Consider the following 48,719-nt stretch of genomic DNA (forward strand, 5'->3'; position numbering starts at 1 on the left):
TTGTATTCCCACTGGCCGTAACCGGTCAGTTGGTCGTTAATCTGAGTTTCCCCTTTGAAACCAAGACGGGCATAGGTCTGATCGCCGTTAGGCGCGTAGGCGTTATCACCGTTGTTCTTGGAAAAATAGTGCAGACCCACGGCTTTACCGTAAATGTCTACTTTGTTGCCATCTTTGTTATAAACTTCTGCAGCGTTAGCTGCCCCGGCTACCAGCAGAGCAGGGATAACCACTGCCAGAATATTGCGCTTCATCATTATTTATTACCCTCATCGGTTTTTATATGACACCTGCCACTGCCGCCAATAAATTCCGTCAATAAAAATTTACGGAACTATTGATGAGAGTTTGGTGTCTTTATGTGTCTGACAGGCATCTTTCCATTCAAACTATCGTTTCGCTACTCTCAAAGTGCTACAAATATAAAGATTTGGTTTCAAAAAGAAAAAATGTGTAACAAAATGTTATTTTTGTGCAACTTTGTGAACAACTTCAAACTTCAGATGTCTCTGCGCTAAAAATCACCCCTGTTATTTCTATTTATATGATTTTCTTATATTTAATTTTGCTAAGACCGCTTTTTCTTCGCGATGACTAAAAGAACTGATTTAACTGAAGGTGATTTATGGACATCTGGACAGCCATGTGAAAGGTTAAAAAATGTACTATTTAATCAGAAAATGCTAATCCACAATAAAACTGCTGGTTATTTTTTGTTCGAATGTGTTGCTGTGAAATATTACGTAACAGGAAGAGGGGAGGCGAAGGGTTGTATTTAACGTGTTATGGGGATCCCTGTAACGTGGAGCGGTTACAAAAAAGGCCAGCAATGAATGCTGGCCTTTGGATTAAAAATTCAGCTTTAGAAGCTGGCGTTACGCGGAGTACGCGGGAACGGAATGACATCACGGACGTTCTGCACGCCAGTAACGTAGGCAATCAGACGCTCGAAGCCTAAGCCGAAGCCGGAATGCGGAACGGTACCGTAGCGGCGCAGGTCGCGATACCACCAGTAATCTTCTTTATTCAGACCCATCTCCAGCATACGGGCATCCAGCACGTCCAGACGCTCTTCACGCTGAGAACCACCGATGATTTCACCGATTCCCGGAGCCAGTACGTCCATTGCCGCAACGGTTTTACCGTCTTCGTTAAGGCGCATATAAAACGCTTTGATATCTTTCGGGTAGTTTTTAACCACGACCGGCGCTTTAAAGTGCTCTTCAGCAAGATAACGTTCGTGCTCGGAAGAGAGATCCACACCCCAGTAAACCGGGTTTTCAAACTGTTTGCCGCATTTTTCGAGAATGCTTACCGCGTCGGTGTAGTCCACCTGCGCGAAGTCGGCGTCAATGAAACGTTCCAGGCGTGAAATCGCGTCTTTGTCGACGCGTTCAGCGAAGAATTTCATATCATCCGCACGCTCTGCCAGTACGGCCTTGAAAGCATACTTCAGCATGGCTTCAGCGAGGCCTGCCACGTCGTCCAGGTTGGCGAAGGCCACTTCTGGCTCCAGCATCCAGAATTCCGCCAAGTGACGGCTGGTGTTAGAGTTTTCTGCACGGAACGTCGGGCCAAAGGTATAAATTTTGGACAGGGCGCAGGCGTAAGTTTCGCCGTTCAGCTGACCGGAAACGGTCAGGAAGGCTTCTTTACCGAAGAAGTCTTTATCGAAATCGACTTTTCCCTGATCGTTACGCGGCAGGTTTTCCAGATCCAGCGTAGAAACACGGAACATCTCACCAGCGCCTTCCGTATCGGAAGCGGTGATCAGCGGCGTGGATACCCAAAAGAAACCCTGCTCATGGAAGAAGCGATGCAGCGCTTGCGCCAGCGTATGACGTACACGCGCTACCGCACCAATCATGTTGGTACGCGGACGCATGTGCGCCACTTCACGCAGATACTCAATGCTGTGACGCTTGGCCGCCATCGGGTAGGTGTCAGGATCTTCAACCCAGCCCGCGACTTCAACCTCAGTGGCCTGAATTTCAAAGCTCTGTCCCTGTCCAGGCGACGCAACGACTTTACCCGTTACGATAACTGAACAGCCGGTTGTCAGGCGCAATACGTCCTGATTGTAATTGGGCAGAGAATTATTGATGACGGCCTGTACAGGATCAAAGCAGGAACCGTCATAAACGGCGAGGAAGGAGATGCCAGCTTTTGAATCTCGGCGGGTACGTACCCATCCGCGCACGGTGACTTCGCTGTCAACGGCTACGCGGCCCTGGAGTACGTCGGCTACAGGCACAACGCTCATAATATTCTCTCTGTTAATAGTCGGATATATAAACACATGTCCACCCGTAATGGGGGGATACCTATGTTACCTGGCATCTGCAATCAGACAAGCAGAATTCGTTGCTGGAGTGAAAGATTTCGGAAATAAACGCGAAAAGGGAGCCGATGTGGCTCCCTGTGAAGATTAACTGGCTTTTTTAATATGCGGCAAATCGAAAGCTTTGCGCAACGCACGAACAAACGCTTTATCGTGGCAGATGGTTTTACCGGGGCTATCAGATAACTTCGCTACCGGTTTGCCGTTACATTCCACCAGCTTGATAACAATATTGAGCGGCTTAACCTGCGGAATATCACACGTTAGCCGTGTACCAATGCCAAAACTCAACTGTACGCGAGAAGAGAAGTGGCGGTAGAGCTCAATCGCTTTTTTCAGATCGAGGTTATCGGAGAACACCAGCGTTTTGCTCAGCGGATCAATCCCCAGTTTTTCATAGTGGGCAATGGCTTTTTCACCCCATTCAACCGGATCGCCAGAGTCGTGACGTAAGCCCTGGTAACGGGTCGCAAATTCAACGCCAAAGTCGCGTAAAAACGCATCCATGGTGATGCAGTCCGTCAGCGCAATCCCGAGTTGGTCAGGATATTCATTTAACCATGCGGCCAGCGCAACGCGCTGGCTGGTGGCAAGCTCCGGGCTGATTTGCTGATGAGCCTGGAACCACTCATGCGCTTGCGTACCCATCGGGGTTAATGACAGACGACGGGCGAGATCGTAGTTGCTGGTGCCGACAAACCAGGATTCTTGCTGCAGGCGTTTAACAATGGCCTGCTGTACTTCGCGTGAAAAACGACGGCGCGTACCGAAATCCATCAGATGGAAGCGGGACATATCGACATCTTTCGTTAAAGCAGAGAATTCGACTAGTTTGCTTTCCAGCTCATGGAGTGCCTGTGGCACGCCTGATTCGGGCGAACGGTAACGGTGCACCAGTTCGCTGATAACCGCCAGCAGCGGGACTTCCCACATGATCACTTCACGCCATGGACCGGTTAAGCGGATGTTCAGCTTGCCGTTATCGTTGGTGACGCACACCTGTTCCGGGTTATAGCGGAAATCACGTAACCAGGCGAGGTAATCAGCTTTAAAGAAAGGCAGGCCGGAGAGCCACTGGTACTCGTCCTCCTGCAGTCGCAGGTGCTGCATGGCATTCACCTGCTCACGAATAGCATCGGCATAAATACCGAGCAGGTCATCGCCACGGCAACGAAATTCAGCCGCTACTTGTACATCATAGTAGTGGTGAAAAACGGCTTGCTGCATATGCAACTTATAAGCGTCTGTATCCAGCAGCGAGTGCAGAACAGGAGAAGCGAATTGTGTCATAGGTGCGCAGTAGCATCCTCTCACGGGAGCGTTTAGTACAATAAACAACTAAGAAAACCGCTGGAGTATACCCTGTTTAGCGATTTATTGAACCCCGATCACACCATAAGCTGTCTTTCTGGTCGAGGGCAATTCGTGCCGCGTGTTATGAAAATGTAGCAAAAAGGGTGTTTGTGCCTGAAAAGATGAACATTCTGCGTAGCGCGATTTACGCAACAGGAATAGACTGAAGCCGAGACTCTACCAAAGATGCTAAAGGTTTTTTTATGACACAACAGCCACAAGCCAAATACCGTCACGACTATCGTGCGCCGGATTACCAGATTACTGATATTGACTTGACCTTTGACCTGGATGCTGAAAAAACCGTGGTCACCGCCGTGAGCCAGGCTGTCCGTCATGGTGCGTCCAGTGCGCCGCTGCGCCTGGATGGCGAAGATCTGACCCTGGTGTCAATCCACGTGAACGACGAGCCGTGGACAGAGTATAAAGAAGAAGAGGGCGCTCTGGTCATCAGTCAGTTGCCGGAACGTTTTACGCTGCGTATCGTGAATGAAATTAGCCCGGCGGCCAATACCGCGCTGGAAGGACTGTATAAGTCTGGCGATGCGCTGTGCACCCAGTGTGAAGCAGAAGGGTTCCGCCATATTACCTGGTATCTCGACAGACCCGATGTTCTGGCGCGTTTTACCACCAAAATTATCGCCGATAAAACCCAATATCCGTTCCTGCTCTCTAACGGCAACCGCGTGGCGCAGGGTGAACTGGAAAACGGTCGTCACTGGGTGCAGTGGCAGGATCCGTTCCCGAAACCGTGCTATCTGTTTGCGCTGGTAGCCGGTGATTTCGACGTCCTGCGTGACACCTTTACCACCCGCTCAGGACGTGAAGTGGCGCTGGAACTGTATGTCGATCGCGGCAATCTGGACCGTGCGCCGTGGGCAATGACCTCGCTGAAAAACTCCATGAAATGGGATGAGGAGCGTTTCGGCCTCGAGTATGACCTCGACATCTATATGATTGTCGCCGTCGACTTCTTCAATATGGGCGCGATGGAGAATAAAGGTCTGAACATCTTTAACTCCAAATATGTGCTGGCCCGCACCGATACGGCCACCGACAAAGACTATCTCGATATTGAACGCGTTATTGGTCACGAATATTTCCATAACTGGACCGGCAACCGTGTGACCTGTCGCGACTGGTTCCAGTTGAGCCTGAAAGAAGGTTTAACCGTGTTCCGTGATCAGGAGTTCAGTTCCGATCTCGGCTCACGTGCGGTAAACCGTATCAGCAATGTACGTACCATGCGCGGCCTGCAGTTTGCCGAAGACGCCAGCCCGATGGCGCACCCGATCCGCCCGGATATGGTTATCGAAATGAACAACTTCTATACCCTGACCGTGTATGAAAAGGGCGCTGAAGTCATTCGTATGATCCACACTCTGCTGGGTGAGACTAACTTCCAGAAAGGGATGCAGCTGTACTTTGAGCGTCATGACGGCAGCGCTGCTACCTGTGATGATTTCGTGCAGGCGATGGAAGATGCGTCCAATGTCGATCTCTCTCATTTCCGCCGCTGGTACAGTCAGTCTGGTACGCCGATTCTGACCGTGCGTGATGACTACAATCCGTCAACGGAACAATACACGCTGACTATCAGCCAGCGTACGCCAGCCACGCCGGATCAGGCCGAGAAACAACCGCTGCATATTCCTTTCGCCCTCGAGTTGTATGACAACGAAGGGAAAGTGATTCCGCTACAAAAAGGCGGGCATCCGGTGAATGCCGTGCTCAACGTGACCCAGGCAGAACAGACGTTTGTCTTTGATAACGTGTACTTCCAGCCGGTTCCGGCACTGCTGTGCGAATTCTCCGCACCGGTAAAACTGGAATACAAATGGAGCGATCAGCAACTGACCTTCCTGATGCGTCATGCGCGTAACGATTTCTCTCGTTGGGATGCGGCGCAAAGTCTGCTGGCGACCTATATTAAGCTCAACGTTGCCCGTCATCAGCAGGGTCAGCCGTTGTCGCTGCCGGTACATGTGGCCGATGCTTTCCGCGCGATTTTGCTCGATGAGAAAATCGATCCGGCGCTGGCGGCAGAGATCCTGACGTTGCCTTCGGTAAATGAAATCGCCGAACTGTTCGATATCATCGATCCGGTGGCGATAACGGAAGTTCGCGAAGCATTGACCCGCACGCTGGCGGCTGAGCTGGCGGATGAATTCCTCGCTATCTATAACGCTAATCATCTTGACGAGTACCGCGTTGAGCATGCTGATATTGGTAAGCGTACGCTGCGCAATGCCTGCCTGCGCTTCCTGGCTTTTGGCGAAACCCATCTGGCTGACACGTTGGTTAGCAAGCAGTACCGCGAAGCGAACAATATGACTGACGCCCTGGCGGCGCTGTCCGCTGCGGTGGCAGCGCAACTGCCATGCCGTGACGCATTGATGCAGGAGTATGACGATAAATGGCATCATGACGGTCTGGTGATGGATAAATGGTTTATCCTGCAATCCACCAGCCCGGCGAGAAACGTGCTGGAAACGGTACGCGGTTTGCTGAAGCATCGTTCCTTCAGTATGAGTAACCCGAACCGTATTCGTTCCCTGATTGGTGCTTTTGCGGGCAGCAACCCGGCGGCTTTCCATGCGGAAGATGGCAGCGGCTATCAGTTCCTGGTCGATATGCTGACTGAGCTGAACAGCCGCAATCCGCAGGTGGCGTCACGTCTGATTGAGCCGTTGATTCGTTTGAAACGTTATGATGCCAAACGTCAGGCGAAGATGCGTGCGGCGCTGGAACAGTTGAAAGGCCTCGAGAATCTCTCCGGCGATCTGTTCGAGAAGATTGACAAAGCGTTAGCCTGATAATATTGCCGGATGGATCCGGCCTACCATTCACGCGTAGGCCGGATAAGCGGTAGCGCCATCCGGCGTTTTTAACCCTGCTTGCGTAGCTGAACTTCATTTTCGCCACGCTTCATCACCCGGTTCAACACTTCCGCTTCCAGCTCGGCTAACCGCACCGATCCCAAACGGCGGGGGCGCTGAATATCCACCGTCAGATCCAGCCCGATTTTACCCTCTTCGATCAAGAGTACGCGGTCTGCCATCGCGACGGCCTCACTGACATCGTGCGTCACCAGCAGCACCGTAAAGCCGTGGTCCTGCCATAGCGAGACGATCAGATCCTGCATCTCAAGACGGGTTAACGCATCCAGCGCGCCGAGCGGTTCATCCAGTAACAGCAGGCCAGGGCGGTGAATTAATGCCCGTGCCAGGGCCACGCGCTGTTTTTGGCCGCCAGACAGGGCGGCAGGCCACTCCTGTGCCCGGTTTTCGAGGCCAACAGCGGCCAATGCATTACGGGCCGCATCGCGCCATTGACCTTTCAACCCCAGACCAACGTTATCGATAACCGTTTTCCATGGCAGCAGACGCGCATCCTGAAACATCATGCGCGTATCATCCTGAATCTCTGCCAGCGGGGTAGTTCCGGCAAGTAATGCGCCTGAAGTGGGCGATTCCAGCCCAGCCAGCAGGCGCAGCAAGGTGCTTTTGCCACCGCCGCTGCGGCCCACTACGGCAACAAATTGCCCTGCCGGAATATGCAGATCTAATTGATTCAGTACCGTATTGGCGGCGTATTGTTTGGTCACGGCGCTCAGCAAAAGCGGCGTACCCTGATTCAAGCGAGCGGTATTCATACAGTAGCCTCCTTCACATGGTAAGCTGGGTTCCAGCGCAGCCAGACTCGCTCCAGCAGTTGGGCGCTGACATCGGCAAGTTTGCCGAGCAGGGCGTAGAGAATGATGGCCACTACCACCACGTCGGTTTGCAGAAATTCTCGGGCATTCATCGCCAGATAACCAATGCCGGCATTGGCGGAAATGGTTTCCGCAACGATCAACGTCAGCCACATCAGTCCGAGAGCAAAACGTACGCCAACCATAATCGAGGGCAGGGCGCCGGGGAGGATCACATGGATAAACAGTGAAAAGCCGGACAATCCATAGCTGCGCGCCATCTCCACCAGGCCGCGATCGATATTGCGGATCCCGTGCCAGGTGTTGATGTAAATCGGGAACAGTGTGCCCAAGGCGACGAGAAAGATCTTCGCCGATTCATCAATGCCGAACCACAAAATCACCAGCGGGATCAGCGCCAGATGGGGAACGTTGCGCAGCATCTGTATCGACGTATCCAGCAGGCGTTCCCCCCAGCGTGAAAGACCGCTGATGAGTCCCAGCGTCAAACCCAACGATCCACCGATCGAGAATCCGATCAGCGCGCGCCAGGAACTGATCGCCAGATGCTGCCAAAGTTCGCCGCTGGCGGAAAGTGTCCAGAAGGCTTCGACAACGCCTTCCGGGGAGGGCAGGATGCGGGTGGATAGCCAGCCCATTGACGAGGCTATCTGCCAGAGCGCCACCAGACCTACCGGCAAAAACCAGGGTGCGAGGCGCAATAGCCACCTGTTTTTCGGTGTTGTCATCAGCGTGCTCCTTAGCTTTGCGCGACCTTACGGGGAATAAATTCGTTAGCCACCGCTTCGCCTTGTTGGTGCAGACGCTGTGGCTGTGGAATTTCAGGTATCGAAACATCCAGATGCGGGAACAGTAGCTCGCCAACTTTGTACGCCTCTTCCAGATGCGGATACCCCGACAGCACAAAGCTGTCGATACCCAGCGCGGCGTACTCGTTTATGCGCGCTGCGACGGTAGGGCCGTCGCCGACCAGCGCGGTTCCGGCGCCGCCACGCACCAGCCCAACGCCTGCCCACAGGTTCGGGCTTATTTCCAGTTTGTCGCGTTTACCGTTGTGCAGCGCGGCCATCCGCTGTTGGCCAACCGAATCCGTTCTTGAGAAGGCGGCCTGGGCTTTGGCAATCGTGTCGTCATCAAGATGCGAAATCAGACGCTCCGCTGCCTGCCACGCCTCATCCGTCGTCTCCCGCACGATCACATGCAAACGAATACCAAAGCGGATCTTGCGTCCAAGCGCTGCCGCTTTGGCTCGCACTTGCTCAATCTTCTCTTTCACCTGTTCAGGCGGTTCGCCCCAGGTCAGATAGAGATCAACCTGCTCGGCAGCCAGGTCTTGCGCGACATCGGAAGAACCGCCGAAATAAAGTGGCGGCCAGGGTTGCTGTACGGGAGGAAAAAACAGCTTCGCGCCGCGGACGTGCATATGTTTGCCGTTGAAATCCACCGTTTCTCCCTGTAACAGCCGACGCCAGATCTGGGTGAATTCAGCAGAAGCTTCATAGCGCTCGGTGTGATCAAGAAACACGCCGTCGCCAGCCAGTTCCTGCGGATCGCTGCCGGTCACCAGGTTAAACAGCGCCCGACCGTTAGAGAGTCTGTCGAGCGTTGCAGCCTGGCGTGCGGCAACCGTTGGCGAGGTTACGCTTGGACGCAGCGCGACCAAAAACTTGAGCCGCTGAGTAACAGGGATCATGGAGGCGGCTACCAGCCAGGCATCTTCACAGGAGCGACCGGTTGGGATCAAAACGCCGGTAAATCCCAGGCGATCGGCAGCCTGCGCGATTTGCTGCAGATAACTGTGATCGACCGGACGCGAGCCTTCTTCCGTCCCCAGATAGTGGCCATCCCCATGGGTGGGTAAAAACCAGAACATGTTCAGACTCATAATTTTGCTCCTGTCTGCTGAGTGGGTTGCCAGATACGCTGGCGAATATCAATTTTTTTCGGCACCAGACGATTGTCATAAAACAGATCGGCGGTTTGTTGTTGCAGGGCGGCAACCGAGGCGCTGACGGGTGAGATGGTCGTTGGCGGCCGGTGATCAAGATAAGACGCAATCACCGGCTCTGGCAGTCCCATGGTTTTGGCCAGCAGGGTAATACTTTGCTGGCGCTGGCTGAGGGTTAACGCATCAGCCTGGCTAAAGGTATCCAGCACGCCAAGAACAAACGCGCCATTTTTCTCGGCATAAGGACGCGCGGCGAGATAAAAGGAGCCGGTCTGTTTGAGGTCTGAGCCGTCTTTCAGCACGCGCACATCACCCTGCAGCAACGCGGCGGAATAGTAAGGATCCCAGATAGCCCACGCATCAACGTTACCTTGCTGGAAGGCTGCTCTGGCATCTGCGGGTGTCAGATATGTTGGTTGAATATCGGTAAATTTCAGCCCGGCCTGTTGTAAGGCTCGCAGTAGTAAATTGTGGGCGCTGGAACCTTTCTGGAAAGCGACTTTATGTCCTTTGAGCTGCGCAACGCTCTGGATCGGGCTGTTTTTGGGCACCAGAATCACTTCGGCTTTTGGTTTGGGCGGCTCGACGCCAACGTAAACCAGATCGGCTCCGGCGGCCTGGGCGAAAATCGGTGGAATGTCACCGGTACTGCCGAGATCGATACTGCCAATATTGAGTGCTTCCAGCATTTGCGGCCCTGCCGGAAACTCAATCCACGAGATTTTGGTCTGTGGGTAGCGTTTCTCCAGTAACTGATGGCTTTTTGCCAGCACCATACTGACGCTTCCTTTCTGGTAACCTATGCGCAGCGCGTCTGGTGCAGACTCTGCGGCATGGACGAGCGTTGAAAGTGACAGCAATCCGGTCAACGCCAACCACGGCGTGTGACGCTTGAGCAGATTAAGCATGGGCGGCACCTCGCAGAGCATTCAATTGAGGAAGTTGGACATCACGACGATGCAACGCCAGCCAGAAGGTGTCGAGCGCATTGTCCAGACGCAGTTGCAGGTTGGACGTAAACTGCGGTTTATGCTGATAATCAATGACCTGTGAATCATCAGCAAAAACACCGTGCAGGATTTCCTGGGCTTTTAACGCGCTCAGCACCGGCTTAAGCGCGTAATCAACGGCCAGTAAATGCGCAACGGTACCGCCTGTTGCCAGCGGCAAAACCACTTTTCCTTCCAGTGCGCGTTCGGGAAGCAGATCGAGCAACGTTTTCAACGCTCCGGAGTAAGCTGCTTTGTAGACCGGCGTTGCAACAATCAATCCGTCGGCGTCGTGCAGTTGTTCGACAAAGGTTTTCAGCGCCGGGCTGTCGAAGCGCGCATAGATCAGGTCTTCTGGGGCAAAGTTGTGCAGATTCCAGTGACAGACTTCGACATCCTGGCCGTTCAGTTTTTCCCGGGCGTATTCCAGTAAGGCGCTGGAGCGAGAGGGGAAGCGTGGACTTCCCGCCAGAGTAATGACGCGCATAATTTTAATCTCCCCTTATAACTAATTGTTCGCTTTTATTTAACATTGATAACAATTTGTGCAGTCTGGCAGAGAGATTTTGTTTATCGAAATGATTTATACGGGATAGAAAAGTTGAAAAATGAATAAAACGGCAGAAGCAGGAAAACGATTGCTATTTATTGCCGCAGGTCAATTCCCTTTTTGCTCGCGATCGCACATAATACGCCCCCGGTCTGCACACCGGGAATCCAGGAGAGTTCATGTACTACCCCTTCGTTCGTAAAGCCCTTTTCCAGCTCGATCCTGAGCGCGCTCATGAATTGACATTCCAGCAGTTACGTCGCATTACCGGCACGCCGCTCGAAGCGCTTGTCCGCCAGAAAGTACCCGCAAAACCGGTTACCTGTATGGGGCTGACGTTTAAAAATCCGCTCGGGCTTGCTGCCGGACTGGATAAAGACGGGGAGTGCATTGATGCGCTCGGTGCGATGGGATTCGGTTCAATTGAGATTGGTACCGTGACGCCACGCCCCCAGCCCGGGAACGATAAACCACGTCTGTTCCGTCTGGTGGATGCGGAAGGTTTGATCAACCGCATGGGATTCAATAACCTGGGTGTTGATAACCTGGTAGAGAACGTTAAGAAATCACATTTTGACGGCATTCTCGGCATTAATATTGGTAAGAATAAAGATACTCCGGTAGAAAACGGCAAAGATGACTATCTGATTTGTATGGAAAAAGTCTATGCTTATGCCGGTTATATCGCGATTAATATCTCTTCACCGAATACGCCGGGATTACGCACGCTGCAATACGGTGAAGCGCTGGATGATCTGCTGACGGCAATTAAAAATAAGCAAAACGATCTGCAAGCGATCCACCATAAATATGTTCCGGTGGCCGTAAAGATCGCGCCGGATCTTTCCGTCGAAGAACTGATCCAGGTTGCCGACAGTTTAGTTCGGCATAATATTGATGGTGTAATTGCAACTAACACCACTCTCGATCGTTCTCTCGTACAGGGAATGAAAAATTGCGATCAAATGGGGGGACTGAGCGGTCGTCCGTTACAATTAAAAAGTACAGAAATTATTCGCCAGTTGTCTCAGGAATTAAATGGTCAGTTACCGATTATTGGCGTTGGCGGTATTGACTCGGTGATTGCCGCGCGCGAGAAAATAGCCGCCGGCGCTACCCTGGTACAGATTTATTCGGGCTTTATTTTTAAAGGCCCGCCGTTGATTAAAGAAATCGTCACCAATATCTGAATGCTACGTTAATCACAATCCAGGGCTTTATTTCTAGCCCTGGTTGTTTTATATTCCTTTACTGTTGCTTATTTAAACATTCTGAGCTTTTATTATTAGGGCAATAAACGAAGCGGCAAAAGGATACTGTCGTAACGGCGATGATTAAGGAAAGGAGAGAAACTGATGCGAATTAAACCCGACGATAACTGGCGCTGGTATTATGATGAAGAGCACGATCGTATGATGCTCGATTTAGCCAATGGTATGTTATTCCGTTCGCGTTTTGCTCGTAAAATGCTCACGCCTGATGCCTTTACTCCTTCCGGATTTTGCGTTGATGACGCCGCGCTTTATTTTTCCTTTGAAGAAAAATGCCGCTATCTGGATTTAGCGAAAGAACAAAAAGCGGAACTGGTGCTCAATGCGCTGGTGGCTATTCGTTATCTTAAGCCGCAGATGCCAAAAAGTTGGCACTTTGTCGCCCACGGCATTAACTGGACGCCAGTGCCAGGGGATGCTGCCTGTGTCGATTTAAGCGATACCGATGAACAGGTAAACCTGTTAGTGGTTGAGCCGGGTGAAAACGCCGCGCTTTGTCTGCTGGCGCAACCGGGCGTGGTGATTGCCGGACGCACCATGCAGCTTGGCGACGCAATTAAAATCATGAATGACAGACTGAAACCGCAGACAATGGTTGACAGTTTCAGCCTTGAGCAGGCGGTTTAACTTTCCAGCCTGATTGCCGTTTTGGGCACACAACTGCAGCACAGAATTGTCCCGTCATCTCCCATCGCTGATTTTTTCAGCGGGCTCACTTCGCCTTCTACCAACCGAATTCGACAGCATCCGCAAATTCCCGCCCGACATGAGTAGGGAACCCGGATACCCTGGTTTTCCAGCTGTTCAAGCAATACCTGCTGATTATTTCCGCGAAAGGTCTGTCCCTGCCACTCGATAAGCACCGTGGCATCGGGTTGTTGCACCGGGGCAGTATCATCGGTTTCTGCCGCGCCATATACTCTGGCCGGACCGGTGGACAGAATTTCAACCTCGTCGCCGACGCGAATCACGCCACTGTTACGCGCAATGAGATTCTGACCAAAATCGACATCGCCGTTATCCGTCGCAGTGCGAAAGCTTTGCAGCGTGGCCAGCGGTTCGCCGGACGGATGCTTCTGACCTTTTTCAGGGCTGACGGTGGTGAAAATGCAGCGGCTACAAGGTTTAGCCACGTCAAAAATAACCTCGCCAATGCGGATCACTTTCCAGGTATCTTCTTCCCAGGCGGCAGCGCCTGAAACCACCAGATTGGGGCGAAACTGCTCCATTTTTACGCTTGCCGGGCAGCGCTGTTGCAAATCGCGCAATGACGCTTCGTTAGTTAAAAGGTAGGGATAACCATCGGCAAAGGATAACGGAACATCATCGCGGCGCTTCACTCGGCGCGTCAGCTGCGGACCAACCCAGCGAAGCTGCACGTCACGGGAGAAAAAACCGCTCAGCCACTGGTTGATAGCCGCTGGCGCAATACGCGCGGTAAAATGGTTGCCCCACACTTCCGTCGGCGCATCCTGCAGGGCGAAGTCGGCAAATCGCACAAGCGCGCTGCTACCGTCTGGCGCCGTAAGATGCAATCCATCGTGGAAAGGGGAAGGGGTAAAACGCACCATCTGTGGGAACTGTCGGGCGGTAATGAACGTCCCGTCGGGTTCGGTAATCATAAATATGCGATCAAAGGCGAGACCACTAACGTCTGCCAGAGCGTGGGTAAGCCCAATACCGCGCATTGATTTAACCGGATGAATAAAAAGTCGGGTTAACGTGACCACTGTACAGCCCCTCGAGCGAAAATAAGCCTTCAACTTTATGACATACCGCCCATATTAGCTATAATGCGCAGCAATTTTCTCGGAGTAAAAGTGACATTATGAATTCTCTGTTTGCCAGTACGGCCCGCGGGCTGGAAGAGCTGTTAAAAACTGAACTGGAAAACCTTGGCGCGCTGGAGTGTCAGGTCGTTCAGGGTGGGGTCCATTTTAAGGGCGACACGCGGCTTGTTTACCAGAGCCTGATGTGGAGCCGCCTGGCCTCGCGCATTATCCTGCCGATGGGAGAGTGCAAGGTCTACAGCGATCTTGATCTGTACCTCGGTGTTCAGGCAATCGACTGGACAGAGATATTTAATCCGGGCGCTACATTTGCGGTGCATTTTAGCGGCCTGAACGAAACCATTCGTAATAGTCAGTACGGGGCGCTGAAGGTAAAGGATGCGATTGTCGACGCCTTTACCCGTAAAAATCTGCCGCGTCCGAATGTGGATCGTGAATCTCCGGATCTGCGCATTAACGTGTGGCTGAATAAAGATACCGCCAGTATTGCGCTCGATCTGAGCGGTGATGGCCTGCATCAGCGTGGGTATCGCGATCGCGCAGGTCAGGCGCCGATTAAAGAAACGCTGGCTGCCGCCATTGTGATGCGTTCAGGTTGGCAACCGGGCACGCCGTTACTCGATCCGATGTGTGGCTCCGGTACACTGCTGATTGAAGCGGCGATGTGGGCAACCGATCGTGCGCCTGGTCTGCACCGTGGTTATTGGGGCTTTAGCGGTTGGGCGCAGCACGATGACGCTGTGTGGCAAGAGGTTAAAGCCGAAGCGCAGGTGCGCGCGCGTAAGGGTCTCGCAGACTACACCTCGCACTTCTATGGATCTGACAGCGATGCTCGCGTAATTGAAAAAGCACGCAGTAACGCCCGTCGCGCCGGAATTGCCGATCTGATGACGTTTGAAGTTAAAGATGTCGCCAAACTGAGCAACCCGTTACCGAAAGGACCGTACGGGACGGTTATCAGCAACCCGCCGTACGGCGAACGTCTGGATAGTGAACCGGCGCTGATTGCCCTGCACAGCCTGCTGGGGCGCACAATGAAAAACCAGTTTGGCGGCTGGAATCTGTCCCTGTTTAGCGCCTCGCCGGATTTGCTCAGCAGCCTGCAATTACGTGCTGATAAGCAGTTTAAAGCGAAAAATGGTCCGCTGGATTGCGTGCAGAAGAACTATCACGTTGCAGAAACCACCGCCGACAGTAAGCCTGCCATGGTCGCGGAAGATTATGCCAACCGCCTGCGTAAGAATCTTAAGAAGCTGGAAAAATGGGCGCGTCAGGAAGGTATTGAATGCTATCGCCTGTACGATGCCGACCTGCCGGAATACAACGTGGCGGTAGATCGCTACGGTGACTGGGTCGTGGTGCAGGAATACGCGCCGCCGAAAACGGTCGATGCGCAGAAAGCGCGTCAACGCCTGTTCGACATCATTGCCGCTACGCTCTCGGTACTTGAGATTGCTCCGAATAAACTGGTGCTGAAAACCCGTGAACGTCAAAAAGGCAAGAACCAGTATCAGAAGATGAATGAGAAGGGTGAATTCATTGAGGTAAGCGAGTACAACGCTCGTCTGTGGGTGAACCTGACTGACTATCTTGATACCGGTTTGTTCCTCGATCACCGCATTGCGCGTCGCATGCTGGGTCAGATGAGTAAAGGTAAGGATTTCCTCAATCTGTTCTCCTACACCGGTAGCGCCAGCGTTCATGCCGGACTGGGCGGCGCGCGGAGCACCACGACGGTTGATATGTCGCGTACCTACCTGGAATGGGCTGAACGCAACCTGCGTTTGAACGGCCTGAGTGGTCGCGCTCACCGTTTAATTCAGGCCGATTGTCTGGGCTGGCTGCGCGATGCCAATGAACAGTTCGATCTGATTTTCATCGATCCGCCAACGTTCTCTAACTCTAAACGCATGGAAGATTCGTTTGATGTGCAGCGCGATCATCTGGCGCTGATGAAAGATCTGAAACGTCTGTTACGTAAAGACGGGACGATCATGTTCTCCAACAACAAACGTGGATTCCGTATGGATCTCGAGGGTCTGGCTGAGCTGGGATTGAAAGCACAAGAAATTACCCAAAAAACGCTTTCCCAGGACTTTGCCCGTAACCGTCAGATCCACAATTGCTGGCTGATTACCGCAGCCTGAAAGGATAAGTAAATGTCATTGATCAGTATGCATGGTGCATGGCTGTCGTTCAGCGATGCGCCCCTTCTTGATAATGCGGAACTGCATATCGAGGATAACGAACGCGTCTGTCTGGTTGGCCGTAACGGCGCGGGCAAATCGACGCTGATGAAGATCCTGAACCGTGAACAGGGTCTTGACGACGGGCGTATTATTTATGAGCAGGATCTGGTCGTCGCGCGTCTGCAACAGGATCCGCCGCGTAACGTCGAGGGCAGCGTGTATGACTTCGTTGCCGAAGGTATTGAGGAACAGGCTGAATACCTGAAGCGGTATCATGATATTTCGCGCCTTGTCATGACCGATCCCAGCGACAGAAATCTGAATGAGATGGCGCGGGTTCAGGAAATGCTCGATCACCACAATCTGTGGCAGCTCGAAAGTCGCATTAATGAAGTGTTGGCGCAACTGGGGCTGGATCCTAACGCCGCGCTTTCGTCGCTGTCTGGTGGTTGGCTGCGTAAAGCGGCGCTGGGCCGCGCGTTGGTGAGTAATCCGCGCGTATTGCTGCTCGATGAACCGACGAACCATCTGGACATTGAAACAATCGACTGGCTGGAAGGGTTCCTGAAATCCTTCAACGGGACAATCATTTTCATTTCCCACGACCGTTCATTTATTCGCAACATGGCGACGCGTATTGTTGATCTTGACCGCGGCAAACTGGTGACCTATCCGGGGAACTACGATCAGTATCTGCTGGAGAAAGAAGAAGCGCTGCGGGTAGAAGAGTTACAAAACGCGGAGTTTGATCGCAAGCTGGCGCAGGAAGAGGTTTGGATCCGCCAGGGTATCAAAGCGCGTCGTACCCGTAACGAAGGCCGTGTGCGCGCCCTGAAAGCGATGCGTCGCGAGCGCGGTGAACGTCGCGAAGTGATGGGCACGGCGAAGATGCAGGTTGAAGAGGCGAGCCGTTCGGGCAAGATTGTCTTCGAAATGGAGAATGTGGATTATCAGGTTGATGGTAAGCAACTGGTAAAAGATTTCTCCGCGCAGGTGCAGCGCAGCGACAAAATTGCGTTAATTGGCCCTAACGGTTGCGGCAAGACGACGCTGCTCAAACTGATGCTAGGCCAACTGCAGGCTGACAGTGGACGTATTCATGTTGGGACCAAGCTGGAAGTGGCTTATTTCGATCAGCACCGGGCTGAACTGGATCCGGATAAAACCGTGATGGACAATCTGGCCGAAGGTAAGCAAGAGGTGATGGTTAACGGTAAACCCCGCCATGTGCTGGGCTACCTGCAGGACTTCTTGTTCCACCCGAAACGGGCGATGACGCCAGTACGCGCGCTCTCCGGTGGGGAACGAAATCGTCTGTTGCTGGCGCGTTTGTTCCTGAAACCCAGTAATCTTTTAATTCTCGATGAACCAACGAACGATCTTGACGTCGAAACGCTGGAACTGCTTGAAGAGCTGATTGACAGCTATCAGGGCACCGTACTGCTGGTGAGCCACGACCGTCAGTTTGTGGATAATACCGTTACGGAATGTTGGATCTTCGAAGGCGGTGGTAAAATTGGTCGTTATGTCGGCGGTTACCATGACGCGCGCAGCCAGCAAGCGCAGCATGTGGCGTTTAAACAGCCCGTTGTGAAAAAAACAGAGGAAGCTGTTGCTCCTAAAGCAGAAATTGTCAAACGTGGCACGAGCAAACTAAGCTATAAACTGCAGCGCGAACTGGAGCAGCTCCCCGCATTGCTTGAAGAACTGGAAGCTAAGCTGGAAACATTACAAGCTCAGGTTGCTGACGCCGCTTTTTTCAGTCAGCCGCACGAGCAAACGCAACAAGTTTTAGCTAATCTGAACGAAGCGGAACAAGAACTTGAGCAAGCCTTTGAGCGCTGGGAGTATCTTGAATCTTTGAAGAATGGCGCATAATTTAAAGGAGCACATATGTGCGAACATCACCATGCCGCGAAGCATATTTTGTGTTCGCAGTGTGACATGCTGGTGGCGTTACCGCGCCTTGAGCATGGTCAGAAAGCGGCATGTCCACGATGTGGCACTACGTTAACGGTTGAGTGGGACGCGCCGAGGCAGCGTCCTACTGCCTATGTTTTAGCAGCGCTGTTCATGCTGCTTTTATCAAACCTCTTCCCTTTTGTGAATATGAACGTCGCAGGGGTAAGCAGCGAAGTGACGTTGCTGGAAATCCCCAGCGTGCTCTTCTCTGAAGATTACGCCAGCCTCGGCACGTTTTTTTTATTATTCGTCCAGTTGGTTCCCGCGTTTTGTTTACTGACTATTCTGCTGCTGGTGAACCGTGCCGAAATGCCTGGCTGGCTAAAGGCCAGGCTTGCGCGCGTCCTGTTCCAGTTGAAAAGCTGGGGGATGGCGGAAATCTTCCTCGCCGGAGTGCTGGTCAGTTTCGTTAAGCTGATGGCTTATGGTGATATCGGCGTGGGCAGCAGTTTCATCCCATGGTGCTTCTTTTGTGTACTACAGCTACGGGCGTTTCAGTGCGTTGACCGCCGTTGGCTGTGGGATGATATTGCGCCAATGCCTGTCATTAACCAGGAATTAAAGCCTGGCGTGCCCGGCATCCGGCAGGGGTTGCGTTCTTGTTCCTGCTGCACCGCTATTCTTCCCGCTGACGAACGGGTGTGCCCGCGCTGCGAGACGAAAGGCTACGTGCGTCGCAAAAACAGTCTGCAATGGACGATGGCGTTATTGTTCACGTCAATCATGCTTTATCTTCCTGCCAACATCCTGCCGATCATGATTACCGATTTGCTCGGATCCAAGTTGCCGTCAACGATTCTTGAAGGCGTGGTTTTGATTTGGAGCGAGGGCTCTTATCCGGTGGCGGCGGTTATCTTTATCGCCAGTATTATGGTGCCGACGTTGAAAATGATTGCCATTGCCTGGCTATGTTGGGATGCCAAGGGGCACGGCAAACGTGACAGTGAACGTATGCACTTGATTTATGAAGTGGTGGAATTTGTCGGTCGCTGGTCAATGATCGACGTTTTTGTGATTGCGGTACTCTCTGCGCTGGTGCGCATGGGAGGGTTAATGAACATTTATCCTGCAATGGGTGCTTTGATGTTTGCTTTAGTCGTCATTATGACAATGTTTTCTGCGATGACATTTGATCCGCGTCTGTCGTGGGACCGTGAACCAGAACCAGATCATGAGGAGTCCTGACAGCATGGAATCTAAAAGTGGGGAAGCCAAAGTGCAGAAGGTGAAAAACTGGTCGCCCGTGTGGATATTCCCGATCGTTACTGCGCTTATTGGCGCATGGGTCCTGTTTTATCATTACAGCCATCAGGGGCCGGAAGTCACGCTGATTACCACCAATGCCGAAGGGATTGAAGGCGGCAAAACGACGATTAAAAGCCGCAGCGTGGATGTCGGCATCGTCGAGAGCGCGACTCTGACGGATGATTTGACCCATGTGGAGATTAAAGCTCGTCTTAACTCTGGAATGGAAAAGCTGCTGCATAAAGACTCTGTTTTTTGGGTGGTGAAGCCGCAGGTTGGTCGTGAAGGTATCAGCGGCCTGGGCACGCTATTGTCCGGGGCATATATTGAACTGCAGCCCGGCAATAAAGGGAATAAGCTGGAAAATTACCAACTACTGGACTCACCGCCGCTGGCACCGCCAGATGCGAAAGGGATCCGCGTGATACTGGACAGTAAAAAAGCCGGGCAGTTAAGCCCCGGCGATCCGGTATTGTTCCGTGGATATCGTGTGGGGTCGGTTGAGACCAGCACCTTCGATGCGCAAAAGCGTACTATCAGCTACCAGCTTTTCATTAATGCGCCTAACGATCGTCTGGTGACCAGCAATGTGCGTTTCTGGAAAGACAGTGGGATCGCCGTGGATCTTACCTCCGCAGGTATGCGTGTGGAAATGGGATCGCTCTCCACGTTGTTTGGCGGTGGCGTAAGTTTTGATGTGCCAGAAGGTTTAGAACAAGGTGAGCCGGTTGGGCAACAGTCCGCGTTTAATCTTTATGACGATCAAAAAAGTATTCAGGATTCCCTGTATACCGATCATATTGACTACCTGATGTTCTTTAAGGATTCGATTCGTGGCCTGCAGCCAGGCGCGCCGCTGGAATTCCGCGGCATTCGTCTGGGGACGGTGAGTAAAGTACCTTTCTTCTCACCGAACATGCGTCAGGTATTTAACAATGATTACCGCATTCCGGTGTTGGTACGCATCGAGCCTGAGCGCCTGAAAGCACAGCTGGGCGAGGACACTGATGTTGGCGCTCATCTGGAGCAATTGCTCAAACGCGGATTACGCGCATCGCTGAAAACCGGGAATCTGGTGACCGGCGCGCTGTATGTCGATCTCGACTTCTACCCGAAAGAACCACCGATTAGCGGTGTACGAGAATTTAATGGTTATCAGATTATCCCGACGGTGAGTGGCGGTTTAGCGCAGATCCAGCAGCGCCTGATGGAAGCGCTGGATAAGATTAATAATCTGCCGTTGAACCCGATGATTGAGCAGGCGACCAATACGTTGTCAGAAAGCCAGCGTACGATGAAGCATCTGCAAACCACGCTGGATAATATGAATAAGATCACATCCAGCCAGTCAATGCAGGATCTTCCGGCGGATATGCAAAATACGTTGCGTGAACTTAATCGTAGCATGCAGGGCTTCCAGCCGGGTTCGGCAGCCTACAACAAGATGGTGGCGGATATGCAGCGTCTTGATCAGGTACTGCGCGAACTGCAACCGGTACTGAAAACGTTGAACGATAAGAGCAATGCGCTGGTATTTGAAGCGAAGGACAAAAAAGATCCAGAGCCGAAGAGGGCGAAACAATGAAAAAGTGGCTAGTGGTGATGATGGCGGTCTGGCTGACGTCATGCAGCTCCAGCGGAGAAAATAAAAGCTATTACCAGCTTCCTATCGCGCAAGGGGGCGTCCAAAGCTCCGCCAACCAGGGTAACCGGCTGCTGTGGGTTGAGCAGATTGCGGTGCCGGACTATCTGGCGGGTAATGGAGTGGTTTACCAGACCAGCGATGTGCAATATGTGATAGCGAATAATAATCTCTGGGCCAGTCCTTTAGATCAGCAATTGCGCAATACGCTGGTGACGAACCTCAGTATGCAATTACCTGGCTGGGTTGTCGCTTCGCAGCCGCTGGGAAGCACACAGGACACGCTGAACGTCACTGTGACCGGCTTCCACGGTAGGTACGATGGGAAGGTTATTGTCAGCGGAGAATGGTTACTGAATCACCAGGGGCAGTTGATCAAGCGTCCGTTCCACATCGAGGCAGTGCAGACCAGGGACGGCTACGATGAGATGGTGAAGGTTCTCGCCAACGCCTGGAGTCAGGAAGCGACGGCCATAGCTCAAGAGCTGAAACGCATCCCTTAAGCTTAAATAATTGTAAATTATGCCGCCCCTGGTTCACCGCCCGGGGCGGTTTTTTTTATTTTTTAGCCGCGGAGATAACTGTTCTGTCTGATTTTTTTTGTACAAATGATTTCGCGGGTAGCTCACAAATATGACACTGGCGTGAATTTTGCGCATTGACGAGCCTGATGTTTAGGGGTATTCGTTTAGTGTGATTGCACACTTAGTAATCACTGTTTTCTTTTCCACCAGAACTAAAGATGAGGGAAACGAGGCATGAAGAGACAAAAACGAGATCGCCTGGAACGGGCACATCAACGTGGATATCAGGCCGGCATTGCCGGACGCTCAAAAGAAATGTGTCCCTATCAGGCGCTGAATCAGAGATCATACTGGCTGGGAGGCTGGCGAGAAGCCATGGGGGATAGGGTTTTAATGGCCTGATTCTGTCTCTTTAGATAAAAGAAACCTCCGCAGAGCGGAGGTTTCGCCTTTTTGCAGACCGGATAAGGCGTTCACGCTGTCATCCGACAACGACGCAACGCCTGATCTCTGCGATTAGAACGCGGAAGTGTCCTGGAAAAGACCCACTTTCAGATCGTTTGCGGTGTAGATCAGACGACCATCAACCAGCACTTCGCCATCAGCCAGGCCCATGATCAGGCGACGGTTAACGATGCGTTTGAAGTGAATGCGGTAAGTGACTTTCTTCGCAGTCGGCAGAACCTGACCGGTGAATTTCACTTCGCCTACGCCCAGCGCACGGCCTTTACCTTCGCCGCCCAGCCAGCCGAGATAGAATCCAACCAGCTGCCACATGGCATCAAGACCCAGGCAGCCTGGCATCACCGGATCGCCGATGAAGTGGCATCCGAAGAACCACAGGTCCGGGTTAATATCCAGTTCAGCTTCAACATAACCTTTGTCAAAGTTGCCACCGGTTTCGGTCATCTTAATGACACGGTCCATCATCAGCATGCTTGGTGCAGGCAGTTGCGGGCCTTTTGCGCCAAACAGCTCACCGCGACCAGAGGCAAGAAGGTCTTCTTTTGTATAGGATTCGCGTTTATCTACCATGTTCTCTGTAAGCCTTATTTTATTGAAGCACGCAGGATAGCTAACACGTGTACGCTGAACAAGTCCGATCAGTTCGGAATAATCCAGTTCAGCCAACGTAGCGGCCATGGAAAACGGTGACGGCCTTCCTGTTGCGTTGCTGTCGCAATACGTTCCTGGATGGTTTGCATCAGCGTTGTCTGGCCTTCGCCATCCCACACCAGATTTAGTAATAGCGGCAATGCATCGGTTACATCGTCCACCGCCCAGATAGTGAATTTTTCTTCTTCTATGGCCTGTAGCAGGGCCGGTTGCAGACTCAGGTGTCTGACATTAGCTGATGGAATGATAACGCCCTGAGTACCTGTCAGCTCACGCTGCTGGCAGATGGCGAAGAAACCTTCAATTTTCTCGTTAAGACCGCCGACAGGTTGTGCCCGACCAAATTGATCGACAGAACCCGTAATGGCGATGCTTTGATTCACAGGGACGTCGGCGAGGGCGCTAATCAATGCGCACAATTCCGCCATGGACGCGCTGTCACCATCAACTTCGCTGTATGATTGTTCAAAGGTCAGCGAGGCCGAGAAGGGAATTTGCTGCTCAAGCTGGAGTTCAGACATCAGGAACGCCTGCATAATCATCATCCCCTTGGCATGAATATTTCCTCCCAGCTCGGCTTTGCGCTCAATATCTGTGAATTCGCCATCGCCAATATGCACCACGCAGCTGATACGTGATGGTTCTCCAAACGCGCGAGGATGACCCGGAAACTCAATGACCGACAGGGCGTTGATCTGACCAATTCGCTCGCCTTCCGTTTCAATAAGGATTTGCTCTTGCAGGATCTCATCCTGCATACGTTCGGCCAGGAATCCTTCCCGCCATTCGCGCTGCGCCAGCATCAGGCTGAACTGCTCAGCCGTGCAGGTTTCGCTCTCGCATAGCGAGGCCACTTCTTTGAACTGTCGGATGATCCACAAGGGGTTAAGCGGCAACGTATCCTGTTCGCCGGTATAGCGCACCGCTTCGCGGATTAGAACCTGCCAGGCATCAGGCGCTGGGTAGGGCAAATTGTTGCGCGTCGCGGTATGCGTTACCCATTGACACCACTGTGTCATGGTTTCGGCATCGACTATCTGCAGGTTGTCTTCAAATTCGCTGTAGATGGCCTGCTCAGCCAGTTCTGGCTCCATGTCCTGAAAATCTGCCAGTGATTCACGCTCCCCGACTAAAATCACTTTCAGTTTAAGCGGCATAGGCGGAACGGAAACGGGCAATGGGCGAGACTCATCAAAAGCTACCCAGTCAAAGCGCTCGTGGCTGACAATGGCTTTCAGACGCATCCACAACAGCGGTTGGGCCAGCAGAGTGCGTAATGAGATAACCAACACCCCACCATTCGCCTGATGTACCAGACCTGGTTGCAGGGAAATATCGCCATTGAACTGACGCAGGCAGCCAAACAGTTGCTCGGCTTCAACCCAGTCAGCGTTGACCACCTGAGTTAACGTCGCAAAATTGTCTTCTGCTTTTTCCGCTGTACGATAGCGGATAGTGTGACCAGAGATATCATAATGACCCCCAGTCAGGCGTCCTGCGTCCGTGTGCAGTGTATGTGCAGCAGTTGCAATAAGGTTAAGGTATTCAAGCTCTTCCGGTGCTTTTACCAGCATGAACGAGGACGTCGTCCAGTGCTGCAGAAGCTGCTCTAGCGCGAATTGTAAACGTGGCTGAGTATCACTAAGTAAGGTATCGGTGTCGTCAGTGACGTGCGGCTGTGCAAATACTTCCTGATAACTGTCGGTATCAGGAACCAGATCACGCCATGCAAGTTTCGTAATGGTCAAAGTTGATGTTTTTTAGTCTGTTGTTAAAAACGAGATTATACCGTAACCCTCATCACTACACACCTGGAAAGCACCGCGAAACGGAAGTGATGACGCGCGGCAGTTCACAGGCTGGATATTCTTTTCTTCAGTTGCTCAAAAAGCTGATATTCTGATAAGAGTTACACGGTAACATTGAGATCGCAATGAAATATCAACAACTTGAAAATCTTGAAAGCGGCTGGAAGTGGAAGTACCTGGTGAAGAAGCATCGTGAGGGGGAATTAATAACCCGTTACGTAGAGGCCAGCGCTGCCAAAGAAGCCGTTGATTTATTGCTAACCCTCGAAAATGAACCGGTTCGGGTCAATACCTGGATTGAAGAACACATGAACCCTGCGCTACTCAATCGTATGAAACAGACCATACGGGCGAGGCGCAAGCGGCATTTTAATGCTGAGCATCAGCATACACGAAAGAAATCTATCGATCTGGAATTCATGGTTTGGCAACGCTTAGCAGGCCTTGCGCAGCGGCGCGGTAAAACGCTTTCTGAAACCATTGTGCAACTGATTGAAGATGCGGAGCATAAAGAGAAGTACGCAAATAAAATGTCGACATTAAAACAGGATTTACAGGCACTGCTGGGAAAAGAGTAGTGGCAGGGTGGTTTAATGGGTGACGTAGTAGTGTGCTTTGATTAAAACACAGATGAAAAAAAACCCCGCGATGCGGGGTTTTTTTATAAGACGATAACTTAAGCCTGAGGCTGAGTTACAACGTCTTTGATACCTTTAACTTCGATCTCAACACGACGATCCGGAGCCAGGCAGTCGATCAGTGCAGCGCGAGCTTTCACGTTGTCACAGGTGTTGCCAGTAACCGGGTTAGATTCGCCCATGCCACGTGCAGAGATTTTGTCAGAAGGAATACCTTTAGAGATCAGGTAATCAACAACGGACTGAGCACGTTTCTCGGACAGACCCTGGTTGTAAGCGTCAGAACCGATGCGGTCAGTGAAGCCCAGAACCACTACGGAACCGTCTTTCGGATCCAGGTTGCTCAGCTGGCTGTACATCTGGTCCAGAGCCTGCTGGCCTTCTGGTTTCAGAGTTGCTTTGTTGAAGTTGAACAGAACGTCAGACTTCAGAGTGAAGTGCTTGGTCTGTACTTCTGGAGCCGGAGCTGGAGCAACAACTACTGGAGCTGCTTCTTCCTGCTGGCCGAAACGGTAAGAAACACCAACGCTTAACAGACCGTTATCCGGACGACCGCCAACGGTGTTCGCGTCACCGATGTTGTTGGTCCACTGGTATTCCAGACGGGTAGCGATTTCAGGAGTAATTGCATACTCTACGCCACCAGCGAATACTGGGGATACACCAGTGTCGTGGTCTTTGAAGCCGGTGTTGTTTTTAGCGTCTGCACGCCAAACCATACCACCCAGACGGGTATAAACGTCCAGATCGTCAGTGATTGGGTAACCCAGTTTAGCGGTCAGCTGAACGCCCTGAGCTTTGAAAGCGCCGTTGTTGTGAGTCTGGTCAGTGTAGCCTTTGTACGGCATACGGCCTAACCAGTCATAACCCATTTCGAAACCAACGTACGGGTTAACCTGATAACCACCGAACGCACCAGCACCCAGTTGGCTTTCGTGGGTAGGGCCGGCGTTGTTGATCTGGTTGTTGCCAATATCATGGTACTGAGACCAGCCCAGTTTAGCACCAGCGTACCAGGTGTTATCTTTCGGAGCGGCCTGCGCCACGGTAGCGAAACCAGCCAGTGCCACTGCAATTGCGATAGCTGTCTTTTTCATTTTTTGCGCCTCGTTATCATCCAAAATTCGCCATGAATATCTCCGAAGAGAGATAACACGGTTAAATCCTTCACCCGGGGACCAGTTCAATAGTTACTCTACCGATATCTGCGGCTTACGCCGAGCACCCCTGGCGATGTAAAGTCTACAACGTAGTTGAAAACTTACAAGTGTGAAGTCCGTCAGGCATATGAAAAAAAAAGGCTTGTATACATAATATTTAACATTTATTGATGTCTAAATGCACTGGAGATTTCTTGAAAACCGCTTGAGACAGGCGTTCGCACGAAAAACGCGTTAAAGCTCAAAGGCAAATTGAAGCATGAAAAAAAATTCCAGGATAAATCCTAATTTTACTCAATGATACAAATTCGAGTGAATTTTTAGCCCGGAATGCTGTCTCCCCGCAAGTGACTGTGCGCGAACAGGACGCATGATAAATCCCATAGCATTTCCTTCTTCAGCCGCTTTAACCAGTTCAGCGTGTTCGTCTTCCGTTAACTCTTCTCCCAGCCAGCCGATAACGACGCTGTAATTACCTGTGCGCAGCGCACGGATCATCGATTCCAGCGTATTGCAGGGGGAGAGTTGGCGAATCTGCATCACTTTTGTCAATGGAAGCCCGGCTGACTGTACCCACTCCCGACTTAATTTTTGCTGAGGCGTCAGCCACAGCTGCCAGCGTGATTGCTGCCCTAACTGCTGCAGCAGGGGAAGCAGCAGTAGTTGCGTCATCATGGGCTGGTCCTCGCGATAGACCACTTCACTGATAAGCCCAGCGGTTGCGTTCTCTGATGAAACGCGCGCAATGTTGCTTGATGTGGAAGAGAACGACGAAGAACGATTTGCATAGCCTGAAGTGTACATAATCAATCCAGCCCTGTGAGTTACTGTATGGATATACAGTAACCCTGCTATCAATAAAGATCAACCTTATTTTCGGAAACAGGTTCGCAATTTTTAGTCGTAGTTACGGGAAAAATAAAATTCATCTTGCCCCGTGCGAATAAGTTGCCTATTTTCGTCATTAACGGATCTGTTATTGAAAATCATTTGCTTACGTTATGATTTAAAAGGATTTTTATGAAAGAACTTTCTTATGCAAAGATCTATAAATCACAAGAATATCTGGCGTCTCTGGGAACAATTCACTATCGCTCATTATTTGGCAGCTACAGTTTGACGGTTGGGGATACGGTCTTTGCTATGGTCGCTAACGGTGAGTTATATCTTCGGGCCTGCGAACAGAGCGTACAGTACTGTGTAAAAAATTCGCCTGTCTGGCTGACATTTATAAAGCGCGGGCGTCCGGTGGTACTCAACTACTATCAGGTGAATGATGCGCTGTGGCAAAACCAGCAGCAGTTGGTGTCGTTATCGCGGTACTCATTGGATGCTGCTGTTAAGGAAAAACAGAGTCGCTTTGCTCAACATCGTCTGCGGGAACTACCAAATATGACGTTTCATCTGGAGACCCTGCTAAATGAAGCAGGAATTAAAGATGAGGGAACATTGCGAACGTTGGGCGCCCAAATGTGCTGGCTGAAACTGCGGCAAAATAATCCAGCCCTGACGGTAAAAATACTTTATGCCCTTGAAGGCGCGGTCGGTGGCGTGCATGAAGCAGCGCTCCCGGCGGTCCGTCGCCAGGAGCTAGTGGAGTGGGTCAGTTCCCTGACGCCGAAGCCGGGGTATTAGAAGGCAGCACGGCAATTTGCTGTTGTAATCGCCGGATTTCCGGTAGCAGGGCGATCAATAGCCCAACCTGCTGTATAACAAGCGGTTCTTTACTATCCGGACGTGGCTCAAGATGCTGAATTCGATGCTTCAGCCCCTCCAGCGCCTGGTAGACGCGCTGTTCGTCTGCGGGTTGATAGTGAAGCGCGTCATCAACGTAGCAGACGGCATCATCCAGTAATGCCAGAACTTCCGGGTTGGTTAACTGTTCGCGGTGTGCGCCAAGGGCGGAAATGTAACTGGTAAACGTATGATTGAGGCACAGCAAGCGAAATGCTGTTTCTCGCGTTTGGGCCGTGACATCCGGTTCACTCGACATGTTCGACACCACGGAGGCAAGCTCTGCATCACGATTGTGCGCGTCACGACGGGCGATACGGTATGCCATACGATTATCACGACCCTGATGATATTGTTCGAGAATAGCATCGAGGTAACGACAGTTTGCGTCAGTGGCCCGCTCAATGACACGCGGCAGGTTACGAAAACGCCAGTCAGGCCAGATGAAACTCACGGCAGCCCATGCAATGGCACACCCTATCAGCGTATCGATAACGCGCGGCAGCGCAACTTCGAAACCTTCACCGAGCAGATTAAAGCACAGCAGTACCAGCAGCGTGATAAACATCGTGGCGTGCGCATACTGGACGTTGCGAAAGGCAAAAAACAGTACGCCAGTGATCACCAAAAGTATTAACTGACCTTCCAGAGAAGGAACGAACCACAGGATAGGTAAACCAATGGCGATTCCTACCAATGTACCGATAATCCTTAGCGCCAGGCGATGTCGGGTGGCGTTGTAGTTTGGCTGACAGACAAACAGACTGGTCAGCAGGATCCAGTATCCGTGGTTCATCCCGGTAATCTGGATAATGGCATAGCCGACACAAAGCACCAGCGACATGCGTACTGCATGGCGAAACAGGGCTGACTCAGGCGTAAAATTACGGCTCAGACGTAACCAGATATCGCTGAACCCATGCGGACTGTCATCGGCAAGCTGATTTTCAGACTCATTACGCGAGAGTACCTGAGCCTGTTCTGACTCGATGGTGGCCAGTTGGGCGTCGATAGCTCGCAGGTTTGAGAGCAAAAATCCCAGCGTGTTGAGCAGGTCTGCAGGCGCACCGCTCGCACGCATACGCTCCAGGGCGGCATCTATATGCGTGAAGACGCGCTCAAAGTGCGGATCGTGCTGGTAAGGCGTGCGTAATAAAATACAGCGGGACAACTGGGTGCAGGCTTGCCCCTGCATCGACATCAAGCGCTGGAAGCGAAACATCACGTCGCTGTGACGGAAATGGTCGCGTAGCGTTTGATACTGAATATGGGAGGAGCTGGCGCGTTCGTGAATATCCTGCGCTACAAAATAGTAATGTAGCGTGCGACGCGTTCCGCGCTGACCGCGGTCGCCGCGCAGGCGAGTCAGTAACGATACCTTTGTCTGGTTTAGCGTCGCCATCAATTGCCCATTAGCGAGGGCCAAATCATACAACGGCGCCTGGCTTTCATCTTCAATGTCGGGATCAAAAAGGCGTGATTTCAGTTCCAGGTAGTGCGCTAACTGTTCGTAGCTACGCGCCAGATTGTCCTGCAGTGGGCGGATGGGGAACAGAAGATGCCCGGTCAGCGTCAGAAGGTTGTACCAGATAGCGCCAGCGAGCAACAGGATCGGCTGCTGATACCACTGATCGTAAAGCGACGTTCCCAGCATAGTATAAATGGCAATCAACAACGCACCAAAGGCGATGGTTGCATAGCGCTGGCCTAAGCCCCCCAGCAGAATGAAGCCGCTGGTGGAAAGCGTTAACCCAATGGCAAACAGCCATGGCCATGGGAAGAGCAATTCTACGGAGGCTGAGGCAATAAAAAAGCAGATCAACGTAATGATCAAATTGCGCAGTCGGCCAGCGAGGCGATCGTCCAGATCGGTCAGCGCAGCAGCGACCATACCCAGCGTGAGCGGGATGGTCAGCTTAACATCGCCCAGCCACCAGGGTAGCGCTGTTGTGCCACAAAGCGCGATAAAAATTCTTACGTAGTACAGCCAGGTGCTGTTCCAGGTATAGCGTTTAAGCAGCGGACTTAACATAAAGGCCATCAGTCCTGATTATTCAAAGCGACGGCGCGCATTGGCTTCACGCGCAGCGCGGGCAACTTCGACAGAAACCACCCGACGCCCCACCGGCCAGAGCGCAATAGCGGCAATTTTAAAGTTCGCAATACCCACCGGAATACCAATAATCGAAATGCACTGGGCAATGCCGGAGACAATGTGCATCAGGCACAGCCACCAACCGAAGAAAATCAGCCAGAAAATATTGAGCAATGTGCCACCGGTATTAAGAAGCACATTTTTCCCTGCCGGATTAAGTTCATCGACATGAATCGCTTCGTTGCCATAGGGAAACAGCGAGAGTCGGGTTATTTCCCAGCATGACCGGGTCAAGGGTAAAGTAAAAATAAGCACAATACTGACCAGCGTAGCCAATAACCAGGCTAAGGTGGTGGCGAACCCACCTAGCACAAAATTTAAAATATTCAGAACAGTACGCATAAACCCTCGATTAACTCTGGTTTTCTGTGAATTCGGCAATTGTAACGTTTTTTTGGGCTGGAGCACGTTTTCTCTGGCGGTTACACTGATATGCAAACCTCTTCGTGTGGATCCGCTTGAGTCTTATGGAACTGAAAGCAACTTCTCTTGGAAAACGTCTGGCGCAACACCCTTACGATCGGGCCGTTATTCTCAATGCCGGGATTAAAGTTTCCGGCGATCGTCACGAGTATCTTATTCCCTTCAACCAGTTATTGGCTATTCATTGCAAACGCGGCCTGGTGTGGGGAGAGCTGGAGTTTGTGCTTCCGGATGATAAGGTGGTACGGCTTCACGGCACAGAATGGGCGGAAACCCAACGCTTCCATCACCATTTAAATACGCTCTGGCAGCAGTGGAGCCAGGAAATGAGTGAGGTGGCTGCTGGAGTGTTACAGCAACAATTGGATGCGATTGCAGCCCGGACAAGTGAAAATAAATGGCTGACACGTAGCCAAACCTCAGGATTGCAACAGCAGATCCTCCGTGCCTTTGCGGCGTTGCCGCTACCGCTGAAGCGGCTGGAAGAATTTGAAAATTGTCGTGAAGCGTTACGCCAATGCCAGGCATGGTTGCAGGATATTGAGGCCTGTCGTTTACAGCACAATCAGGCCTATACCGATGCGATGCTGGCAGAGCATGCCGAGTTTTTCCAGCACATTGAATCTTCGCCGCTGAACCCTGCCCAGGCGCGCGCGGTGGTGAATGGTGAGCAAGCCTTATTGGTACTTGCCGGGGCGGGAAGCGGCAAAACATCGGTTCTGGTTGCCCGTGCGGGCTGGCTGTTGGCGCGAGGCGAGGCGGCGGCAGAACAAATTCTGTTGCTGGCGTTCGGTCGTAAAGCGGCTCAGGAGATGGATGACCGCATCCGTGAACGTCTGCATACGGATGAGGTCACCGCGCGGACGTTTCATTCACTGGCGCTGCATATCATTTCGCAGGGCAGCAAAAAAGTTCCGACGGTTAGCAAGCTGGAAAATGACGCCGTTGCGCGCAGCAAACTCTTCATTACTACCTGGCGTCAGCAGTGCAGCGAGAAAAAAGCGCAGGCTAAAGGTTGGCGACAATGGTTAGAAGAAGAGATGCAGTGGTCTGTACCCGAAGGTAACTTCTGGGACGACGAAAAGTTACAGCGGCGTTTGGCCTCCCGGCTCGATCGCTGGGTTAGCCTGATGCGTATGCATGGCGGAGCGCAGGCGGAGATGATTGCCAATGCTCCGCAGGAGATCCGCGACCTGTTCAGTAAACGCATAAAGCTCATGGCGCCCCTGCTCAAAGCCTGGAAGAGCGCCCTGAAGGACGAGAATGCCGTCGATTTTTCCGGGTTAATCCATCAGGCCATTGTTATTCTGGAAAAAGGGCGGTTTATCAGTCCCTGGAAGCATATTCTGGTCGATGAATTTCAGGATATTTCTCCTCAGCGTGCCGCCTTGTTGGCCGCGCTACGCAAGCAAAACTCGCAGACTACGCTGTTTGCCGTAGGCGATGACTGGCAGGCCATTTACCGGTTTAGCGGGGCGCAACTTTCGCTGACCACGGCATTCCAGCAAAACTTTGGCGAGGGCGATCGCTGTAATCTGGATACGACTTACCGTTTCAATAGCCGTATTGGTGAAGTCGCAAATCAGTTTATTCAGCAGAATCCCCATCAGCTTACGAAACCGCTCAACAGCCTGATGACAGGGGATAAAAAAGCCGTCACCTTGCTTGATGAAAACCAGTTGGATCTGTTGCTGGATAAACTGTCGGGTTTTGTGAAAACAGAAGAGAGAATTCTGGTCCTGGCGCGATACCATCATCTGAAACCGGCCAGTCTGGAGAAAGCGGCTACCCGCTGGCCTAAGCTACAGCTGGATTTTATGACTATCCATGCCAGTAAAGGACAGCAAGCGGACTACGTTATTGTCGTCGGTCTTCATGAGGGTAATGATGGCTTTCCTGCACCAGCCCGCGAGTCGATTATGGAAGAGGCGCTGCTCCCGGCGGTTGAAGATTTTCCGGATGCTGAAGAGCGAAGGTTGCTGTATGTGGCACTAACGCGCGCACGTCACCGGGTGTGGTTGCTGTTCAATAAAGAAACACCATCGTGTTTTGTTGATGAGCTTAAGCGACTGGATGTCCCGGTGACGAGGAAACCCTGAAACGCAGGCGGTAGTTGCCGCCTGCCTGGGCATTATTTGAGGCGTTCTGCCAGATAACGGGCGTAATCCGGGATCAGTATGTCCGTCTCATCGTTGAAGTTTGGCGACTGGATAATAAAATCTGCCGTCGACACGTTGGTGGCGACCGGAATGTTCCAGACTGTGGCAAGGCGCAGCAGGGCTTTGACATCAGGATCGTGGGGAACGGCGTTGAGCGGATCCCAGAAGAAGATCAGCACATCTATTTTCCCTTCTGAAATCAGCGCGCCCACCTGCTGATCACCCCCCATTGGACCGCTCAGCATTGCGTTGACGTCCATTCCTGTCGCGCGTTGAATTAAGTTCCCTGTTGTTCCCGTGGCATACAGAACGTGTTTTTCCAGTAACGGCTGGTGGCGTTCCACCCAGCTCATCAACATATTTTTACAGTGATCGTGTGCCACCAGCGCAATATGCTTACGCGCTGGCAATGTGCGAGTCGTTAATTCCATAGTACAGCTCCCAAGTTAACCTTGTTACAGAGTACTGGAAGCACTTGACGCTGCAAGAGAAAGACAAAAAAAATGCGTCTGTGAACATAAATGTCATGAAGAAGGCTGTTTCTGGGCCCATTGCAGAAAGTTACTTCGCGTTTGGGCGTCGGCCTGCTCAAACCAAAATTTTAATCGTTGCTCGGTCAGCGTTTGCGACTGAGGCGGCACCCGATCCAGTTCAGATACCCCAGAAAGCAGCGAGCTGTCGTCGGCCATCATGGTGGCGAATTGTGGCAATGACGCATGTTTAGCCGCTTTGTTATAGCGCTCAGTTTCCATTTCATAATCCACGATTTTCGCCGTGGAGGTGATTGACAGAATATCCAGCTTAACGGGGATGGGCATGGCGTCCCCATCCAGCAGTTCCACACGCGGTGCATCATCGAAATGTGATGCGTCCCGCTCATTGTTCAGACGCGGAAGGTGAAAATTAACCTGGCTGACGAGCTGGGTATCAAAGCTGATAACCAGCGGAGGGGAAATATACAGACGTTCTTCGTGGCTGGACAGGCGAAGGGTTTTTTCTACGCGAAATACAAGCTGGTGCCGACCATTTTCCAACTCAATACTGTCGGCGCCACGCAGTAATGAGCTGGAGACTTTTTTTCCATCCAGCACCAGAAGATCAATTTCACTCGACAGACGCAAAGAGGTGGCAAAAACAGTTACCGGCAAACACAGAGCAATCAAGGCTGTCATAATGCCGGCTTTCATAGGTTTCTCCTGTCCAGAAAATATCTGCATCAGATGTATCTAATTTTTTCACTGGTCACGTTTACTAACATATAGACATATTTTTGAGTTTAGCTCTCATGCGCCAGTATGGGATGAATGGTTGCAAGGCCAGGTTTGTCGTACACTTTGTTAAACAGCCTGGAGGAAGACGATGAAAGAGACCGATATTGCTGGCATTTTGACATCTACCCGTACGATTGCACTGGTTGGTGCAAGCGATAAACCCGATCGTCCAAGCTATCGGGTAATGAAGTATTTACTCGATCAGGGCTATCACGTTATCCCCGTTTCGCCAAAAGTTGCCGGGAAAACGCTGTTGGGGCAGCAAGGGTACGCGACGCTGGCGGATGTGCCGGAGAAAGTGGATATGGTTGATGTCTTTCGTAATTCTGAAGCGGCGTGGGGCGTTGCTCAGGAGGCTATCGCCATCGGTGCGAAGACCTTATGGATGCAGCTTGGCGTAATTAACGAGCAGGCAGCCGTACTGGCACGTGACGCGGGGCTGGCGGTGGTCATGGATCGCTGTCCGGCGATTGAGATCCCGCGGCTGGGACTGGCGAAGTAAGGTTGTGTTGTTGCCTTAAGGCACGTTGCTTATCCGGCCCGTGTTGCTGGCCGGATGAGCAACATAAACCCGATAAGCGAATTGCCATCGGGCTTGTGTTCGCATCAATTACGCAGACGCGGAGCCTGAAGCTGTTTACGGATTGTTCGCGCCAGTTCATCCATCGACGGTTGCTCCGGATGTTCTTCCTGTAGCTCGCCACTCAGCTGTGCTTCGGCCAGATACGTATGCACCGGCAGACCATTATCGTCTTCCATCACCACGTGATACCAGGGAGCGGCGCGAAGTTCGTCGTTAACCGCCAGCTCATCGGCTGACGGTTCATCAAGCGAATATTCCGGGTCGATATCCACGACCACTCCGAGGTAACCTAACAGGGAATGGCGGACCTGCTGGCCGATACCGAATTTGCTGGCAATCATAGTCACCTCCCGGGAAATAGATACCCTCTATGTAAGGGTAATATTCCACTTTTCAAGTTACATGATGCGACAGGCAAACCCTTTCAGATACAGCCCTTCCGGGTAGGTAGCGATCACCGGGTGATCGGCGGCCTGACGGAACTGCTCTATAAATTGTACATCACGACCAGCATCTATTGCGGCATCAGCGATGATTTTCTGAAATAAATCGGTGGTCATCAGTCCGGAGCAGGAGAATGTCAGCAATACGCCGCCGGGGTTGAGCAACTGAATAGCCAGCATATTGATGTCCTTATAGCCGCGGCAGGCGCCCATTAACTGGCTTTTGTTTTCGACGAACTTCGGCGGATCCATCACAATGACATCAAATTTCTCACCGCGATCGCGATAAGCGCGCAGCAGTTTGAATACGTCATCACGCACAAATTCGGCTTTGCTCAGATCCAGCTTGTTCAGTTCTACGTTCTGGCGGGCAATATCAAGCGCTTCCTGAGAGGTATCGACGCTGACCACCTGACGGCATCCGCCCATTAATGCCGAGACCGCAAAGCCGCCGGTATAAGAGAAACAGTTCAGAACCCGTTGATTTTCTACATAACGGCGCGTGGCCAGACGGCTGTCGCGTTGATCAAGGTAATAACCGGTTTTGTGACCGTGCTGAATATCAACCAGCAGCTTCATCCCGTGCTCTTCGATAGGCAGCAGGGCTGGCGGCAGTTCGCCCGTTACTGGCCCTTGGGTCAGCTCCATACCTTCTTTTTTACGCACGGCCACGTCGCTACGGTCATAAATAGCGCAGTCCGGGAACACAACTTGCAGAGCGCTAATCAGCGCGGCGCGTTGATATTCAGCACCGGCGCTGAGCAGTTGCAATACCAGAAAGTTGCCGAAGCGGTCAATGGTGATGCCCGGCAGACCATCGGATTCTCCTGCGATCAGACGATAGCTGTTCAACCCGTCTTTTTTCGCCAGCCAGTCGCGCCATGTTTGCGCCTGTTGCAGACGACGGGTGAAGAAATCAATATCGATGGATTCAGACTTGTCGAATGTCCAGACGCGGGCACGGATCTGCGACGCAGGTGAGTACGCGCCGCGTGCTAACCATTTACCCTGATGGTCAACAATATCGATGGTTTCACCGAGGTTGGCTTTACCTTCCATACGTGCGACAGCACCGGAAAATACCCACGGATGGCGGCGCAGTAATGATTTATCGCGCCCTTTGGCTAACACTAAACGAGGATAATGTGGAATTGTAGATTCAGTCATGCGGAGCAACCTCTCACAAACAGTGACGCGGGCTGGAGTAAAGTACCAACCTGAAACCATTAAAATAAAATGGCGCGTAGAGTAGCACAGATGATGAGGTCAATCATCAGCGTATGGCGCTGGGCGTTTCGGCACAAAACGCTATCACAGAGGCACAGTTTCTTTTATACCCACCGTTTACATTGCTATTTCTTAATCAGAAAAAGGAAATGTAATGAAAGCTGTCTACTCTCTGGCTACCGCCGCTATTGTCGCGTTGAGTTTTGATGCCTCTGCCGCCTCGACATTTCGCCTCAGCAGCGCCGATATACCCGCTAACCTGCAATTAACGCAAAAACAAGTGTTTAAGGGGTTTGGCTGCAGTGGCGACAATATTTCCCCGCAGCTGAGCTGGCAAAATCCGCCAGTTGATGCCAAAAGCTTTGCCATTACGCTGTTTGATCCTGATGCGCCAACGGGAAGCGGCTGGTGGCACTGGACCATCGTAAATATTCCGGCTCAGGTCCACACGCTTCCTGGCGGAGCCAGCATGGATAAGTTACCCGCTGGAGCAGTTCAGGGACGCAATGATTTCGGTTATGCTGGATTTGGCGGCGCCTGTCCACCACCGGGCGATAAACCTCATCGCTATCAGTTTACCGTGTGGGCGTTAAATACCGACGCGTTGCCAATTGACAGTAACGCCAGCGGTGCGCTGGTCGGTTTTATGCTGAACAGCCACGTGATCGCCAAAGCGGAATTAACCGCCACTTACGCAAGAAAATAAAGAGGATACACTGGTGCAGGATGTCCATTTTCGCCATAACAACCTTACCACCGCTGAGGTGCGTTCCGGCCATCTGCACCGCCTGCACCAGGTTAAACTGTTTTCTGTTGCTATTTGCCATATTACGCAGGGAAGTAAGGTCATTATTCAGGATGACAATCGTCTGGTTGCAGGGCCGGGTGAGCTGATTATCATCCCGGCGAATACGCCTCTGGAGATTATTAATCAGCCGGAACAGGGAGCATTTCGCTCGGATTTGCTGTTGCTGTCGACGAGCATCATTAGCACGTTTAAAAATAACTGGGTCAAGGATTTCCCTCCGGCAAAATTGACGTCGCTATGCACGCCCATGAGTAACGGACTGGCATTTATGTGGGAAAGCCTGCTGGACGCTGTACGCCAGGACTTACCTGCAAAATTGCAGGAGCATCAGGCGATGGGATTATTGCTGGCGCTACTGCATGATGGTGTGGCGGGGCCTCTGCTTATCGAGCGACGGTTTAATCTGACTGAACAGGTGCGACAACTTATTATGTTATCCCCTGCTAAGCTATGGACAGCTCAGGAGATTGCCGGTCACTTGTCCATCGGTACTTCAACATTACGCCGACGATTACAGATGGAATCGCAGAGTTACCGGCAGATAGTCGAAGAGGTGCGCATGTCCTGCGCGCTCTCTCAACTACAATCGACCACGCTGCCGATTGGCGAAATTGCGTTACGCTGTGGCTATCTGTCAGGCTCACGATTTACCGCAAGATTCCGCCAGCATTACGGATGCCTGCCGAAACAGGTGCGCTAAGGCCTTGTAACTGTTCCTTCATTTATGTTGATTAGGAGAACCGCAATGTCGAAAGTCTGCATAATCGCCTGGGTCTATGGTCGGGTTCAGGGGGTAGGATTTCGCTACACCACGCAACATGAAGCGCAACGACTGGGATTGACCGGATACGCTAAAAATATGGATGATGGCAGCGTAGAGGTTGTCGCCTGCGGCGAAAGCGAACGGGTTGAACAGCTAATGAAGTGGTTAAAAGCCGGAGGGCCGAGCAGCGCCAGGGTAGAACGGGTTCTCAGTGAACCACACCGCCCTGGCGACGAGCTAAAGGGATTTAGTATCCGCTATTAAATACATTTGACCGGTTTCGGCAGGCCGGCAATTTTAGTCGCCTGCTTGGCCGGACCTTTTGGGAACAGACGGTAAAGATAACGGCTGTTGCCTTTCTCTTCGCCAAACTTGTTGGCCATCGCTTTTACCAGCATGCGGATAGCGGGGGAAGTATTAAACTCCAGATAAAACTCGCGTACGAAACGCACCACTTCCCAGTGTTCAGGGGAGAGGTCGATACCTTCGTTTTCGGCGATTTTCTCCGCCAGCGGCTCGCTCCACAGCGTGGTATCTTTCAGATAGCCTTCGCTATCGGTCTCAATTTCCTGGCCTGCAAAAATGAACATAGTGCTCTGTCGATAAAGTAAAAACCGCCCCTAGTCTAGCAAATAAGGGGCGGCGTGAGAAACCTTGCCCTACAGAAGAAGCTGTAGCAGATTGTTGGCATTAAGCTTCTTCAGCGCGTTACATTTATACGTCGATACCTGCTTTTCGCTAATCTGCGTCATATGCGCAACATGTTTTACCGATTGTCCGTTAACCAGCCTGTCGAGAACATTGAACTCCATGCCTGTCAGACAACAGTTCAGGCTGCGTACCCGACGCGGCTCTTTAGCAAACATATACGGCGCATCCACGACGGCAAGTCGGTCATCAATGATATGCAAGGTCAGCGTGGTAAAACGCTTTCGCAAATGCGTTGCCAGTGCCCAGCCTTTTTCATTGCACACCAGATAAACGGTTCCCTCCCAGCGTCTGGCCTCCAGTTGCAGCAGAATGTCGACCAGCGCCAGATGCGTTCTCGTGACGGAAAAGCGGCAACGTACAACGAGGGTGTCGCAGGCCAGCAGCAAACGACGCCACTTTACCGTGCCGCACTTCACCTGAGTCGGCGCGTTACGACGCAGAAGGGCATAGCGCAACCCTTCGGCATAAAAACGATTATTATCAAGAATGACGTAATTCACGGCGGCCTCTTTATAACGTACTGGGCGTGTAAATAATGCGTAGCGTACCGGTGTAATCCCCGGCATTTTTGCTGCTGGCGGCAAAGGCAGGCGTTTTCAGGATAATAGGGGCGGGTACGCACAGTACGCCCTCGCGCCCGCCGGGCAGCACGACCTGACGCAGATACTGTGGATCGTTGGTGCCTTGCCAGACCACGGTTTTACCGTTAGCGACAGTTTCGGTTGCGCCAGTGATGGGATTGATGACAAAGACCTGATAGTCGAGACGATCCCGCGCATCGGTCTGACTTCCGCCACGTCGCCGGATTGAAAACGCGCCTTCGGCACGGCCAGAAGCGTTGAGCTCGTTGTCCTCAAACCGCAGATAAGTGCGAGTGCTGGTGCTGTTTTTTCCGTCGTACAAGCACATATCCAGCGTGTTTTCCCCCTGGATCTCGCTGCCGCCGGGCCGCCCCGGGAAGTTGGTCAGGTTGAGGTTAACGATAGGCGTTGAGTGTGGAAATGCGGGCAGATAAATCTGCTGATTACCCGGATCGACCACCTCAATGCGAATATTTGCCTGCCAGTTGGCGATGGTGAGATAGCCAGGACATCCGACATTCACGTCATTGTAGTCGCCGCTACAGTCGGCGCTCCCCCATTGACGCAGGTTCTGCTTCAGCGTGGCGGTCCAGATACCCGGTAGAGTGAGCTTATCCAGTTCGCTTTTCACAATATAGAAATCGAAATAGGGCTCTCTGTTCCATTCCGCAATAACTTTTGTCCCTCCCGCGACAAAACTGGCAAAGGTAAAGACTTTGTTACTGATAAACAGGTAGTGATCGCCATACACCTTGATATCTACCGTTTTGCGGGTAAGGGCATGTGTAAAACGTAAATTGATGGCATAAGGCGCGGCCGGGTTCGCCGAGAACCACACCGGGGCGGTCATACAGGCGCCATAGGTGGTATCGGTACGGGATAAGCAGGTCAAGGTATTGCGTCCCCACTTTTGCGGATCGGCGGCATCATAGCCACTTGGTTCATGAAGCCAGATATCGAAACGCGCGGGTGGTGCCATGCGATCGTAGCTTATACCGACGCTGGAGTTTCTTCCGGCCGGGGCGCCGGCCAGCGTCTGGCCAGCCCACAGGAGCAGGAAAAGTAAAATAATAAGGCTTTTGTTCACATCATTTCCCTTTAGTGAGGTTGTCTGCGTTCATGGCAGTCGGGCCGGTCGGCACGCTACGTCCGGCGAGCATTAGCTGCGCCTGTTGCTGGACCGTATCCGGCAGGGCAGAGAAGGTTAATTCCCGGCAAGGGATCGACCCGACATAACGCACGACGTCGCGCATACTCTTCACGTTTAGCGCGCACTGATAAAACTGCTGCTGACGCACCAGGTAGAGGTTATGCAGCAGAGCGTTGCTTTGGGCGCTAAACCCGCCGTTGCCAAGGTCGCTCCAGCCGTTTACGTTCAGGGGCACGCCGCCAATAAACGGCGAATGTTGTTCGTCGGTTAACTGGCCGAGCCATGTGTAGCTTGCGGTGGTTTGCACGTGCCGACGGAGCAGTTTGCCTGGCACCATAAACAATGTTCTGCTGCCGGAACCTTGTGTGATTTCACTGCTGGCACCTCGGGAGACATCCAGCGATTCGTTAATCGTCAACGTCGTCTGCTGATAGCCAGGAACGGCGAAGAGGGCGCGGCTATTGCCTGGGATATCTGCGCTGCCGCCGTTATCCAGCGACACAGCGACGCGCGGATCCTGGGAATCTTCCGGCGTGGCAACGTTAACCGCGATGGCTGAAGCAGGGCGTCCGTCGCTCCAACGGCCCAGCCACAGGCCAGAGCGAGATAGCGCGAGCGTTGAACTGTAATTGCCGCTGCTGCTCAACGTATGACGCCCATCCTGACGATCCCAGGCGTCGCTGACGGTCAGACTACCGTTGCCATAGCGTCCGCCCTGGCGCGTATAGGCAGAGGCATTGAGCGAATCGCTGTTAATGCCTGACGCGCTCAGTCCATACTCATTTTCACCACGTGCATCGGCATACCAGTTGTGCGCCACGTTGTAGCTCAGCTGGTTTTTTTCATGCTGCTGGTGCTGCCACGTCGCGCCCAGCGAGGTATAACTCGTCGCATCGCCCTGACGGTTATGCGCCATTGACAGGCTTACGCTCAGGTAGCCGCCTTTATCCCTACCTGCGCGGGAGTCATCGTTTCGCATGAAAAGGTTAATGCTACTGTTAATGTTCAGGCCGCGAGCGTTGAAAGCTGTACTTAAGCCGCCCTGCCAGGCCCGCGTGCGCGAGCGGGTCATATAAACCGACTCCCATGGCAAGCCCGCATCGTGGCGATCGTCACTGTCCGGGAGTTCCCGACGAGCAACGTAACGTCCTTCGTTGCGGTTATCTGAATACCCCAGACTCGCGTACCAGGTGCCGACAGGGACGGAGAACATGACCGACAGGCTTCGGTAACAGCCATTCACGGCGTCAAACCCTGCGCTTCGGCTATTGCAGTTTTCTGCTGATAACGCGTTGCGATAGAAGCTCAGTGAAAAACCGTCGTTATAGCTGATTTGCTGAATATTGCCGCGTTGACCTTCGCTGCCGTATAGGTAGCTAAAGCGGGTACTTAGCACGCCATCGATCGGGCCGGTGTTGAAACCACGGCTCCAGTCGAGCGCATTTTCCAGAAAACGCTGGTTTTTTTTTATTGTTGCGCCGCTGGTCAGCGCCAGCGTCGGAGTGACGGGCAGGCGGATGCCCGCTTGCGCGACCGCGCTGCGTTCGTCGTTTTGATCGTTATTGTCAGTTTCGCCTGCCTGCAGGAACCACTCGACGCGATCGAAAGGTGTAATGCCGGTTCGGGTAAACGGTACCTGCTCGGTGCGCGTCAGCCGGTTATTTTCATAGACGGACAACGTCACGGTATAGCTCCCGTCCGGGAACGAACGGGTGTCCAGGGTCTGCGCCCCGGCATTCAGATAAAAACTGGCCAGCAGTTGATTACCCCGGCGGGCGTCGATACGCGCATCATGAGAAAGCAATACGGTGATAGGCGTACCCTTTGACTGCTGAACCGGATTGATCCATGCCCTTGTTGAGCCTGTGCGCAAGCCGCGAATTTTACCCAGCGGCAGTTGGCTGAGATTGATATTCCCGCCGGCATTGCTGAACAGATCGCGAGTGTCCATCTCGCCCAACTGAACATAGTATTGGCGCCAGATATCCTGACGAAACCAGGCATTGTTGACGGTTATCTCCTGTTGCTGCTGGTGCTTCGAACGTTGCCCCATCCAGGTCCAGTCGAGGTTAAAGTAGCCGTCCTGGGTGAGTGCCAGCGCGCCATTGCCCTGAACGGTGGCTGACTGGTAATCCCTGTCGGCAACAAAATTGATATTCTGCTGATGGATTAACGCATTCTCGGTGTCCTGCGTGGGCTGATACCACTGGCTTTCAGTGGTTTGTTTAGGCAGAAATTTCTTGTCGAAAAAAAGATTAATACGGGCGTTATTTTCATCATAGATAATGGCCGCGCGCTGGGTATCAAGGTAATCGCACCCCGTTGCGGAGCCATTGCTGCTGCATGCCAGATTGCCGTTACGGGCCAGTGGAACGGCCAGGGCTGCAGACACGGTGGCAATGAGGGCAGGATCGTCATTAAACTGCCGTTTGATGGCCGTGACCACGGTTTCAGGCGCGACAAAACTTACTGTTTCAAGCGTGATATCCGTTTCAAAAAGGCCAAGCGACTCGCCATAGAGATTGACTTCTGTCCACAGGCGCTGTGTTTTCGCCAGATCTTCAAAACCTGCCGGGACGGCCATCTCTGCGCAGGCGAGTTGGATGGATGCGGGTAACAAAGCAACTAAGAGGAGAGTATTTCTGTGAAACGCCATGACCGAGCCTCGACATCATCCTGACGTCAGAGGGTGGGCACCCTCTGACGTTATTCCTTAGGTACTGTGGTGTTACGCACCGCCTTCCGTGGTTGTCGCCTGCGTCAGCATCAGGCTGACAACGCCGCTGTACTGACCGGTTTTCAGAATGCCTTTGGTGGTTTGCGAAATGGTCAGCGGCAGTACTGCGGAACCGTTTTCAATGCTGCCAGGGAACAGTTCAGTTCCGGTAAATTCAGCATCGGTGGTAGACAGTGTTTTATCACCCAGAATGACCGTCATCGGTACAATCTGGTCACCATCCGTGTTGGTGAGTTTTGCCGCACTAACGAGGCGCACTTTGACGTTGCTGGTGGCGGAGTTAGACCACACCTTGGTGTTAAGACGGTAGCTTTCCAGACCACGACCAGGCAGGTACTGCATGTCGATGCTGGCCGGCAGCGGCGTGTTATCGGCCTGGGTCATATCCAACTGTGAGTCAACGCTGGCGTTAACGGTAATATCTTTTTGAATTGCCAGCGCGCTAAAGGACGAGGTCATCGCGGCAACGATCATCAGAGGTTTAATATACTTACGCATTGATATCTCCATATTTACAAATGAGCACCTTGGCTCTTTCAACGAACTACGTGGGTTTTTACTGTGATGTCGTGTTATTGCACGACGGGTAAGTCAGCTTCTTCAGCGGTTTTATTTACCCAGTTGAAGTAGCGGAATTTATATTTCTGGCCATGGCTCATTGTGAGTGTTTTTAATTTCCGTTCAGTGTCCGGATAAATCGTCGCGTCTTCTTTTATCCATTTACACGATGAATTTGCATCACAAATACCAATCTCTCTGAGCGGTACACGCAGCGTGCCATTGTTTTTCAACGTCCCGCGGCGAGGGTCGAACGACAGTGAAATTACGTTTTCTTCTGGAGCAATATGGACCAGTGCGCCCCAAATCACGTTGACGCCCAATGTCGCCATCGCGGCAGGGCTTTCTGCCTTGCCCGGAATAATGCTGTCTGGTTGTTTTACCCCTTCAAAATAGACGCGCCAGGTGGTCTCTTTTTTCGGAGGCATAAGCGATATCAACCGAACTACGCGCATCGCGCCGGCCGCGAGGGCAAATTTTTCGGGCGTAACCACCACGCCATCTTCTTTCCATGACGCCACGTCAATTTCTTTTTCCTGAGCCGTGCCGGGATTAAGAATTTTCTTTTGCCTCACCCGAATGAACTGAATATCATCCGTTTTTGAAGCCACCTTAATTTGCGCCGCACCGGAACTGTCTACATTCAGTTCCATGGGATACACGCTCATATTGGCCATTGTCATTTCTGAGAAAAATGGCAATGACAGCGCGGCGACATAAAAGGCGGTTGTCATGCTCACTCTTTTTTTCTGTTTCACAATCAGTCTGCCTGCTCTGAGTTTAAAGGCGGCGCGTTAACACCAGGACACCGTCTGCTTTCGTATCGCTTCAGGGCAGGGAAACTTTAACCAGAACAGCGGTTTGTGAAAATTTGTATTAGTTAACTCGTTATATACAGTTTTTTATCCTGCTTTTTTGGCTTTAAGGTTGTATAGTTAAGCGAAAATACCGCGGCCAAGGATGGGAAGAAAATTCCTTCTGATGAAAAAACAAGCAGATCAGGAGGTGGTTTTCATGTCGATGTACCAGGGAATAAAAAGCATGCGGTTACAGCCGAGAATAAAAGATGTTTTTTATATGCAATAATTCGTTGTTATTTGATCCTGAAGCACATGCAATAAGCCTTGTTGGACAACCTGAGACTGTATTAACACTTTCGGCGCCAGCCGTTCGTCTTTTACAGGAATTTATTAAACACCGAGGACGCGATCTGAGCCGGGAGGAATTGATCACTCGCGTATGGGAAGAGTTTGGCTTTACGCCATCCGGAAATAATCTTAATAAAGCGGTAAGCGAACTGCGTAAAAGCTTCCAGTCTCTGGGAGAGGGGCACGAATTTATCGTCACTGTCCCGCGCTATGGATTCCGTTTTGATGCCGATGTGATTTTTCAGCCTGGTGAGAACATTCAAGCCGCTGAGCCGCAATCCCCTTCCATGCAACCAGACATACGGCCCCGGCGCACTTACCTGAAAAGGTGGTTGATTATAGCGACATTGATCGTCGCAGCGTTGGGGGCGGGCATTTACCTTAGCCGTCCGCAGGAGATAACCGTTCCGGCGAAATTAAAGCCGGTCGAGGAAAAAATCGCACGTTGTAGTGTCTGGATTATCAACGATCATGGACGACCGTTAGTGCTCTCGAAATTAGCTGAGCGACTGGAGGCCAATAACGTGGCTTGTGAGCGCGAGGAGTACGATATTTATTATTTCAGCGCTCGTTTTTCGCTCGCCACCGCCGATGAAATGTTCATCGGTGCCTGCCCGGTCAGTAAAACCAGCCTGTGCAAGACTATTCGCTATAAAAGTGGGGCCGAAAAATGAAAATAAGGCTTCTTTTTGGATTGGGCGGTGCTGTGGTTGGCGGCGCGCTGGCGCTGTTTTACTATTGCGGCGCGGTCGGCAAAAGCGATGTGCTGGCCTGCAGCACTGAATTTAACTTTACGCGCAATGAGGGAAAAACAAGTGAAGTGAAGGTCAATACCATTGCCCAGTTCTATTTTCATCGGGACGGTACAGGCTTGACCACCTACAAAGGTGCGGCAAGAGCTGGGGGGCAAAATTTGATTATTGACAGGGATGTAGACTTTACGTGGGAGCGGCGGGACGATGACAACGTCATTGTATTGAGTTACACCAAAACCTGGCGTCGACACAATGACAATACCCCCGATGCCCAGTGGGGAAGCTTCGCCTGGCCGACCGCTCGCTACTACCTGACGATTTCTGAACTTTCACCCGCCGTGTGGCTGATTCAGGACCGGCGTTATCCTACCTATATCTGCCGGAGTGAATAAGGTATAAAAAAAGAGAATGCCATTGGCATTCTCTTTTTTCGTATCAGTGATGCTGCTTAATCGCGGCTGGCGAAGCCCAGAATGCTCAGCAGGCTGACGAAGATATTGTACAGCGAAACGTACAGGCTAACAGTGGCGCGAATGTAGTTGGTTTCACCGCCACGGATGATATTGCTGGTTTCAAACAGGATTGCGCCTGAAGAAATCAGAATAAACACCGCGCTGATCGCCAGATGCAGTGCCGGCAGTTGCAGGAAGATATTCGCAACCATACCGATCAGCACAACCACGATACCTGCCATCAGCATCCCGCCGAGGAAGGACATATCTTTCCGTGTGGTCAGCACATACGCAGAGCAACTGAAGAAGACCAGCGCCGTACCACCCAGCGCCATGCCGATAACGTCACCCATACCTGCAGACAGGTAGGTATTCAGAATTGGCCCCAGAATGTAGCCCAGGAAGCCGGTAAAAGCGAAAGCTGACAGAATACCAACGGGTTTATCCGCCGTTTTATAGGTCAGGAACATCAGACCATACATACCCACCAGCGTCAGGATCAGTCCCGGAGAAGGCAGCATCAGCACCGTACTGGCGGTCGCGGTGATCGCCGAAAACGCCAGCGTCAGGCTGAGCAGGAAATAGGTGTTGCGCAGCACCTTATGTGTGCTGAGTAGCGATGTACGATCGCGCGAAGAACTAATAATACGATCCATGAGTCACTCTCTTATGACAGATGTAATTAATGATGAAGGATAATGAAATCAAGGGGAATGACACAGCGGTTTTACCCATCTTTACGCAGTTTAACCCGCCAGGCTTAAGCATATTATTTCAGCTAAAGCTCTCGAATCAGATGTTAGCACTGTATGTGTAAAAATGCCTGTTAGATATCGTCCAGGTTACTGAAAAATATTGCGTAATTCCCGTTTCTCTCTGACAGTGACAGCGGTGTCATCATAAACAGAGCAATAAGGTAAAGGGAATGACTCAAGATAAAACGAAGAGATTTACATTTACGCTGTTGGCTGTCTGTTTGATGTCGGTAAACGGCGCGGCGAGGGCGGCAAATGTTCCGGCAGGAACAGTACTTGCAGAAAAACAGGAGCTGGTCAGAAACAACGGCAGCGAACCGGCGTCGTTGGATCCGCATAAAGTCGAAAGCAACGTGGAGTTTAATTTAATCAGCGATATGTTCGACGGTCTGGTGGCAGTTAAGCCGGATGGGTCTATTGAACCCCGTCTTGCCGCCTCCTGGGAGAATAAAGGTAACACCGTCTGGACCTTTCATTTACGTCCGGGCATAACCTGGTCGGATGGATCGGCTATCACCGCACAGGATGTCGTCTGGAGCTGGCAGCGCCTGGTCTCGCCGCAAACGGCTTCACCATATGCCTCGTATCTGGGCAATATGCACGTGGTGAACGCGGTCGATATTGCTCAGGGTAACAAAGATCCCGCCACGCTGGGGGTCAAGGCCCTGGATGATGCCACGCTGGAAATTACCTTAACGCAACCGACGGCGGCATTTTTGGCGATGCTGGCGCACCCGTCGTTGGTCCCGCTCGATAAAGTGCTGATTGGCCGTTTTGGCGATAAGTGGACCCGCCCAGAGCATATTGTCAGCAGCGGAGCGTACAAATTATCGCAGTGGGTGGTCAATGAGCGCATCGTTGCCGAGCGTAACCCGCATTACTGGGACGATCGGCACACGGTCATTAATAAAGTCACTTACCTGCCCATTAGTTCAGAGTCAGCTGACGTGAACCGCTATAAGGCGGGTGAGATTGACATTGTGTATAGCGTACCGGTCAATCAGTTTGCACAGTTGAAAAAGACCATGGGCGATGAACTCCATGTCTCGCCTCAGCTTTCAACCTATTACTATCAGTTCAATACGACCAGAGCGCCCTTTAATGACCCGCGCGTGCGTCGGGCGCTGAATATGGCGTTGGATAAAGACATCATTGCGCAAAAGGTGATGGGCCAGGGGCAACGTGCGGCGTGGGTTATCAGCCAGCCTGAAATAGGTGGGGTACAACTGCATGCGCCAGAGTATGCGTCGTGGCCACTCGACAAACGCATTGCTGAAGCTAAAAAACTGCTCACGGAGGCCGGGTATGGTCCTGACCATCCGCTGAGCTTAAATCTGCTCTACAACACCTTCGAAACGCACCAGCGTATTGCGATTGCCGCATCGTCAATGTGGAAGAAAAATCTTGGCGTTGAGGTGAAGCTGCAAAATCAGGAATGGAAAACCATGCTGGATACTATGCACACCGGTAATTTTGACATTGTGCGCTATGCGTGGATAGCCGACTATGACGATGCCTCTAGTTTCCTCAATATTTTCCGCACCGGGGACAGTGAGAATACCACCGGGTACAGTAGCCCCGCCTTTGATGAAGCGATGCATAATGCAGCGAAAGCAAGTTCACTGGAAGAGCGAGGTAAAGACTACCAGCAGGCTGAAGATCTGTTAGGTGAGGATGTACCTGCTATTCCGATTTATCACTATGTTCGCACTCATCTGTTGAAGCCTTGGGTAGGAGGATTTGCGCCGGATAACCGCGGAAATTACTACACTAAAGATATGTACATCAAAAAACATTAAGCGTGGTAGCCGCTATTTGTGCTGAATAAATGGCCAATTTGTTTTTATTTCAGTCGATTAACACTATTTTGGCTGTTTTTCAGGCAAACGAACACATTGGTACTTTACAGGTCCGTTCGGGATGTTTATAGTGCGCCTCATTGGAAGCGTGGCCGAGCGGTTGAAGGCACCGGTCTTGAAAACCGGCGACCCGAAAGGGTTCTAGAGTTCGAATCTCTACGCTTCCGCCAAACATGAAAAGGGGTTGCCGAAAGGCAACCCCTTTT

Annotated in this window: 45 protein-coding genes and 1 tRNA gene; 20 read left to right on the forward strand and 26 right to left on the reverse strand. The window is 51.9% G+C overall.

Going from position 1 to position 48,719, the window contains the following annotated elements; all coding sequences use genetic code 11:
• From JSN25_RS22095 to pncB, 3 genes are all read right to left on the reverse strand, one after another.
• On the reverse strand, positions 1 to 257 hold a 257-nt coding region (locus JSN25_RS22095; protein WP_233638081.1), incomplete at its 3' end, for a porin.
• Positions 258 to 862: 605 nt separating this feature from the next.
• Positions 863 to 2,263, reverse strand: coding sequence for an asparagine--tRNA ligase (gene asnS / locus JSN25_RS13175; protein ID WP_038639361.1), 1,401 nt, complete (start codon positions 2,261 to 2,263; stop codon positions 863 to 865).
• Positions 2,264 to 2,428: 165 nt separating this feature from the next.
• A complete protein-coding gene (gene pncB / locus JSN25_RS13180) occupies positions 2,429 to 3,631 on the reverse strand; it encodes a nicotinate phosphoribosyltransferase (protein ID WP_069323257.1) in 1,203 nt (400 codons plus the stop codon).
• A gap of 266 nt (positions 3,632 to 3,897) precedes the next feature.
• On the opposite strand from pncB, the gene pepN reads away from it, so the two are divergent.
• Positions 3,898 to 6,510 (forward strand): aminopeptidase N, encoded by a 2,613-nt coding sequence (gene pepN, locus JSN25_RS13185; RefSeq protein WP_137347932.1) that lies wholly within the window; start codon positions 3,898 to 3,900, stop codon positions 6,508 to 6,510.
• 71 nt (positions 6,511 to 6,581) lie between these two features.
• Here pepN and ssuB read toward each other — a convergent pair whose 3' ends face one another.
• Genes ssuB through ssuE form a run of 5 tightly spaced genes read right to left on the reverse strand, consistent with a single transcriptional unit; the run spans position 6,582 to position 10,833 of the window.
• The gene (gene ssuB / locus JSN25_RS13190; RefSeq protein WP_085048604.1) at positions 6,582 to 7,349 is read right to left on the reverse strand and encodes an aliphatic sulfonates ABC transporter ATP-binding protein; all 768 of its coding nucleotides are present in this window, start codon (positions 7,347 to 7,349) and stop codon (positions 6,582 to 6,584) included.
• Positions 7,346 to 8,137: an aliphatic sulfonate ABC transporter permease SsuC gene (gene ssuC, locus JSN25_RS13195; protein ID WP_038639375.1), complete on the reverse strand. Its 792-nt coding sequence runs from the start codon at positions 8,135 to 8,137 to the stop codon at positions 7,346 to 7,348. Before ssuC ends, ssuB begins: the two co-directional genes overlap by 4 nt.
• Positions 8,138 to 8,148: 11 nt before the next feature.
• Positions 8,149 to 9,294: an FMNH2-dependent alkanesulfonate monooxygenase gene (gene ssuD / locus JSN25_RS13200; RefSeq protein WP_038639379.1), complete on the reverse strand. Its 1,146-nt coding sequence runs from the start codon at positions 9,292 to 9,294 to the stop codon at positions 8,149 to 8,151.
• Positions 9,291 to 10,265 (reverse strand): sulfonate ABC transporter substrate-binding protein, encoded by a 975-nt coding sequence (locus JSN25_RS13205; RefSeq protein ID WP_087857549.1) that lies wholly within the window; start codon positions 10,263 to 10,265, stop codon positions 9,291 to 9,293. The genes ssuD and JSN25_RS13205 overlap by 4 nt, the downstream gene beginning before the upstream one ends.
• A complete protein-coding gene (gene ssuE / locus JSN25_RS13210) occupies positions 10,258 to 10,833 on the reverse strand; it encodes an NADPH-dependent FMN reductase (protein WP_159121958.1) in 576 nt (191 codons plus the stop codon). The genes JSN25_RS13205 and ssuE overlap by 8 nt, the downstream gene beginning before the upstream one ends.
• A gap of 242 nt (positions 10,834 to 11,075) precedes the next feature.
• Here ssuE and pyrD point away from each other — a divergent pair, with 242 nt between their 5' ends.
• Together pyrD and zapC are read left to right on the forward strand one after the other, a co-directional pair.
• Complete coding sequence (gene pyrD, locus JSN25_RS13215; RefSeq protein ID WP_038639394.1) at positions 11,076 to 12,086, forward strand: quinone-dependent dihydroorotate dehydrogenase; 1,011 nt, start codon at positions 11,076 to 11,078, stop codon at positions 12,084 to 12,086.
• 165 nt (positions 12,087 to 12,251) lie between these two features.
• Positions 12,252 to 12,794, forward strand: coding sequence for a cell division protein ZapC (gene zapC, locus JSN25_RS13220; protein WP_038639397.1), 543 nt, complete (start codon positions 12,252 to 12,254; stop codon positions 12,792 to 12,794).
• Here zapC and JSN25_RS13225 read toward each other — a convergent pair.
• Positions 12,791 to 13,897, reverse strand: coding sequence for a YcbX family protein (locus JSN25_RS13225; protein ID WP_061381848.1), 1,107 nt, complete (start codon positions 13,895 to 13,897; stop codon positions 12,791 to 12,793). The two genes, zapC and JSN25_RS13225, sit on opposite strands and share 4 nt — an antisense overlap.
• A gap of 98 nt (positions 13,898 to 13,995) precedes the next feature.
• On the opposite strand from JSN25_RS13225, the gene rlmKL reads away from it, so the two are divergent.
• The 6 genes from rlmKL (at position 13,996) to rmf (ending at position 21,921) form a co-directional block, all read left to right on the forward strand.
• Positions 13,996 to 16,104, forward strand: a complete 2,109-nt coding sequence (gene rlmKL, locus JSN25_RS13230; RefSeq protein WP_204525011.1) for a bifunctional 23S rRNA (guanine(2069)-N(7))-methyltransferase RlmK/23S rRNA (guanine(2445)-N(2))-methyltransferase RlmL — start codon at positions 13,996 to 13,998, stop codon at positions 16,102 to 16,104.
• Between the two features lie 12 nt (positions 16,105 to 16,116).
• Positions 16,117 to 18,024 (forward strand): ABC transporter ATP-binding protein, encoded by a 1,908-nt coding sequence (locus JSN25_RS13235; RefSeq protein WP_087857547.1) that lies wholly within the window; start codon positions 16,117 to 16,119, stop codon positions 18,022 to 18,024.
• Between the two features lie 15 nt (positions 18,025 to 18,039).
• Entirely contained in the window at positions 18,040 to 19,293 is a 1,254-nt protein-coding gene (gene pqiA, locus JSN25_RS13240) for a membrane integrity-associated transporter subunit PqiA (protein WP_038639412.1), read from the forward strand.
• A 4-nt stretch (positions 19,294 to 19,297) separates the two neighbouring features.
• On the forward strand, positions 19,298 to 20,938 hold the full coding sequence (gene pqiB / locus JSN25_RS13245; protein WP_038639416.1) for an intermembrane transport protein PqiB: 1,641 nt from the start codon (positions 19,298 to 19,300) through the stop codon (positions 20,936 to 20,938).
• The gene (gene pqiC, locus JSN25_RS13250; protein ID WP_087857546.1) at positions 20,935 to 21,498 is read left to right on the forward strand and encodes a membrane integrity-associated transporter subunit PqiC; all 564 of its coding nucleotides are present in this window, start codon (positions 20,935 to 20,937) and stop codon (positions 21,496 to 21,498) included. The genes pqiB and pqiC overlap by 4 nt, the downstream gene beginning before the upstream one ends.
• A 255-nt stretch (positions 21,499 to 21,753) precedes the next feature.
• Complete coding sequence (gene rmf / locus JSN25_RS13255) at positions 21,754 to 21,921, forward strand: ribosome modulation factor (RefSeq protein WP_071888121.1); 168 nt, start codon at positions 21,754 to 21,756, stop codon at positions 21,919 to 21,921.
• Positions 21,922 to 22,035: 114 nt separating this feature from the next.
• Here rmf and fabA read toward each other — a convergent pair whose 3' ends face one another.
• On the reverse strand, positions 22,036 to 22,554 hold the full coding sequence (gene fabA / locus JSN25_RS13260; protein ID WP_003035875.1) for a bifunctional 3-hydroxydecanoyl-ACP dehydratase/trans-2-decenoyl-ACP isomerase: 519 nt from the start codon (positions 22,552 to 22,554) through the stop codon (positions 22,036 to 22,038).
• Positions 22,555 to 22,622: 68 nt separating this feature from the next.
• On the reverse strand, positions 22,623 to 24,383 hold the full coding sequence (locus tag JSN25_RS13265) for an AAA family ATPase (RefSeq protein ID WP_069323264.1): 1,761 nt from the start codon (positions 24,381 to 24,383) through the stop codon (positions 22,623 to 22,625).
• A gap of 185 nt (positions 24,384 to 24,568) precedes the next feature.
• Between JSN25_RS13265 and matP the strand changes: the two genes are divergently transcribed.
• Positions 24,569 to 25,021: a macrodomain Ter protein MatP gene (gene matP, locus JSN25_RS13270; RefSeq protein WP_042314187.1), complete on the forward strand. Its 453-nt coding sequence runs from the start codon at positions 24,569 to 24,571 to the stop codon at positions 25,019 to 25,021.
• 98 nt (positions 25,022 to 25,119) lie between these two features.
• On the opposite strand, the gene ompA is transcribed toward matP, so the two are convergent.
• Together ompA and sulA are read right to left on the reverse strand one after the other, a co-directional pair.
• Positions 25,120 to 26,178: a porin OmpA gene (gene ompA, locus JSN25_RS13275; protein WP_038639429.1), complete on the reverse strand. Its 1,059-nt coding sequence runs from the start codon at positions 26,176 to 26,178 to the stop codon at positions 25,120 to 25,122.
• Positions 26,179 to 26,535: 357 nt separating this feature from the next.
• The gene (gene sulA / locus JSN25_RS13280; RefSeq protein WP_038639432.1) at positions 26,536 to 27,045 is read right to left on the reverse strand and encodes an SOS-induced cell division inhibitor SulA; all 510 of its coding nucleotides are present in this window, start codon (positions 27,043 to 27,045) and stop codon (positions 26,536 to 26,538) included.
• Positions 27,046 to 27,261: 216 nt separating this feature from the next.
• On the opposite strand from sulA, the gene JSN25_RS13285 reads away from it, so the two are divergent.
• Complete coding sequence (locus tag JSN25_RS13285) at positions 27,262 to 27,876, forward strand: TfoX/Sxy family DNA transformation protein (protein ID WP_204525012.1); 615 nt, start codon at positions 27,262 to 27,264, stop codon at positions 27,874 to 27,876.
• On the opposite strand, the gene yccS is transcribed toward JSN25_RS13285, so the two are convergent.
• Together yccS and JSN25_RS13295 are read right to left on the reverse strand one after the other, a co-directional pair.
• Entirely contained in the window at positions 27,845 to 30,007 is a 2,163-nt protein-coding gene (yccS, locus tag JSN25_RS13290; protein WP_042314206.1) for a YccS family putative transporter, read from the reverse strand. The two genes, JSN25_RS13285 and yccS, sit on opposite strands and share 32 nt — an antisense overlap.
• A gap of 18 nt (positions 30,008 to 30,025) precedes the next feature.
• Positions 30,026 to 30,472 carry a YccF domain-containing protein gene (locus JSN25_RS13295; RefSeq protein WP_038639436.1) on the reverse strand — a complete coding sequence of 149 codons (447 nt, stop codon included), beginning with the start codon at positions 30,470 to 30,472 and terminating at the stop codon, positions 30,026 to 30,028.
• 125 nt (positions 30,473 to 30,597) lie between these two features.
• On the opposite strand from JSN25_RS13295, the gene helD reads away from it, so the two are divergent.
• Positions 30,598 to 32,652 carry a DNA helicase IV gene (gene helD, locus JSN25_RS13300; RefSeq protein WP_204525013.1) on the forward strand — a complete coding sequence of 685 codons (2,055 nt, stop codon included), beginning with the start codon at positions 30,598 to 30,600 and terminating at the stop codon, positions 32,650 to 32,652.
• A 32-nt stretch (positions 32,653 to 32,684) separates the two neighbouring features.
• Here the strand turns inward: helD and mgsA are convergent, their stop codons facing one another.
• Complete coding sequence (gene mgsA / locus JSN25_RS13305) at positions 32,685 to 33,143, reverse strand: methylglyoxal synthase (RefSeq protein WP_038639442.1); 459 nt, start codon at positions 33,141 to 33,143, stop codon at positions 32,685 to 32,687.
• Between the two features lie 93 nt (positions 33,144 to 33,236).
• Complete coding sequence (csgI, locus tag JSN25_RS13310; RefSeq protein WP_038639445.1) at positions 33,237 to 33,899, reverse strand: curli synthesis inhibitor; 663 nt, start codon at positions 33,897 to 33,899, stop codon at positions 33,237 to 33,239.
• 172 nt (positions 33,900 to 34,071) lie between these two features.
• Here csgI and JSN25_RS13315 point away from each other — a divergent pair, with 172 nt between their 5' ends.
• Positions 34,072 to 34,485 carry a CoA-binding protein gene (locus tag JSN25_RS13315; protein WP_006685217.1) on the forward strand — a complete coding sequence of 138 codons (414 nt, stop codon included), beginning with the start codon at positions 34,072 to 34,074 and terminating at the stop codon, positions 34,483 to 34,485.
• Positions 34,486 to 34,589: 104 nt separating this feature from the next.
• On the opposite strand, the gene hspQ is transcribed toward JSN25_RS13315, so the two are convergent.
• Both hspQ and rlmI read right to left on the reverse strand, forming a co-directional pair.
• The gene (hspQ, locus tag JSN25_RS13320; RefSeq protein WP_038639447.1) at positions 34,590 to 34,907 is read right to left on the reverse strand and encodes a heat shock protein HspQ; all 318 of its coding nucleotides are present in this window, start codon (positions 34,905 to 34,907) and stop codon (positions 34,590 to 34,592) included.
• A 57-nt stretch (positions 34,908 to 34,964) separates the two neighbouring features.
• Positions 34,965 to 36,176: a 23S rRNA (cytosine(1962)-C(5))-methyltransferase RlmI gene (gene rlmI / locus JSN25_RS13325; RefSeq protein WP_087857541.1), complete on the reverse strand. Its 1,212-nt coding sequence runs from the start codon at positions 36,174 to 36,176 to the stop codon at positions 34,965 to 34,967.
• 214 nt (positions 36,177 to 36,390) lie between these two features.
• Between rlmI and JSN25_RS13330 the strand changes: the two genes are divergently transcribed.
• Genes JSN25_RS13330 through yccX form a run of 3 tightly spaced genes read left to right on the forward strand, consistent with a single transcriptional unit; the run spans position 36,391 to position 38,071 of the window.
• The gene (locus JSN25_RS13330) at positions 36,391 to 36,942 is read left to right on the forward strand and encodes a YbhB/YbcL family Raf kinase inhibitor-like protein (RefSeq protein ID WP_085048592.1); all 552 of its coding nucleotides are present in this window, start codon (positions 36,391 to 36,393) and stop codon (positions 36,940 to 36,942) included.
• Between the two features lie 13 nt (positions 36,943 to 36,955).
• Positions 36,956 to 37,744, forward strand: coding sequence for an AraC family transcriptional regulator (locus JSN25_RS13335; RefSeq protein WP_204525014.1), 789 nt, complete (start codon positions 36,956 to 36,958; stop codon positions 37,742 to 37,744).
• 45 nt (positions 37,745 to 37,789) lie between these two features.
• Complete coding sequence (yccX, locus tag JSN25_RS13340; RefSeq protein ID WP_085048613.1) at positions 37,790 to 38,071, forward strand: acylphosphatase; 282 nt, start codon at positions 37,790 to 37,792, stop codon at positions 38,069 to 38,071.
• Here yccX and tusE read toward each other — a convergent pair.
• From tusE to JSN25_RS13370, 6 genes are all read right to left on the reverse strand, one after another.
• The gene (tusE, locus tag JSN25_RS13345; RefSeq protein ID WP_038639458.1) at positions 38,068 to 38,397 is read right to left on the reverse strand and encodes a sulfurtransferase TusE; all 330 of its coding nucleotides are present in this window, start codon (positions 38,395 to 38,397) and stop codon (positions 38,068 to 38,070) included. The genes yccX and tusE overlap by 4 nt on opposite strands.
• Positions 38,398 to 38,466: 69 nt before the next feature.
• Positions 38,467 to 39,018, reverse strand: coding sequence for a LuxR C-terminal-related transcriptional regulator (locus tag JSN25_RS13350; protein ID WP_204525015.1), 552 nt, complete (start codon positions 39,016 to 39,018; stop codon positions 38,467 to 38,469).
• A gap of 10 nt (positions 39,019 to 39,028) precedes the next feature.
• A complete protein-coding gene (locus JSN25_RS13355) occupies positions 39,029 to 40,186 on the reverse strand; it encodes a CfaE/CblD family pilus tip adhesin (protein WP_204525016.1) in 1,158 nt (385 codons plus the stop codon).
• A gap of 1 nt (position 40,187) precedes the next feature.
• A complete protein-coding gene (locus JSN25_RS13360; RefSeq protein WP_204525017.1) occupies positions 40,188 to 42,905 on the reverse strand; it encodes a TcfC E-set like domain-containing protein in 2,718 nt (905 codons plus the stop codon).
• Positions 42,906 to 42,977: 72 nt separating this feature from the next.
• Positions 42,978 to 43,484: a CS1 type fimbrial major subunit gene (locus tag JSN25_RS13365; protein WP_069323274.1), complete on the reverse strand. Its 507-nt coding sequence runs from the start codon at positions 43,482 to 43,484 to the stop codon at positions 42,978 to 42,980.
• Positions 43,485 to 43,558: 74 nt separating this feature from the next.
• Positions 43,559 to 44,302: a fimbrial protein gene (locus tag JSN25_RS13370; protein WP_170973579.1), complete on the reverse strand. Its 744-nt coding sequence runs from the start codon at positions 44,300 to 44,302 to the stop codon at positions 43,559 to 43,561.
• 308 nt (positions 44,303 to 44,610) lie between these two features.
• On the opposite strand from JSN25_RS13370, the gene JSN25_RS13375 reads away from it, so the two are divergent.
• Both JSN25_RS13375 and JSN25_RS13380 read left to right on the forward strand, forming a co-directional pair.
• Positions 44,611 to 45,366: a winged helix-turn-helix domain-containing protein gene (locus JSN25_RS13375; protein WP_204525018.1), complete on the forward strand. Its 756-nt coding sequence runs from the start codon at positions 44,611 to 44,613 to the stop codon at positions 45,364 to 45,366.
• A complete protein-coding gene (locus JSN25_RS13380) occupies positions 45,363 to 45,839 on the forward strand; it encodes a hypothetical protein (RefSeq protein WP_038639481.1) in 477 nt (158 codons plus the stop codon). Before JSN25_RS13375 ends, JSN25_RS13380 begins: the two co-directional genes overlap by 4 nt.
• Before the next feature lie 56 nt (positions 45,840 to 45,895).
• Here JSN25_RS13380 and yccA read toward each other — a convergent pair whose 3' ends face one another.
• Entirely contained in the window at positions 45,896 to 46,555 is a 660-nt protein-coding gene (yccA, locus tag JSN25_RS13385) for an FtsH protease modulator YccA (protein ID WP_003035917.1), read from the reverse strand.
• 269 nt (positions 46,556 to 46,824) lie between these two features.
• On the opposite strand from yccA, the gene JSN25_RS13390 reads away from it, so the two are divergent.
• Positions 46,825 to 48,453, forward strand: a complete 1,629-nt coding sequence (locus JSN25_RS13390; protein WP_204525019.1) for an ABC transporter substrate-binding protein — start codon at positions 46,825 to 46,827, stop codon at positions 48,451 to 48,453.
• A gap of 142 nt (positions 48,454 to 48,595) precedes the next feature.
• Positions 48,596 to 48,683 (forward strand) — tRNA-Ser (locus JSN25_RS13395).
• The last annotated feature ends 36 nt before the right edge of the window (positions 48,684 to 48,719 follow it).

This window comes from Citrobacter cronae, assembly GCF_016893685.1.
GTDB classification, from domain to species: Bacteria; Pseudomonadota; Gammaproteobacteria; order Enterobacterales; family Enterobacteriaceae; genus Citrobacter; species Citrobacter werkmanii.

Coding starts and splice junctions, on each gene's coding strand:
- JSN25_RS13390 (WP_204525019.1), top strand. CDS start 46,825: ATGACTCAAGATAAAACGAAGAGATTTACATTTACGCTGTTGGCTGTC.
- ssuE (WP_159121958.1), bottom strand. CDS start 10,833: ATGCGCGTCATTACTCTGGCGGGAAGTCCACGCTTCCCCTCTCGCTCC.
- JSN25_RS13365 (WP_069323274.1), bottom strand. CDS start 43,484: ATGCGTAAGTATATTAAACCTCTGATGATCGTTGCCGCGATGACCTCG.
- ssuB (WP_085048604.1), bottom strand. CDS start 7,349: ATGAATACCGCTCGCTTGAATCAGGGTACGCCGCTTTTGCTGAGCGCC.
- pqiA (WP_038639412.1), top strand. CDS start 18,040: ATGTGCGAACATCACCATGCCGCGAAGCATATTTTGTGTTCGCAGTGT.
- ompA (WP_038639429.1), bottom strand. CDS start 26,178: ATGAAAAAGACAGCTATCGCAATTGCAGTGGCACTGGCTGGTTTCGCT.
- pepN (WP_137347932.1), top strand. CDS start 3,898: ATGACACAACAGCCACAAGCCAAATACCGTCACGACTATCGTGCGCCG.
- pncB (WP_069323257.1), bottom strand. CDS start 3,631: ATGACACAATTCGCTTCTCCTGTTCTGCACTCGCTGCTGGATACAGAC.
- JSN25_RS13235 (WP_087857547.1), top strand. CDS start 16,117: ATGTCATTGATCAGTATGCATGGTGCATGGCTGTCGTTCAGCGATGCG.
- yccS (WP_042314206.1), bottom strand. CDS start 30,007: ATGTTAAGTCCGCTGCTTAAACGCTATACCTGGAACAGCACCTGGCTG.
- ssuD (WP_038639379.1), bottom strand. CDS start 9,294: ATGAGTCTGAACATGTTCTGGTTTTTACCCACCCATGGGGATGGCCAC.
- fabA (WP_003035875.1), bottom strand. CDS start 22,554: ATGGTAGATAAACGCGAATCCTATACAAAAGAAGACCTTCTTGCCTCT.
- JSN25_RS13285 (WP_204525012.1), top strand. CDS start 27,262: ATGAAAGAACTTTCTTATGCAAAGATCTATAAATCACAAGAATATCTG.
- asnS (WP_038639361.1), bottom strand. CDS start 2,263: ATGAGCGTTGTGCCTGTAGCCGACGTACTCCAGGGCCGCGTAGCCGTT.
- tusE (WP_038639458.1), bottom strand. CDS start 38,397: ATGTTCATTTTTGCAGGCCAGGAAATTGAGACCGATAGCGAAGGCTAT.
- rlmI (WP_087857541.1), bottom strand. CDS start 36,176: ATGACTGAATCTACAATTCCACATTATCCTCGTTTAGTGTTAGCCAAA.
- pyrD (WP_038639394.1), top strand. CDS start 11,076: ATGTACTACCCCTTCGTTCGTAAAGCCCTTTTCCAGCTCGATCCTGAG.
- ssuC (WP_038639375.1), bottom strand. CDS start 8,137: ATGACAACACCGAAAAACAGGTGGCTATTGCGCCTCGCACCCTGGTTT.
- yccX (WP_085048613.1), top strand. CDS start 37,790: ATGTCGAAAGTCTGCATAATCGCCTGGGTCTATGGTCGGGTTCAGGGG.
- JSN25_RS13330 (WP_085048592.1), top strand. CDS start 36,391: ATGAAAGCTGTCTACTCTCTGGCTACCGCCGCTATTGTCGCGTTGAGT.
- JSN25_RS13375 (WP_204525018.1), top strand. CDS start 44,611: ATGTTTTTTATATGCAATAATTCGTTGTTATTTGATCCTGAAGCACAT.
- helD (WP_204525013.1), top strand. CDS start 30,598: ATGGAACTGAAAGCAACTTCTCTTGGAAAACGTCTGGCGCAACACCCT.
- rlmKL (WP_204525011.1), top strand. CDS start 13,996: ATGAATTCTCTGTTTGCCAGTACGGCCCGCGGGCTGGAAGAGCTGTTA.
- JSN25_RS13205 (WP_087857549.1), bottom strand. CDS start 10,265: ATGCTTAATCTGCTCAAGCGTCACACGCCGTGGTTGGCGTTGACCGGA.
- zapC (WP_038639397.1), top strand. CDS start 12,252: ATGCGAATTAAACCCGACGATAACTGGCGCTGGTATTATGATGAAGAG.
- yccA (WP_003035917.1), bottom strand. CDS start 46,555: ATGGATCGTATTATTAGTTCTTCGCGCGATCGTACATCGCTACTCAGC.
- csgI (WP_038639445.1), bottom strand. CDS start 33,899: ATGAAAGCCGGCATTATGACAGCCTTGATTGCTCTGTGTTTGCCGGTA.
- mgsA (WP_038639442.1), bottom strand. CDS start 33,143: ATGGAATTAACGACTCGCACATTGCCAGCGCGTAAGCATATTGCGCTG.
- pqiB (WP_038639416.1), top strand. CDS start 19,298: ATGGAATCTAAAAGTGGGGAAGCCAAAGTGCAGAAGGTGAAAAACTGG.
- hspQ (WP_038639447.1), bottom strand. CDS start 34,907: ATGATTGCCAGCAAATTCGGTATCGGCCAGCAGGTCCGCCATTCCCTG.
- JSN25_RS13360 (WP_204525017.1), bottom strand. CDS start 42,905: ATGGCGTTTCACAGAAATACTCTCCTCTTAGTTGCTTTGTTACCCGCA.
- rmf (WP_071888121.1), top strand. CDS start 21,754: ATGAAGAGACAAAAACGAGATCGCCTGGAACGGGCACATCAACGTGGA.
- JSN25_RS13380 (WP_038639481.1), top strand. CDS start 45,363: ATGAAAATAAGGCTTCTTTTTGGATTGGGCGGTGCTGTGGTTGGCGGC.
- sulA (WP_038639432.1), bottom strand. CDS start 27,045: ATGTACACTTCAGGCTATGCAAATCGTTCTTCGTCGTTCTCTTCCACA.
- JSN25_RS13315 (WP_006685217.1), top strand. CDS start 34,072: ATGAAAGAGACCGATATTGCTGGCATTTTGACATCTACCCGTACGATT.
- pqiC (WP_087857546.1), top strand. CDS start 20,935: ATGAAAAAGTGGCTAGTGGTGATGATGGCGGTCTGGCTGACGTCATGC.
- matP (WP_042314187.1), top strand. CDS start 24,569: ATGAAATATCAACAACTTGAAAATCTTGAAAGCGGCTGGAAGTGGAAG.
- JSN25_RS13295 (WP_038639436.1), bottom strand. CDS start 30,472: ATGCGTACTGTTCTGAATATTTTAAATTTTGTGCTAGGTGGGTTCGCC.